Below are 56955 nucleotides of genomic sequence, written 5' to 3'. Positions count from 1 at the left end.
TATCCATTTGGCGGGTGTATTTCTGCCTTACACCTCGCGGTTTCCATGACCTCAGTGCTGGAGGGAGCGGGTTGATAAAGAGCACACCGTCAGCATCCAACAGCCTGCCACGAAATGGTACGGTCTTTTTTCTGCTCATCGCTATTACGGCATCAGCACTTGCCCTGAACGGACTTGGCCATTCCCTGCCACCCGCGCAGTGGTGGGCGTTTCTCAGCTCTGCCAAAATCTCAACGCCATCTGAAGCGCTAGTGTATTATGGATTGCTGCCCCGCATAGTCGTGGCTCTTGTCGCAGGTTTCGCCCTTGGACTTGGTGGCACCGTCTTTCAGCAGGTTCTTGACAATCAACTGGCCGAACCGGGTCTCCTCGGCGTCTCGTCCGGTGCAGGTCTGGCTTTGGCTGCCAGCCTCCTCTACGCACCGCCATTGTGGCGCTCCGGCCCCGAAGTCGTTGCGCTGGCAGGTGCCGGATTGGCGCTTATGATGGTTCTCGGCGTGGCTTTCGGGCGGGGCATGGCCTCCAACACTCTCATTCTGGCAGGTGTCGTCGTCAATTTATATTGCGGCGCTCTGTATTCGCTTCTCGTCTTGTTCAATCACGATTTCCTCACCGATCTTCTGCGTTGGCAGGCCGGGTCGTTGCAACAGAGCGGCTGGCGCGGCCTCACCATGTTGCTTCCACAGGTCGCTGTCATCTCCGGCGCTGTTTTCCTCATGCAGCGACCGTTGACGCTTCTTTCGCTTGGGGATGGAACGGCGAAGACGCTCGGTGTGTCATCAACAACGATGAAGATCGTTGCTCTGGCCTGCGCCTCCATGCTTGCGGCTTTCGTCACGGCAAATTTCGGGATCATCGGCTTTATCGGTCTGGCTGCGCCCGCGCTGGCAAGGACGCTCTGGCCGAACAACAATACCAGACTTTTGCGGTCTGCCGTAACTGGTGCCGTGCTGTTGCTGCTTGCGGATCAACTCGTGCGCCTTCTGTCGCAATATGCTGGCGATATTCCAGTGGGAGCCGGAGCCGGGCTTTTAACCGGGCCTTTGCTTGTTTCTCTTGCTCTGCGTAATCGTAAGCCATCGCTGCCGCATCATGACATCGCGCCTATACAGTCATCGATCAAAATCCGGTCCACCGCACAGTTGACAGGAATTCTGGCCGTCCTCCTCATCGCCGTGACGATCATGGCGTTCTTTGTCGGGCAGTCACAAATGGGATGGCAGGTCGCTACGCTTTCCGATATGGAGCCAGCCGTGAATTGGCGTCTGCCACGCGTTCTTGCCTCCGTTGGTGCAGGCGCATGTCTGGCAATCTCCGGGTTTATTCTTCAGCGCAGTTTGCGCAATCCTCTTGCCAGTCCCGATCTGCTAGGGATCGGCCATGGCGCCGGTCTTGGTTTGGCCTTTGCCATCATCCTGCTGCCTGCAGCCAGCATCTGGTCGAAATTCGCTGTGGCCTCGGTCGGTGCCGTCTTCGTGCTGGGCCTCGTCGTGCTTCTTTCTTGGCGCAACGCCTTCCATCCCGAACGAACCCTGCTGATCGGCGTCGGTCTCGGCAGCACGATGAATTCGCTGTTGGTTCTTGTGCTCGCTGGCGGCGGCCCGAAAGCTGCCGCTCTGTTAAGCTGGTTTGCCGGGTCTACGGGCGGTGTTAGCCTTGACGAGGCGCTTGCTGTAAGCGTGGTCGCAATCCTTACGCTCATATCTGGCGTCCTGTGCCATCGTTGGCTGGAGGTGTCCTCTCTAGGTGATCCGACTGCTACCAGCCTCGGTGTGCCGATGAAGACATCCCGCGCGTTGGTGCTGGTGACGGCCTCGATCGCAACTGCTGCCGCCACAATCGTCATCGGTCCATTGAGCTTTATTGGCCTCATGGTGCCGCATCTTGCAAAGATGATCGGATTTCGTCGGGTCGCAGACTCCCTCGTTGGATGCGCTTTGCTTGGCGGCTTGCTGATGGTGTTTTGCGACTGGTTAGGGCGCAATCTGATTTGGCCGTGGCCAATGTCGCCAGGGCTGCTGGCCGCATTCATAGGTGGGCCACTGCTTCTTTGGCTCATTCAGCGAAACGAACGAGGATGACGAACCAGCGTTTCAACAGGCAGGAACATGTAAGATGAGTTTCGAATTGGCAGAGGTCAGTTTGCGTGTGGGTGATAATACGCTGCTTGACACTCTCACGCTCGATTACAGCAGGGAAAAACGATCGGACTGATCGGCCACAACGGTTCCGGGAAATCCACCCTGCTGAAACTTCTGGCCCATCAAGTCAAACCAACCGCAGGCCGGTTGCTGTTTCAAGGAAAGCCCCTTGAGAATTGGGGCGGGCGTCCGCTGGCACGCAAGATTGCCTATCTGCCGCAACATATGCCGGCGACGTCGGGAATGTTGGTCAAAGAACTCGTGGCACTGGGTCGATACCCATGGCATGGAGCACTTGGACAGTTTGGAACGACTGATCGTGATAAGGTCGAGCAAGCCATAGCTCTGACCGATACTGGAGCGCTGAAGGAGCGGCTGGCCGACACGCTGTCGGGCGGCGAACATCAACGTGTGTGGCTCGCGATGCTTGTGGCGCAGGATGTGGAGTGTCTGTTGCTCGATGAGCCAATCTCGGCGCTCGACATTGCCCATCAGATCGAAGTCCTGTCACTCATCCAAACGCTATCCAGAGAGAAGGGGATTTCTATTGTCTTGGTTCTGCACGACGTCAACATGGCAGCTCGCTTCTGTGACGATATCATTGCCCTGCATTCCGGCAGGCTTATAGCGCGGGGAGCGCCGGAAAAAATTATGACAACGGAAGAATTGAAGCGTATCTATGGAATTTCGATGCATGTGATTGTCCATCCACAAACCGGAAAAGCGATTGCACTAGCTTCATAAAGCGACGGCGGTGTGAAAAGACGACAGTCTACTGTGGTAAGCGAATGGTCGACGTTGCCCGAGACCGCATGCCGTAAGAGTTATTTTCCCTTCCTCGTCAAAGGACTGCGTACGACCTCATGCGTTCGGCTGTACTTGGGACAGCACTGTGATGAAGAGCGTTTGCGTGAAAAACGCCCAATTTCCCAAGAGATGGTCATCGCTCATTTTTGCCAGCAGGCATTGAATGCTGAAACGCTTCTAACCATGTTTCTCCAGTGCCTTGTTGCCCTTGTGCGTAGATCGGAAGCCCTCCTGCACGCGGACGAGATCGTAAGCCTCGCAGACCTTGGCGGTCATCTGAACGTGCAGCTCTTGACTGTCGTCGATGTCGAACGACTGGACCACCCCGGAGCTGATCGCGATGACCTCATGAGGTTCCAGGCTGCTGTTATCGATCAGCGGGACTTCATCCGCGATCCTCAGGGCCTCGGTCAGCTTCATCAGCGATCCTTTATGCCTGCGGATGTTTTCTTCAGGAATGTCATGACCGCCCTTGAGGACACGCTGCCTAACGCGCTCGACATTCGTCTCAACGGAATCCGGGGCGACGTAATACAGTCCTACTGTGAACCCAGCCTGCTTTGCTTCCTGCATCAACCGTATTGATTGCTGGCTGCTCAGTGTCGTCTCGAAGATAAAGCTTTGCCGGGTTCTTTTCATCTCGCCAATTTTCATGAGTGCGGCACTGCCAGCCTGCATGTCGGTCGATCTGCCATTGCAGTCCGAGGGAATCGCCTTGGCGATTTTATCAGCGTTGATCCAGACACCTTCAAGATCGAGCTTCGTGAACACGGAAGACTTGCGGGAGCCATTCGACCCTGCAAGGAGGATGCATGACAATTCCGGCCTGAAGCGACTACTACCTCACTGTCGCCGGGGCGTGATCCGTGCGCCCGCTTGCCGACCGATCCTTTGCCTCGTTCTGCTCGTCCTTGGCGGAGATCGACAAACCCCTGCGACGGCTCTCGGCAAGAGCTTCCCGGCCAATCTTCTTCAGGGCATCCTTGTTTTCGCGGTACTTCTTCAAAAGCATCGTATATCTCCTTTCCTTGTCTCGACTATGGAGCTTCACGCCATCCGCTGCAAACTCCGCTTTTGCAGGTTTTGCCGATAGCAACACTGGATCCAACAGGTCGCGCGAGACGGCCTTTAAGCACTGGAGGTAGCAGCTTAATAGTAGCGGCTCATGCCAAAGGGTTTCAACAAACTAGCGGCCAAGCTAAGCCAGATTATGTTGTCGATGGTTCTGATCCCATCAAAAGCGTGGAATGTACCCTGCAGGCTGTAATCCTAACGAACGCAGCAAGCTGGAAATAAATTAGAACATCGCTGGAGAAATGAAACTGCCTTGCAAGGGAAAGCAAAAACGTCGTAGAGGGCTTTTGTTTTCTCTCCGAGGCGATTGTAAACTTCTTCACGCCTGTCCGGCCGTGTTATGGGAGCGCCTATCAGGCATTGTCACGACCACCCTGGCCTTCGTAAGCAAAAGCCCCTGATGGCTTTGGGTTGCAATAGGACCGTCATAGTACATAAAAACTACGGTTTACTTGCAATCGGTGTTCTTCAGGAACGAACTGTCGATGATATAAGCTGCGGGTTCGGAACGATTATGGGATATTTTGCTGGGCGCGAGTTTGTTAGTTTGTCTGGCCGTCGCCCAACGCTTGCGTGGCAATTTGCCTTTGCGGGTATGATCGTTCTGTTATTGGGTATGATCCTGATCGGGCTATGGGTAACATCGAAGATCGAGAGTGCGGCCGTTAGGAACATGGCGAGCGGCACTGCCCTCTATGTTTCGGGCATCGTCTCGCCATTGACACAGGAACTGGCGACCAGCTCATCTTTGAGCGATGATGCGCGCGGCAAAATTCTCGACACACTCAACCAGGGGCCTCTAAGAGGTGAACTGTTTTCCTTCAAAATATGGGGCAGAGACAACAGGGTCGTCTTCAGCAGCGAACCAGGGTTGATTGGTAAGACCTTTGAAGGGTCGCTTGGGCTTTCTACTGCGTTCAATGGCACGGTTCATGCCGCTTTCGATGATCTGGAAGGTGAGGAACATGAAGAAGAAAAGCGCAGTGGCCAGGTGCTGCTAGAAATCCACAGCCCCATTCGTGACGCGGTGTCCGGCCGGGTTATCGCGGTCGCGGAATTTTATGAGCGCTCTGCCGATCTGATGTCGGAGCTGGACAACGTCCGCTATGAGAGCTGGCTGGTGGTGGCCGGGGTAACCGCAGGCATGTTGGTGTTGCTGTTCGGTATCGTCGCAAAAGGCAGCCATTTGATCGAGGCGCAGAAACGATCTCTGCATGTGCAGGTCACGGAGTTGTCGCGGATGCTAGAGGTGAACAGAGATTTGCGCCAACGTGTCGATCAGGCAACGCAGCGCACGGCCGCACTGAACGAGCGATATCTTCGCAGGATATCTGCTGAGCTGCACGATGGCCCGGCTCAGCTGCTAGGATTTGCAGCGTTACGGCTGGAGGCTATCCGCACCGGACGGGCAAGAGATGACGACGAAGCCATGGTGCAACATTCCATCGATGAAGCCGTCAGAGAAATCAGGGGTATCTGTCGAGGACTGAACCTGCCAGAGCTTGAAGGGCTTTCCGGTGAAGACGTGGTTCGCCGGTTGATTACTACACACGAAAAGCACTCGGGTCGATCTATACAATCGGATATCGCTCCGCTGGAGGTCTCATCCCAGGCAATGAAAATCTGTATCTATCGTTTCCTTCAGGAAGCCTTGAGCAACGCCACCCGGCATGCGCAGGCCGTCGAGATCGCTGTTTCCGCCACCGAAACGAATGGCGAAATCACTATTGGTGTCCGGGATAACGGTATCGGTTTTGTCAGGCGTGATGATGAGGACGGCCTCGGTCTGGCCGGTCTTGAGGAGCGGGCCGCAGGACTGGGCGGAAGATTGACGATTGTCTCTGCTATCGGATCAGGCACGTCGATCACCATGACCCTGCCGAGGGTCACTAGTTCATGAGACCGCATGTGATCAGAATCGTTATTGTCGACGATCACCCCATCTTTCGAAGTGGTCTGTCCCGTAGTCTGGAAGATGAGCCGGGTTTCGAAGTGGTTGGCGAAGGTGCCAGCGCCGCCGATGCAATTTCATTATTCGACCAACACCGCCCTGATATCATGTTGTTGGATTTGTCCATGCCGGGTGGCGGACACTCGGCATTGCGCGTCATTCTGCGCCGGGACGCTGCGGCTTCGGTGATTGTGCTGACCGCTTCGGGACACGATTCCGATATCGCGCAAGCTCTTGCTGAGGGAGCAAAGGGTTATGTGCTCAAAGGGGTTGGCGTATCCGAGCTTGTGAACGTCATTTCGACCGTTGCAGCTGATGATGGTTGTGGGGCGTCATCTTCGACGCGAAACGTTATGGCCGGACTGAAAACCGTCAACCATCCGGCGCAAGTCCTTGCCACCCTGACACCCCGCGAAGAGCAAATTCTTGAGCTTGTTGCAGCGGGCAATAGCAATAAGGAAATCGCTCGGCTGCTGAGCCTTCAGGAAAAAACCATCAAGCACAACATGACCCGCATCCTCCAGAAGCTGAAATTGCGCAATAGGACCGAGGCTGCCATCTACCTGCGCGAAGCGCGATCAAAAGGCTGATCCTCGAATAATCGGTTCCCGTCCCATTCTCCTGATAGGGACTTTAGTCCCCATGGCCCGAAACCATCCACGGGTATAAGTGGAGTTTATCCGAATAGTTTTAAGCGCGTTTCATTCGCGCATTCGGATACACAAATTGCACGGGAAATAGGGTCCGCAGCGGCCTGTTTTGATCGGGAGAACGACGTGACTAAACGATCTGGAAAACACCTTTTGATTGCGGCTGCGCTTGCCGCGACGGGCCTTGCTGGCGTAGCGCGTGCGCAGGATACCGATGGCATTGTCGTCTATAACGCGCAACACGAAGGATTGGGTAACGCCTGGGCAGAAGCCTTCACGAAGGAAACAGGTATCAAGGTCACGCTCCGCAAGGGCAGCGACATGGAGTTTGCCAACCAGATCGTTCAGGAAGGTGCCAATTCTCCGGCCGATGCGTTCCTGACAGAAAACTCTCCGGCGATGGCGCTGGTGGAAAGCGAAGGTCTCTTCGAGCCCGTTGCCAAGGAAACACTGGATCAGGTTCCTGAGCAGTTCCGCCCTGCGAACGGTCATTGGGTTGGCATTGCAGCCCGTTCAACCGTATTTGCCTATGACAACACAAAGCTGACAGAAGACAAATTGCCGAAGTCGATGCTCGACCTTGCAAAGCCGGAATGGAAAGGTCGTTGGGCCGCATCTCCAACGGGTGCTGATTTCCAAGCCATCATTGGCGCGCTGGTACAGCTAAAGGGTGAGGCTGAAGCCACGACATGGCTGAAAGGCATGAAGGAAAACTTCAAGGCCTATCGCGGTAATTCTACAGCCATGAAGGCTGTCAATGCCGGTGAAGTCGAAGGCGCCTTGATCTATCATTATTACTATTTCGGTGATCAGGCGAAGACGGGTGAAAATAGCAAGAACGTCGCGCTGCACTACTTCAAAAATCAGGACCCGGGTGCTTTTCTCTCCACGTCGGGCGGTGGCGTGCTTGCGTCTTCCAAGCACAAGGAACAGGCTCAGGCCTTCCTGAAGTGGGTTACCGGCAAGGGTGGCCAGACAATCCTGCGTGAGGGAGATTCCTTCGAGTATGCCGTGGGAAATGGCGAAGCTTCCAACAAGGCACTGGTGCCAATCGCCGATCTCCAGGCACCAAAGGTTGAGCCTTCCACGCTCAACAATGCCAAAGTCACCGATCTGATGACGGCGGCTGGCCTGCTCTAAATCATTACTGTCAGACAGAAGTCATCGCAGCTTGCCTGCGATGACTTTTCGATTTCGAGGCCCGAATGAAATCTGTCGTGGAAACCGGTCAATTCTCCATCTCCAGACCCGGTCTGGTGGTCGAGGTGCCATGGACAATCCTGATCGCAATCGTGGTTGCGTTTCTTGCGCTTCTGCCGTTTTGCTTTGTGTTATGGGCAGGCATCGAAACCGGTTGGAAAGCGGCATCACACTTGATTTTCCGTGCCCGCGTCGGTGATCTTATGGTCAATACGGTCCTGCTGATCCTCTTTACCGTTCCCATTTGCATCATACTGTCGGTGACGCTGGCCTGGTTGACGGAACGGACCGATCTTCCCGGTGCCCGGCTGGTGTCGTGGCTGGCCATTGCGCCGCTGGCGGTGCCGGCGTTTGTGCATTCCTATGCCTGGATCGGTTTGTGGCCGGGCTTCAATGGTTTGCCTGCAGGCATCGCAATATCTGTCGTAGCCTATTTTCCTTTTATATATCTGCCCGTATCGGCAGCGACCCGATTGCTGGATCCAGCGCTTGAAGATTGCGCGGAATCGTTGGGGTTGAGCCGCTTTGCGGTATTTCGCCGTGTCGTGTTGCCGCAATTGCGTCTGGCAATCTGTGGCGGAGCGCTTCTCGTTGGCCTTCATTTGCTTGCCGAATACGGGCTCTATGCCATGATCCGCTTTGATACGTTCACGACCGCGATCATGGATCAGTTCCAGTCGACCTATAGCGGGGCTGCGGCAAACATGCTGGCGGTCGTCCTTGTCTTCTGCTGCATTTTGCTTCTGTACCTCGAAGCCAGATTGCGCGGTAAGGGCCGCAGTGCGCGCGTGGGTTCGGGTGTCTCAGCCCGCAACCGCACTGTTCCGCTGGGCCGATGGAAATATCCGGCTTTTGCCATGATCATAACCGTTTCCGCATTCTCGCTCGGCGTTCCGGCTCTGACGCTTGGGCATTGGCTCATTGCTGGTGGGGCAGGCGTGTGGAAGGTTGGTACAATTGGTCTGGCACTCTGGCAGACGATGGAGATTTGCTTGATCGGTGGCATCGTTGTCACTGCGGCTGCCGTGCCGATTGCATGGCTTTCCGTCCGTCGCCCGACGCGCGCCTCCGGTCTGCTGGAGAAATGTTATTATCTGGCAAGCTCCATGCCGGGCGTGGTCGTCGCGCTGGCGCTGGTAACGGTGACGGTCAGGGTTATTTTGCCACTTTATCAAACCGTTTCCACTATCGTTCTCGCCTATGTCGTCATGTTTCTACCTCGTGCGCTGGTCAGCCTTCGCGCAGGAATAACGAAGGTGCCCGTTGAACTGGAACAGGCTGCGGCTAGTCTTGGCCGGTCGCCAACGCGTGCGCTTTGGTCCACAACGGTACGGCTTGCCGCACCGGGTGCAGCGGCAGGCGCGGCGCTTGCTGCTCTCGGCATCATGAACGAGTTGACGGCGGCTCAAATGCTGGCACCGAATGGCACCCGCACACTCGCCATGGCTTTTTGGGCAATGACAAACGAAATCGATTATGCCGGTGCAGCTCCCTATGCCTCGCTAATGGTGCTTTTTTCTCTGCCGATGACATTTCTGCTGCACAACCAATCCAGAAAGATTTCCGGTCGATGACATTTCTGAAGCTTCACGCCGTCGGCAAATCCTATGGCTCGGTGGTCGCGCTGGATGGCGTCGATCTTTTTGTCGAGGCGGGCAGCCGCACCGCCATCGTTGGCCCGTCTGGATGTGGAAAAACCACGTTACTGCGGCTTGTGGCCGGTTTTGATGTCCCGGATTCGGGAACGATAACGCTTGGTGGCGAGATGATCGCCGGTGATGGCCATCAGGTTCCAGCGCATCGCCGAAATATTGGCATCGTGGCGCAAGACGGCTGTCTGTTTCCACATCTCTCTGTGGCAGACAATATCGGCTTCGGCGTTAATGCCGAACGTGCGGTCAGACATGGCAAGGCGGCTGAGTTGATGGACATGGTCGGGCTTGATCGCGCCATGCTCTCGCGCAAACCCGATCAGCTCTCGGGCGGCCAGCAACAACGCGTGGCGCTGGCCCGCGCATTGGCGCGAAAGCCGCGTTTGATGCTGCTGGATGAACCGTTTTCGGCGCTCGATACCGGCTTGAGGGTCGCAACCCGAAAGGCTGTAACAGACGTGCTGTCTGCTGCGGGTATTCCGACCATCCTCGTCACGCATGATCAGGCAGAAGCATTTGCATTTGCCGAACAGCTTGTAGTGATGCGAAATGGCATTTTTGCTCAGGTCGGCTCGCCTCAGCAGCTTTATGCTCATCCGGTAGATCCTGTGACGGCAAACTTCTTGGGCGAAGCGATTGTTCTGCCAGCGGAGGTTTCAGGGGGCTATGCTGACAGTGCACTTGGCCGGCTGCCCGTCGATGACCCCCTATATCGCGGCCATGCCCAGGTCATGATCCGCCCCGAACAGATCGTCTTAGCAAGAACCCCCAGCAGTAGTCAGCCTTCGGGCACGGTCGATGAAATGAGCTTCTGCGGGCCAGCTTTCGCTGCAAAGATCACTCTCCATAGTGGCGGATCGTCTTTCTACGTCAATATTCCCTCCAATGAAGGCCTCAATCTCGGCGATAGCGTCTCTATTTCGGTTAGGGGAGCGGTACATTTTTTCAAAGCGTAACCGCTCGTCGTCACCGATTGGAATGCCGTGATCAATTGCAGTCAAGCCTTTATCGATCAAACGAGCATCGTTTTTGCTGTTGGCCACAAAACTTAAGCTCTTAGTATACCTGCGCTATTCCATGTTCTAGAAAATCGCAATCGACTTGCCTTCCGTTCAATTACCTTCAAGGCGTTGGACTTGAAGAAACAGGCCATCAGTCGATAAAATTCACCACAACCCCTGGCTTGATCATTGCGCCGAGCTCTTCCACGTCCCAGTTCGCCAATCGAACACAGCCATGTGACCCAACTTTTCCAACCAGCTCCGGTTCGGGTGCGCCGTGGATTCCATAAGTCGGCTCTGTAAGATCAATCCACACGGTCCCAACGGGTCCGTTTGGACCGCTTGGTAACTTGAGAATGTCCTTGTTTTTACCCTGCTGAAAATTAATTTTTGGATTATATGTGTAGGTGGGCATGCGCGACACGCCTTTCACCTTGTGCGTTCCAGTTGGCGAGGGAGACTCTTCGCTGCCGATGGTAGCAGGGTAAACCGATAGCAACGAACCATCTTCGGCAAAAGCGTATGCCTGTCCAGCTTTCCGGTGGACCTCTATGCGTTTGACTGATCCGCTTTTGTTGTCGCCGGGCATTGTCACGGCAATGGTTTCGCCCGGCTTGAACGCTGCTGCTGGATTGAGCGCCTTAATAAGGCCGACGTGCATGTGAAACCGTTCGGCCAGCTTTTCCATAATGCTTGTGTAGCCCAGACCGGTCATTTTGGCCTGTTCAGCATAGTCCTTCGGTATTCTGTCAACGATGCCCTGTCTGTCCTCTTCACTGATTTCGTAAGGTTGAACGGCGGGACCGTTGTCGACAAGTTTGGCTATAACGTCTGCGTCAAGCCTGCCATCGACCGGAAGCTGCTGCAGTGCTTCGAAACCGGCAATTGCCTTGCTCAGATTGTCACCCAAATAGCCGTCAATAACCCCGGGGGACGATCCAGCGCGATCCAGAAGAACTTGAAGGTGCACCACAGCTGGATTGGGTTCGGTCTGTTGTTCGCTCGGTGGTGTGTCCGCAAGAGATGAGATCACAGACGTATTAATGGATAGTGCATCGATTGCGGCCGCCGAACCGGGAAACGAGAGCCCCACACTGGACATAAGCAAAAGAAATTTGAAGGAATTCATGACGTTGTCCGAGATCTACAGGTTGCGATCGGTGCAAACGCTCCAACAGACATTCCGATGCAGGGCGGTCGAAGATAAATCTTCAGAAGTTCCTCAACCACGCCGACGACCGCGATAAAACAGAAGCAGGAGGTGTGCGACGATGCTGATATCGACACTTTGAGATATTTTCGGCAGTTCTCATATTGACATCTAGCGTTGGGCAATATGAAGGCTAGCAGTCTAATCAAGGGCCCCAAAATGCACAGAAAAGACGCAGCAGTCCGACCCACAAAAGGTTTTGGTCTCGATACTCCGATACTGATCGGTCTGGTCGGAGCACTGTTGTTTTTTGTGGTAAGCACTGTCGCTTCCCTTCAGACCACCCGATCGCTTCGCGAAAACAATGCACGAGTGGTGCAAACGCATGAAGTAATCGTTGCGATCGACCTTCTGCAGTCGGACGTGCAAGACGCCGAGACTGGTCAACGCGGATATCTCTTGACCGGCAATGAACGCTATCTTGAGCCATACGAACGAGCTCGGTCGCAGCTTACAGCGCGCTTTAAAGAACTCGAATTGTTTGTGGGAGCTAACCTTGTTCAGCAAAGACGCTTGAGCGAGTTGCGCAGCCATGTCGATAGAAAGCTTGATGAGCTCGCCCGGACGATTGCACTCAGACGTGATGGAAATACAGAAGCGGCCCTTGCCTTAGTGAATTCTGACGTCGGCAAGATTGCTATGGACGCCGTACGGTCGACAATCGGCGACATGCGTACGGAAGAGACCCAAGAGCGGGCGCAACGTCTCGTCGCCATGCACAGCGCCTATACCACAGCCTTTGCCTTAGTTATCAGCACAGGTTTGCTGGGGATCGTTCTCACTTTAGTTATCGGATTTCTAATGCGTCGAGCAACCATTGCTCGGCGCCGGCAAGAATGGTTACAGCAAGCTCAGCTTGGTTTGAGTGAAGCGGTCATAGGCGACAAAAACACCGCCGAAGTTGGCGAAAACATTCTTCGCTATTTGAGCGATTATGTTGGAGCAGTGGCCGGTGTGCTGTTTGTGAAAGATCATCATGGCTTCGAGCGGACGTCGTCCTTCGGGGTTCCGGTTGATAACTCACTTCACTCGAGGCTAAGTGCAAACGACGGATTGTTCGCGCATGTTCTCACGAACCAGCGACCTATTGTCGTTGGAGAGCTTCCGGATGGTTACATCAATTTTAGCTCCGGCCTGGGCAGACGGAAGCCGAGTTTCCTCGCCATCGCACCAGCGAACGTTGACGGTTCGGTAACGGCCGTCGTTGAACTGGGCTTTCTCCATCCCGTGGGCGACCATATTCTGGAGCTGCTGGAGCAAGCGTCAGACACAATTGGGACGGCTATCCGGTCGGCTGAGTTTCGAACGCAGTTGCAAACCCTGTTGCATGAGACGCAGCGTCAGACCGAAGAGCTCCAGGTTCAGGGCGAAGAGCTTCGAGTCTCCAACGAAGAACTCGAAGAGCAGGGCAGAGCGCTTAAGGAGTCGCAAGCGCGCCTGGAACAGCAACAGGTGGAACTTGAGCAGACCAACTCGCAATTGGAAGAACAAGCGCAGGAACTGGAACGGCAGCGAGACGGCTTGGAAAAAGCCAATGACGCAATTCAGTTGAAGGCGACCGAGGTCGAACAGGCGAGCCGTTACAAGTCGGACTTCCTGGCTAATATGTCTCACGAGCTGCGCACACCGCTCAACTCGTCCCTCATCCTCGCCAAGCTCCTGGCAGACAATCCTGATGACAATCTGAGCGCCGAACAGGTCAAGTTTGCCCAGACAATTCAATCCTCCGGAAATGATCTGTTGAACTTGATCAATGATATCCTCGATCTTTCCAAGATTGAAGCCGGCCATGTCGAGATCAGACCTGAACCTGTTTCTATCCAACGCACTGCAGACACGCTTCAGCGTATGTTCGCGCCAATTGCTGATAACAAGGGTCTCGGCTTCTCTATCGACATAGCCCCCGACGTCGTCCCGCTGATCGAGACGGATCCTCAGCGCCTTGAACAGGTTTTGAAAAACCTTCTTGCGAATGCCATCAAATTTACCGAGGCGGGTCACGTCTCGCTCACGGTCCGTCCAACCGGCTTTAAGCAAATTGCCATTTCCGTCACTGATACGGGTATCGGTATCGCGGAGGAACAGCAGAACCGCATTTTTGAAGCGTTCCATCAGGCCGACAGTACGATCAGTCGTAAATTCGGTGGGACCGGCCTCGGGCTATCCATTTCACGAGAGCTCGTCCGACTTCTTGGCGGCACGATCCATCTTGAGAGTAAGTCGGGATCGGGGTCGACCTTCACTCTGATTGTCCCGAACAAGTTTAACGCTGAACAGGCTCTTCCTGCCACTTCCATTGTTACCGCCGCTCTCGACACGAGCGTAAGGCACAATACTCCGCCTGTACCGGTGTCGCCTGCACCAACATCCATCACAAGCGCTTCTCGCGGGATCGTCGATGATGATCGCAAGACCGCCACAGAGAAGACACGCAAACTCCTCATCGTTGAGGATGACCAGTCATTTGCCTCGATCTTGCGTGACCTGGCGCGTGAACTCGATTTCCAGGCTCTGGTTGCCGGCACCGCTCATGAGGCACTTGAACTGGCAACGCAGTATATGCCGAGCGCAATTGTGCTTGATGTGGGGCTGCCAGATCAATCCGGATTATCTGTTCTTGATCGTTTGAAGCGTGACGTTCGCACACGGCATATTCCGATCCACATGGTATCTGCGGAAGACTATTCGGAGCGTGCTCTATCTCTTGGAGCGATCGGATACGCCTTAAAGCCAGTCCACCGCGATCAACTGGTTGATGTGATGAAGTCGCTTGACGCAAGAATTTCGCAAAATGTGCGACGCGTCCTTATTGTCGAAGATAATGAGGTACAGCGAGATGCTGTTGCTCGCCTCATTGGCTCTCCAGAGGTGCAGACAATTTGCGTAGGAACGGCTGCAGATTGCCTCGCGGAATTGAAAAGTCGGACTTTCGATTGCATGGTTCTCGACCTGTCCTTGCCGGATGCATCCGGATTCTCACTTCTTGAAACGATTAGTCAGGACAGTGAGCACTCCTTCCCGCCCGTTATCGTCTATACTGGTCGCGTGCTGAGCGCGGACGAAGAGCAGAAACTTCGTCGCTACTCCAAGTCAATTATCATTAAGGGTGCGAAGTCCCCCGAGCGTCTGCTTGATGAGGTAACGCTTTTCCTTCATCAGGTCGTATCTGAGTTACCGGACGAGCAGCAGAACATGATCCGCAAAGCGCGCAGCCGTGATGCGCTCCTTGAAGGTCGACGCATCCTCATCGTGGAAGACGACGTTCGCAACGTCTACGCCCTGACGAATATTCTAGAGCCCCGTGGTGCGCTTGTCGAAATCGCGCGTAATGGGGAAGAGGCACTGCAAAAACTGACACTTTCATTGGATCGGCAGGACGCTAAGATTGATCTGGTTCTGATGGATGTGATGATGCCAGTCATGGACGGCCTTACCGCGACCCGTCACATCCGCGCCAACGCCCAGCTTAAAAAGTTGCCCGTTATTACACTAACCGCGAAAGCTATGCCCGACGACCAAAAACGATGCATCGAGGCTGGTGCAAACGATTATATGGCCAAACCCTTGGACGTTGAAAAGCTTCTGTCGTTGGTTCGGGTCTGGATGCCGAAATGATGGAGACCTACGAGAAAGTAGAAGACATCGAAATTCGGCTGCTCCTTGAGGCGCTCTATCATCGATACCATTACGACTTTCGGGCATATGCTATGTCGTCGATACGACGGCGCCTTCGCCAGGCCCGCGAGCAGCTAGGTTATGCTACGATAACAGCGATGCAGGAGAGCATTCTTCACAATGAAGATATGCTACCCAAAATGCTCCGGTATCTCACCGTGCAAGTCAGCGAAATGTTTCGAGACCCGAGCTATTTTCAGGCGATCCGCGAAAAAGTAGTTCCGCATCTTCTAACCTATCCATCTTTGAAAATATGGATTGCGGGCTGCAGTACGGGAGAGGAACTCTATTCGTTCGTTATCCTGTTTCGCGAGGAAAACCTCGAGGAGCGCACGATTTTCTACGCGACCGACATCAATTCAGAAGCACTCGCTCACGCCGAAGCTGGTATCTACGACTTGGACAGAGTTCGGTTGTTTACCGAAAATCATCGCCGTGCCGGTGGCAAGAGCTCCCTGTCGGACTATTACCATACCGCCTATAACCGCTGCGTTCTCGACAAAAGCTTGAGGCGCAATGTCGTTTTCTCAGACCACAGTCTCGTTACCGATCAGGTTTTCAGCGAGATGCAATTTGTCTCTTGCCGCAATGTCATGATCTACTTCAATCGGGATCTGCAGAACAGAGCGATCGGATTGTTCAGGGAAGCGCTGCCGCGAAACGGCTTCCTTGGATTGGGCGCTAAGGAAACGCTTAGGTTTTCTCAGCATGAAGACGGTTTCCGTGACTTCGTCCGAGAGGAAAAGATCTATCAGAGGGCAGATCTTTGATGGGAGAGAAATATCGAGCCCTGATCATTGGCGCATCCGCAGGCGCGCTTGAGGCCTTGTCAACAATCTTACCGGCGCTCAGCAGTGACTTCGGCATGCCAGTTTTCGTTATTGTTCACGTGCCGCCTGGCAAGCGAAGCGTTTTAGCTGAGATTTTCGATGCGAAATGTAGCCTGCGGGCGCTGGAGCCGGAAGACAAGGAACCGATTAAATCGGGGGTAATTTATTTCGCTCCGCCAAATTACCATATGCTGATAGAAGACGCGAAAACGGTTGCCCTCTCAAGTGATGACGAGGTGCTATTTTCCAGGCCTTCGATTGATGTTTCGTTTGAGAGCGCCGCCGAGGTCTGGGGCGAGGGGCTAATTGGGGTGATTTTGACCGGAGCTAATCATGATGGAGCGCGCGGACTTCGTGCGGTAGCGAATGCCGGTGGGACGACGCTTGTTCAGGATTCAACTGGCGCATACGCCAGCGCCATGCCTGAAGCTGCGCAAAAAGCATGTCCCCAAGCGCTTGTCCTTCCTCTTGAACAGATCGCACCCCATCTGATGAGTCTCGCATCATGAGCGCGGCTGTAAAATTTCTGCTTGTTGACGATCTGCCGGAAAATCTTCTTTCGCTCGAAGCACTGCTGAGGCGTGACGATCTTGTTCTCCTAAAAGCACGGTCTGGTGACGAGGCCTTGGAGCTTCTTCTCGAGCACGACGTCGCTCTCGCTTTGCTTGATGTCCAAATGCCCGGTTTGAACGGTTTCGAGCTCGCAGAATTGATGCGAGGCAACGAGCGGACGCGGCGCATCCCTATTATTTTTGTGACGGCGGGGACACATAGCGACACGCGGAGATTTCAGGGCTATGAGGCGGGCGCGGTCGACTTTATTCAAAAGCCGATCGAAGCAGATATTCTTCGAAGCAAAACAGATGTTTTCTTCGAAATCTACCGTCAACGCCAGACGATTTCCGACCAACGGGATGTTCTGCACCGGCAGGCCGATGCGCTTCAACTCGCTGATCGTCGAAAAGATGAGTTCTTGGCGGTCCTTGCCCACGAGCTTCGTAACCCGCTCGCCGCGTTAAACGGCGGTCTCAAACTTTTGTCCCGCAAACTCGAGGGGCCGCAAGCTGAAAAAGTGACTGGCTTGATGGAAGACCAGATCACCCATCTGGTGCGCTTGGTCGACGACCTGATGGACGTTTCGCGCATAACTCAAGGCAAAATCGAACTACAAAAATCTTGGATTGATCTACGCTGTATCGTTTCCTCTGCTGTCAGCATGGCTGCACCCAATATCGAGACGAAGGACCATTCTTTAAAAACTCAGTTTCCAGAAACGCCGGTCATGGTTCTGGCGGATAGTTTCCGCATTACACAATGCGTTGCCAATCTCCTGAACAACGCCGCGAAATACACTCCGCAAGGTGGAGACATCCAAGTCGGTATTGCAAAGGCAGACAACGAAGCCACAATTTGGGTCGCCGACAATGGACTGGGTCTCAGCAACGAAGAAGTGAATAAAATCTTTGATATGTTTGCGCAGATCGACAGTCACTTAGAGCATTCGCGTGGCGGGCTCGGTATTGGCCTTGCTTTGGTAAAACAACTCGTCGAGCTCCACGGTGGGAAGGTTTCTGCAAGCAGTCCCGGCGCTGGAAAAGGGGCAACGTTTACTGTTCTACTGCCCGCTTCGGAAGCGTAACTCCATATTTCGTCGGAAAAAAGGGAACCCATATCAAGAAGTTGACTTGGTAGATCTGAATTTCTTAGCGAGCCATGTAGCAAAGTGTTTGGATGCTCATTGCCCTTTGCCGCTATGTACCAACGGCACTCGCCTCGATGTGCAATCCCAGCTTTTCGGACGTGGGAATGCAGTGGAAGAGACCGACCACGTGACCAGATCGCGTGAAGAATAAACCTCCCGCCTGCGTAAAGCACGGCTTGCAAAAGAGGAAGAAGACCGTTTGATAGCGGCCACCAAGCGCGCAGTCAAAACGCGCGAAAAGGCCTGACGGAGACGGCGACCTCTTGCTTGTCGCGTGTTGTGAATGACCCGAGGCGAATGTTTGTCAACAGCTTTTCACCTCTCGGTGGGTGAGGCGCGCCCCTCCGATACGTGTGGAGGAGCCGACGCTTTCGATCGTGGCGACACGCCTCAGGCTGGATAATCGCTCAGGTGCGATCCGACCGATCGCACGCCAGGCGCCTTCGAATTCGTCGATTTCGGCGATCAGAGAAAGGATTTCGGGCGTCATCCGGACAGTCTTAGTTTTAGAACTTCCATTTTAACATCTATTCCCATCCAATTCATAAGGCGCAGATGCGCGAGGACAGCTCTCAAAAAATTGAGACGTTCACCTTCTGTGGCTGGCGAGGCACTAGCGAACGAGCTCGTGAACTGGGATTTCTAAATCTTTGACGTCCCTGAGGGTCCGAATGAGATCGACGAGAAACAACACCGCGGTCATAGGTTCGACTCCGCTCAAGGCGATCGATTAGTAGCATCCTGATGACAACCGCCTATGCTATCAGGCTGCCGCGGCTCACAAACACGCGTCGCGAACGCCTTCCTCTTCCTCGTGCGAGATGATGCCAGCTACATAGCCGGCACGACAATAGCAGTCGATGGCTGGCAACTGTTGCTGAAAGGTGCGGATGTCCGGCTTCTGCCTTCATAAAACGGCCATATTCGCTCCCCGGCCATGCGGTGTCTCGTATGGCTCTCACAATCTCGGGAACCCCTGTGACTGGCGCGGGTTATTTACTCTTGACCCCAACGAGGAGTGGAAAGATGCCTAACAATGATAATTTCCCAACAGACCCAGCATCCTCACCACGAGGCCCGACATCAACTCCCGGAATTCCAGACCGTGTTCAGGAAAAGCCGCCGACACCGCCCGTTCAAGATCCGGTCGATAGCAAAAATCCAAACGATCCTACGCTTGATCCTGCTCTGCTGCCGATAGGTGACCCCGCTGGCGCGGCGTAAGCCAAACACCTTAGATCCTAGGCGCTTGAAGGACTTTGCTTACAGAGCTGGCTTTCAGGCGCTTTTTCATGTGTATTTGAAGGGGTTGGTCGAAGTATACGGTCAGGGCATACGAGATAAAGACCGTTGCCACGATGAAGGTCAGCCCAGCCAGAAGTGCCACGCCTGCGTCACCGGCACGGGGCACGAGAAATACCGCCCACGCAAGCAAAGGAATGTGCAGCACGTAAACTGCGTAAGACGCTGTTCCCAGAAAGCTGGAAACCCGATCAAGCCAGCCGCCCGCCTCAATTGAGGACGAGACATTTAATAGGATCGGCCAGACAAGCAACACGATGACGACGTCGAATATCGGGCGAATTTCGTCCGTGAGGGGCAGAAATAGTACCAGAGCGACAGCTGACAGGCACATCACGGCCAGCGCCGGGCGAGTTTTGATTGTTTGACTGCGAAAGCGATAAATGAGCACACCGGCGAAGAACGAAAAGAATACTCTACCCATGCCTGCATACATCTCGTGCCATCGAAAACCGAGATGAAGCTTCCCAGAATGGATGGTTGCGATGATAAGGACACAAGCGCTCAACGCTAAAATGACGCCAATTGTCTTCACCTGCGCGCGAGCGCCCTTGAGAGCATAGGCGATGTTGACCGCCAGTTCATTAAACAGCGACCAAGCGGGACTGACCAGAAACAGCGCGCCATTGAGCGTGAGCGTAAAGGGGGCCGGTAAAAACAGCATCCCAGTTACCAAGGCAAAACCCAGTTCCGCAGGCTGTATCTTCCGGTGAAGATCATCAATGGGAGTCGGTAGATCGAGGAAATACAGACAGACGAAGAAGGCTGTCATCAGCAGCAGCGCTAAACCATAAAGCGGATACAGCCTTAAGAACCGCGCCTTCATGAAGTTTAGCGGCTTTATTTGTCCGTTTGCAAGCCGCTCGCCGTAGGCGTGAGCCAAAACGAAACCGCTGAGCGCGAAGAACAAGTCCACAGCCAGATAGCTCGATGCTTCCGGCCTGCCAAAAAAGACTTCAGCATGCCGATGCACAATAGCAACTGCCGCCAGCCCCCGTATTCCATCGAGCAGCACAAACCGATGCGGGACGTGAGTGTCTGTCATTTATGATCCTGAAAGGCATAACGCGAACGGATCAAACGCATGGAAGCAAAACCGGTTCATAACGCATATCACATTGCGCGATTTTGTAGAGGCTCTGCCGTCATCAATGAAGAAAAACGTTGTAGCACGTTGTGAGAGAGTTCGACCTCGCGCACTAAACGTTTGACGGTGTTTCGCCCGAGCATAGAGCGGATCATGTGGCTTTGCGGTGCATGGACGCTCGAGACTATAGTCTCTTTTCAATCCTCGGTTCCCACCAAGCTCAGGAGCGAGAACGGTTATAGTGCCGGCATTTTCGATGACGCCACGTCGCAGGGCAAAAGCGTCGTTGCCAATCGGAAAACTGGCATCGACATCCCGCGAGATCGATGTAGACAGAAGAAGTGCTGCCACTCTTTTTCCGGTCGCATCCGGTCTTTCACTGCTGTTTGAAGGTGCTGGTGTAGCTGCGATAGACAGACCAGTTATGATCACTTGCGAGATGACAGCACGGCTGGCAATCATAGCAGGTATTCCGCACATTTTTTAACCGGAAGTAATGCCGATAGCTTGCCACTTTTTCTAAAGTGTGTTTGATTGACGCTACCCTGACTGGAAGGGGTTTTGGGTTGAGGCCCGCCGGTTGGGTGGGACCTAAGGCGGGCCTCCCTGACTTCCGATCGCCGTTTAACCTCAAATATGCCACGCGCCTTGTCGTCGCGTTCCTTTGCAGCCGCTGCAATGATACGCGCCACCACGCCGGGCGCGATGCTGTTGGCTGTCATTGAGGTTTGGCCATGATGAGGATGCCTGTGCTGCGCGCAGGTGACGAAAGGCGCTCCCAGTGTGGCCGTTAAATCGGAGAGAGAAGAAGGCGAGTCATGTCGCGACAAAGTTTGCCACTAGCAGCATCGGCGTACTGGAGTCCGTTATACGACAGGCAATCTGAAACGCACTTCCAGCGCTATGCCATCGGTGATTCAAGACGAATAAGCGTAAATCTTCGTGAAACTGCATTGTGACCGATGCTCCGGCGAGAAAGTTTCATGGTTTGACGCTACTGTGATTTAGGATGCCTCAAGATTTTTGCTCCAAACACGGTCGGTCCACTGATCGACCGACCGTGTTGCTATCCATCATCCAGGGAGTCTCGAGTTGATCAACGAACGTTCTCCCATTGCCCCATGTTCGTCCAACCGGGGCTAATCAGCACAGGTACCATGTTGCCGCATCAGATAGCGTTGAGGATTGAGGCAGCGGAGCATGAGTGGAAAAAAAAGAGCGCTTGCGACAAGGCGCTGCAAGCCCTCGTCGAAAACAAGGTTGTTTCGGAACCTGTGGTGTCGGATGCACGGCCCAGATTCATGAACTCGTGGTGGTGTCAACAGATGAAACGGTCATTTCGCCGTAGTTGCGGCGTAATCAGGTCTGAAAAGCTCAATTAGAACAGCCATCGATGTGGCTTTAAAGCCATGTTGTCTAGCTCTCACCGGACGATGCGGGCCTTTCTTTTGTAGGCACTTGAAGGTGCAATCGGGACCTCTCTTCGGTTTGCACATGCGAAGGATTTCGGCACGCGCTGCTTCAGCACCCTTCGAGGGCTGTTTTCAACGTACGGGCCAGACGTAAAGAAGAGCCGGGACGCTAACAAAGATGATCAACAATGACAGAGGCAACCCCAATCGGGGATAATCAGAAAACTTATAGCCCCCGGGTCCAAAAACGAGCGTGTTGCACTGGTGGCCAACGGGGGTCAGGAAATCGGAGCCAGCACCAATCGCCACGGCCATGAGGAATGGCTCTGGTCTGAATCCGAGATTTGTGGCGAAGGTCGCAGCGATTGGCCCCATCACAAGCACAGTCGCTGCATTGTTGAGAAACGGCGTTACTGCCATAGCGGTAACAAGGATGAGTGCAAGTGCGCCCCAAGCCGGAAGATTGGCTGCAGCGTCCCCAAGCCAGCGGGCGATCAGTTCGCTGCCACCCGTTGTGCGCAGGGAGTCGGAAACTGGGATGAGTGCCGCGAGCATGACCAGGATGGGGCCGTCCACAGACTTGTAGAAATCCGTAAGCGGAATAGCGCGGAACACGACCATGCCAAGTGCAGCAGCGAAAAACGCTACCGAAACAGGCACTATGCCGATAGCCGTCGTTGCCATGGCAATGGCCAAAATCACTAACGGAATGAACGAACGGCGTTTCGTGCCCAAAAGCACTTCTCGCTGAGCCAGCGGAAGCAGCGAAAAATCCTGCAGCACCGCAGTTAGACTGCTGCGGCTACCCTGTAAGACAAGAACGTCGCCGGTTGTTAGCGTCAGTCCGCCTAATCGCTCCTTCAGGCGTTGACCCCGACGGCTGATTGCAAGCAGGTTGACCCCGCGTGTGTACGACAAGGCTAACTCTTTCGCTGATCTTCCCGCAAGCGTGGACTCTTGGCTGACAATTGCCTCAACAGAGATAACGTCAGTTTGCGGCTGTCCGTGATCCTTTAGCGGCTTGCCCGACAGTTGCAAGTCGCCGCCTGACACGACCCGATCAATTGCGCTCGACGAACCTTCTAAGAGAACTATGTCGTTGTGACGCAAAGTCAGGTCTGGAAAAGGGGCCATGCGAGTTGAGCCCCGTAAGACAGCACTCGCTACGACTTCCCCGTCACCAAGTTTCAGTAAGGTGCTCAGAGGCTCGGAGATCAGCATTGAATGCTCCGGTATTGTGACCTCGCTCGAGTAATTCTTAATCTCAACCGCTTCCTCGATCGAGCTTTTTTGCTTGTTCCGGCTTGGAACAAGCCAGTGAAAAAACAAAAGGAAGGTTATACCGACAACCGCCAGTATGCCTCCAACGGGCGTAAAATCAAACATCGTGAACGAGGCCCCGGTGATCTCCTGTCTTAATCGAGAAACGACGATGTTTGGCGAGGTTCCAATTTGAGTCATAAGTCCGCCGAGCAGAGCGGCGAAGGCCATAGGCATCAGGTATTTCGATGGCGACACCCCAGACTTTTTTGCGAACTGAAAGGCTACCGGCATCATAATCGCGAGTGCGCCTATATTCTTTATGAACGCGGAAAGGACTCCCACCACGATCATTAAAAGTGCGAGCTGTGTTCGCAAGGTGCTGAGGCTTGGAAAGAACTTCTTAATGGCGATATCGACAGCGCCGCTGCGAGCGACACCCGCGCTGACGACCAGAGCGCTACCAACGATGATGACGATGTCGTCGGAAAAGCCTGAAAATGCTTCGGTCGGTGGGACGATACCGACAGCCACGGACCCAATCAACGCGCAGCAAGCAACGACGTCGTAACGGAAGCGGTCCCAAATAAAGACTGCCATCATGAGTGCAATGACGGAGAATGCGAGGATCTGATGCGTTGTCATGTCATACCGAAAAGGAGGCTAGCGTATATGCGACAACCAAACGTTATGGAAAACGCCATTTAAAACGAATGTCGGCAGGGCAAGTTCCAATAGCAACGAAACTTAGGCCGTTCTTCCCAAACGATACAACGCTGATGTCGACAACAGTGACGAGGTAAGATTTATCAAAAATGGGCAATAATCAGTTTTGAAAGCTCTACCTGGGCAGTAAACCATTTGAGTTAAAACGGCATTCTTAACAACTAGAAATCATTGAAGATTAGTGTCCACTAGGGCCTGCGAAGTGCTAAGCAAGTTAACGCTTGGACCTCGTGTCTCGCCGCTGGGCAATGGTGTAGGGCTTGCAAGGCCGTAGGACTTCGCGCCCGTGGTGACGGAGTAGTGGCGGGCAAGCACCGAGGAAGTCGCCGGCAAGCTTACGAACGCCCAGCGGAAGGCCATCGTGGCCGCCGTGAAATCTTGAGATTACAAGAAATCACCCAAGGCCAAGAACCGGGTTGGCAATGCTGCGGCCCTTGCCGTGATCCTCGACATGGACGACGGGTCGCAGCGGAAGCGGGCGGATAGCCCGGTCACGACACAGACGAAGAAAAGCGCGCTTGTCGAGAGGAAGGGCATGATCCGGTCAGGCGTGAGATGACGGTGTTTGTCAGGGCGGCATAGAGACGAATATCGGGCCAGAAATAGCTGGTTATTTTTTGGCGGAACGATGTGCTCCTGAGAGTGTTTAGGTGTTGCCAAAACGCAGTCGGTCGGGCTGCGCTGCCCGTTGCGTGCGGGAAGCGTTAAACGTCTTTAGGATTAGCTGCGTCGTTAGGACTAATTTTTTTAGAGGAGACCTTCATGAACTCGATCATTTATCTGGTGGGACTGGTCGTTGTCGTCCTGTTCGTTCTCTCTCTGTTGGGGCTACGTTGATGGTAGAATCTACATTGATCGAGAACCCGAACCGCAGCTTCGTTGACTGGCCTGCAATTTTTGCCGGTACGGCCATCGCCTCCGGCACTGTGGCGGTATTCACCGCGTTCGCTGGCGGACTGGGCTTAAACGCAATCTCTGCCGACAACGGCGGCGAACTCAGCATTACATGGCTCATCGTAACTGGCCTTTTTGTGGTCCTGTCCATGGTGGCGTCATACATGCTTGGTGGTTACATCACCGGTCGCATGAGACGCCCAGTTGGAGGCTCCGCAAGCCGAGATGAGCTTACGACTCGAGACGGAATCAATGGTTTGGTCGTGTGGGGCATCGGCACGGTCGTATCCGCTTTTCTTGCGCTCAGCGTGGTTTCGGGCGGCGTGAAGGCCGTCGGGAGCGTTGCTCAGACCGCAGTTGAGGCTACTGGCTCGGCGGTCGGTGGCGCGGCGCAGGGCGTCGGTCAGTTGGCTGGCGGAGTCGTTTCAGGCGCTGGTAATGCCCTTGGTGGTCTCGCCCAGGGCGCTGGTCAGGCCGCCGCTCCAAGCATTGAGCAGTCGTTACCACAGGGTCTCAAAGCAAACCCGATCGAATACTTCACCGACACTTTGCTGCGGACAGATACACCTGCACTGAATGCCGATCCTAACAGTGGTGATTTCCAGCGCCAAGCCGGCGGAATACTGAGCAATCTGCTGTCGACGGGCGAAATATCCGATGCGGATAAAGCATGGATGGCTAATCAGGTCGCTGCACGCACAGGCATACCTCAGGCAGATGCGCAGACCCGCGTGAACCAGACTGTGGAGCGTGTTCAGGCCGTTCGTGCAGCAGCGCAACAGCGCGTTGATGAAGCTCAAAACAAGGTTAACGAACTGACAGCCCAAGCCGAAAAGACTGTGCAGGACGCCAAGACTGCAGCCGCAGATGCGGCCGAGAAAGCCCGGATAACCGGTATTCTCACAGCGTTTCTTCTTGCGGCATCTTCGCTCGTAGCCGCAGCAGCAGCTTATATTGGCGCTGTACACGGTGGGCGCCACCGGGACGAGGGTCGCGTTTGGGGCGGCCTCGCGTATCGAAAGTAGGATCGATGCGGAGGCGGAACCATACGGGACTCTGCGCATTCTTAGTGCCAAGTAGCTTGCGCACTGACTACGGATGTACTGGCAGAAGATGACAAGCGGCAGGAAGGTCGGTGCGGTTTCGCCCCGGCCTTTTTTGTTCCGTTACGCTCAGGCCTCATAAAATCAGAGCCGGCAGATAAAAATGCCGCTGATGAAAATGCCGCACAGGTTCTCTATTTTGTGGCGTTTCCTGTAGAGAACAGGATCGTGCGAGACGGGCACTTCCCTGGTTGGACGGCGAAGGGCAGGCGTCGATCTTGCGCTCGGCTAAGGCGGCGTGAAACCAGTCGGCGTCGTAGCCCTCGTCCGCCAGCAACGTCCTCGCTTTTGGGGACACGCATCATGTGTCGCCCCTTTGTAATCGCCTATCTGGCCTCCGCTCAAAAGTAGGACTAGAGGCCTTCATTCTCCATCGCAGACGGCATTCAGTTTGGAGTTCAGGCCGCCTTTGGTTCGTCTTTGTTTATCAGGCTGGCTGCAGTGCGATCCGCTTTGAGGTGCGTGGCATCGATCATCATGGCCCGTACAGCATATTATCTAGGGCTTGCACGGCAAGGACATTATGAAGCGCTACAAGTTCATCAGCGTGTCTTGTCAGCGTGATGCTGATCGCCTTCAAGCGTTGAATATACAAACGCTCGTCGACCATGCATTCTGGCACTTGACCCATGATCGCAACCTAGCGCGCCGCGTCGTGTGTCACCTTGATGCGATTAAATATCAGTTTCCCGACATGAAGGCGGCTGCCTTACCATCCAAGGGGTGGTCGCAAAGTCGACGATCGACTTGCCTAGGGACGGTCGGGAAATGCAATGTTACTCCAAACACAGGTTTTATGTTTCGCGCCAAAAGAAAAGGCCCGCGTTTGAAGCGGGCCTAGAAGATTTACCAGCCGTCGCGACGATCACGATGGCTACGCCATTCTCTGTGATCTCGGCGATCTCGCCACTCTCTGCGGTCATGCCAGCGGTCACGACGATCCCATCTTTGCTCGTAGTGTCTTGGCGGTCCAACGGGGCGGCAATATCCGCGTGGTGACAGACGAAAACCACGTCCGCATGCATAGTCTACGTCGTGCACGACGGATTCAGCCGGTGCAGAGGGGTTGCCAACAGGCATGGCGTTTGCACCGCTGGCGATGAGCGCGGTTAGAATAATTCCCGCACCGAAGATTAACTTGCGCATTTCAATGACTCCTTTGTGATGAGCCATTTAGCTCCCATTTTTGTGAATGCCCTCTGAACGAAACGTGAGGATTTTGTGGCGGTCCCGCGTGCGTGCGTGCAAGAGCGCGCGTGCAAGGGGTTGAGCATGTCTGATAAGACAAGCCGCGTAGACAGCCTGGCTGAGGCCGTGAGTATTGCTTCTGCGGCTGCTGAGGAAATCCCGTTTCCCGATAAAGTCCTCTTGAATAGGGCGACGTTCCGTTTTTCAAAAATATCATTGCAGAATATGCCCGCGCCGAATGGTCAACCCACCGGCTTGAGATAGCAGCGATGCTGGCTCTCACGATGGCAGATTTGGCGTGTGAGCAGACCCTCTGCGAAGCGACGGTGCCGTCGCATGGACGGAGGCTTTCGGGCGAAAGCTGAAATTACGAACGGTGGGCTAATATTGATCGCCGCGACGGTCTCATCGATCTTGATTTCAACAGCGGTTCTCGTCCAAGTCGCCGTCAGCGCACAGCAGCGGAAGTGTTAGACTGCCATTCCCGGGTCATGTCTTTACGACAGATTGGAGTGCGGATTTCAGATAACGCTCTGTAAGTTCATTACCGCTTTGCTGGGCGAGCGTGATCGCTGCGGAAATATGGCCTTCGATCCCTTCCTCTGTCTCGTGTACTTTCATGTCATCGGCAGGCATCACAATCCCGGAGTATGTGACGGGTAAACCGTCCTCATCGCGTGAACAGGAACCGATGCTGACGAGGGACTTATACCGTCCGCTAGGGCTGAGAATACGATAAGGCGTAACGGCGGGAGTGCCGCCGAGCAGAACACTATGGATGCGCTCAGCCAGGCGCGCGCGATCATCTTCGACGATAAGCGAAAGGATGTGTTCCACTGGGACCCCTTGGATGAGGTCATCGTCACCTATCTCGTAAAACTCTCCAAACGTCTTGTCGGCGGTAATTATGTTCTCCGGGATCGACCACGAGTAAAATGCCACTTTTCGCAGTAAGCGGTTTAACAGCTTTGTTTCTTTAACTTCTGTCTGCATAGAGCACCACCTCTCCGCATGTTTCCTTCACCCTGACAAAAGCTAGAATCTGTAAATCCGGAAAACAAGACGCAAAGCTAAATGTTGACGCCTTATTCAATCCATCTAATGATTGCCGATCAATCTTTTGCTTATTGAACTTCGGTTACCGCGCCTGAACCGCGTCTCGACGAACTTTTCTTTCAAACTATCGTTACACTCCCCGCGAGGCTTTACGCCTTGCACTCATTCAACAACGTATTGAGAGGGTTCATCATGACCACAGGCACAGTTAAATGGTTTAACGCCACCAAAGGCTTCGGCTTTATCCAGCCGGACAACGGCGGCGAAGACGCCTTCGTTCACATCTCGGCTGTCGAACGCGCCGGAATGCGTGAAATCGTTGAAGGACAGAAGTTGAGCTACGAGCTCGAACGCGACAAGAAGTCGGGCAAGATGTCAGCCACAAACCTTCAGTCCGCATGATTTTTGACTGCTTTCGCTTTGATCACGGATGTACTGGCATCGCAGGAGCAGAATTTTTGGAAGGCCGGACGATTGTCCGGCCTTTTCCAGTTTGCATAAATCTACGGAGGGCTTGATGTCCCAGAGCAAAGCTCGCGAAGACTCCGAACTCGCCTTCAGCGACGTGCAATCTCAGTTTTTCGGACGTGGGAATGCAGTAGAAGAGATCGACCACGTGACCAGATCGCGTGAGGAAAAAAACGTGCCGCGTGCGTGAAGCGAGGCTTACAAAGAGGAAGAAGACCGTTTGACAGCGACCACCAAGAACGCAGTCAAAACGCGCAAAAAGGCCTCACCCATGGCCAGAGACCACAGACTCGATCACTCCGATTGGTCCTCCGGCGAGCTCTGCAGGGCTTTGCGGCGGGGGTGGCGCTATGGATATGGGAGGTGGGCACTGACGAGCTTGTGATGGACAGCCATAGCTACATGCTCTGCGATGTCACTAGAACCGAGCCGCTGACGGTCGAACCACTACGGTAGCAAGCTGCTACACAGCACTCTCGCCAGCATGCTCGGTGGAACAATCATGCACGACTGGTCGAAAGAGGGCCAGATCGCGACGCTGAAAATCGATGCAGCCCATCTCTCCGGTTAACTTTCATTGCTTTTCGCAGGTCAGCTCGGGCGCACTGAGAGTGCAGGATCATAGAACGCGAAGACCCTTGTCATATCTGTCTTGCGGAGGACAGAGGAGAGGCGGCGAGTCTCTCTGGGTCTCAGACCGGCATCGCGTTGATCCATTCCGTCGACGCACATCCCACCAGTAGGCTATGGATGCGTCATTCGCGTTCTGCCCGCCTCATCGGCATGCGATCTATAACGTCAAACATGTCGAGATCGCTCACGACGGTGTCACTGCGCAGTTTGATGCCGCCGTCTTTTCCTACCAAGATGACCTGGAAACGATCTTTCTTGATATCTGCCTCTCGCCGTAATGCGACCGCATCGAGTTTTGAGACTGATCCAAAAAAGGCTTTTGCGTCGTCGTCGGAGACACCGATTACAACGAGGTCTCGCTCGCTAAGTTCGGAACGTTGATCTGTCAGGATCTTTATCTGCTGTGCTACCCGGTGATCACGGACATCGCCGAAGACGATCACGGCGCGGTTCTTCCAGGTCAATTCTGAGAGGCTATCCATTGCAAACACCTGAGATGATATGAGGGCGATTAGAGCGGCGACGAGCAATCTTGCCATTGCGGGGCCTCCATTGTTGCATCCGTGAACGTCGTCATGGGCGAGAGGTTCAACCAGAAATGCTGTATTGCCATTACGGGTGAACAAAAACTGCGTCTCATTGGCCACGGTGACTTACATAGCCACGCATTGCTGGATGAGACGATTGCCTTCTTCGAGCGCATTCGACCTCAAGCCATCGCGGCGGAAAGTGCCACCTCGCAGTGAACCAACGTTGTGTCGAAGACAGGTACCGAAACGTTCTCCGCGCTCAACAGCATTCCGACTTCGGTACATCCGAGGATCAGGCAGTCACATCCTTCCTCCACCAGTCGCTCGGCGATGGATTCAAAGATAGTTCGGCTGCGTTCATTGATCACGTCACGGCAGAGTTCTTCGTAGATGATCCGGTGCGTTTCGTCCCTGTCTTCTGCGTCAGGCACGACAGGGATCAAATCGCGGGCTCTGAGGCGGTCGGTGTAGAAGGATTGTTCCATGGTGAACTTGGTTGCCATCAGACCCGGCCGCTTCAGCCCCTGCGCCGAGATTTTCTCAGCGGTCGCATCGGCAATGTGAAGGAGCGGTATCGAGAGACCATCGACGATCTTGTCGGCCACCTTGTGCATTGTGTTGGTCGCAAGCAACAGCAACTGCGCTCCGCCACGTTCGAGCGCCCGGGCCTCGGCATTGAGAATCTGTCCGGCCGTGTCCCAGTCCGACGAGGCCTGGAGCTTTGCTATCCCGTCGAAATCGACAGATCGAATCAGAAGGTCCGGGGAGTGCAGACCGCCCAGTCTTTCTCTCGTCAGCCTCGCCATCTCGCGATAGTACGTCTGCGTGGATGCCACTGACATGCCCCCGAGAATTCCGATCGTCTTCATATCAGCGCTCCAAGCTGTCGTTGTAATTCTGAGGCAGAGCAAATCAGTTCGTGCTTTCATAACAGAAAGCCGCGTTCCGGCAATTCGACGCCCCGCTGACTGAGCTAGAATAAAGACGCTCGTCCCGACCACCAGTCGGGTAGGGACGAGCGCCATCCATGGGTTCAGCCAAAAGGTGCGAGCTTAGCTTTTCTGAAGCAATGCGTTGTCGAGCTCAACGCTCCGCTCGTAGGCGTCTGTGGACACGAGGTTGTCAGCGTGTGTCGCGAACGCCCCCCGCGGAGGGATCGTTCCCAAACCGAGACCCCATCCAATATGGAAACGACGTAGACGTCGGCTGCGGTGAACCGTTTACCCGCGATGAAAGGATGCCGTGTTACCGCAAACTCGAGTTGATTCAACGTGCGCTCGAAGCTTCCATAACCAAAAAAGAAATCGTGTTCCGCAAGCGGAACAAATCCTGCGCGCTTGTTGGTAAAGGCCTGCTCCACCGGAGCTGCGGCAAAGAACATTTAACGATATAGTCGGCTTTCGATTTGTTCAGGGAGCCAGGTTCGCCGACGGAAAGACATCGGCGAGATGGGCGATGATCGCTCCGCTCGCTGATGACATGACTGTCATGTTTTATCTCAGGTATCTTGTCGATCGGATTGAACTCCCTGAAAAAGCGACCCTCCGCATTGCTCTCGTCGGTTTAGGGCTTGTTGAGCGTTGCGCCGCCCCAAGGGTCGCCCGCGCTCACCTTTTGGCACTCTAGCAAGGTGGTCTCGTGGGCACTTGCTTCTTCGAGCATTCAGCGGACCACGAGGAGTTTCTCGTCGTTCTCGAACCCAGAATAACCGTTGAGAACACTTACTCGCATTGACGCCGACAATCCTAATTTGACCGCGGCTCAGACAGATATCATTTTGGGCCACACCATCGGTGCGCAATGACACATAGTCGGCATTCATTCCGCCGCCCTTGGGGCAGCCGCTTTGAAAAGAAAAGGGGGTCCCGGCGATCTATATCGTCCTGAAAAAACCGGGGCATTCACCATTAGTCAAAGCATTGGCGCATTTGAGGCACGGGGGAGGGGCTGGTAGTCAACCAACTTGAGTTCAGTGACGCTATCGTCACCTTTGGCGATGATCTCGGCGTACCGGATCGAATGTCCCGTGGCATCACCAATCATCCTGTAAATGTCGCTCGCCAAGACAAAGTTTTACTGGGGTGCTCTGCCGAAAACGGGCGATTTGTTCATCGGTATTCGTCGACATTTCAAATGGACATGGCGGCAGCCTTCACGAAGCCATTGAAAACGTTTTCCTCACCTTTCACTCGGTATGCGTCGGATTCCAGCTGAGACGGTCGAGGCGGCGCACACCGCGGACGGCATTGTCTTGCCTTAACTAAGTCAGCTAGCCCACCACAGGCCGGGCGCTATCTTCCTCTTACGTAGACGGAGTCACTGTCTCTGGATCCGCTGTTCGCCCAGTCTCTACCGTTCTCGCGCCGCCAGTCGCAACGACCTGCGTAGGGGTGAGACACATCATCTTGGCCGTTGCCACATGACTGGCCGAGTGGGGCCGACGGACCGCCACGATAGCCGTGGCCGTCGACGCAGCTGCTAAGCAGGCCCATCGATGCGAGGCAAATTGTTATAAGGGAAAACTTCATGGCCCAATCTCCAATTTATCAAACCAAACGCTCGCTGGTGGACCAAGTTCCATTCCGCGGGTCGGTCGCGCAAAAGGAAAAACAATGCCAGTCACCAAAATCGCCACACAGGAGAGAGCATTCGTGCGCCTGCATGAGGTCTATAAACAGGGAGCTGCCAACATGGCTAGAGAAACTTTGCCATCTCGCTGGAGGAAGGAAGTTCGCAATATACAAGTTCCGCGTGCTGAACTGGAAAGGGTCTGGCAATCTCAAGACGAGACGGATGTCCAGCTTCAAAAGCAGATTGATGAGATAAAGGCCAATGCAGCGGCTACATACCCTCCCCGAGACGCTATGCTTGATATGAGAGAAAGGTTGTTGGAGCGCCAGCGCCCGTCTTCAAGTCATGACGGCGGCGTATTAGGTCGTAACCTTTTAAAAAAACAAGCCCGACATCGCTGCCGGGCTCATCCTTTACATGCAGAAACATGGGGAATTAAAACTTCACGCCGAGACCGACCCGAATTGCGTGTTGGTCGAGGTCGGAGTTGATCGTGCCGCCTCCAGCAAAGTTGAAGTCCTTATCGCCGAAATCGGTATAACGATATTCGATGCGGCCAAACATCATGTCCGTAAAGGCGTAGTCCACGCCAACGCCGACTGTGTAGCCGTTGAAGTTTTCTTTTTCTTCAGGCAGGCCAACTACTTCGGCATAACCACGGCCAACGGCCCAGCCAGCTGTTCCATAAACGAGTGCACGATCAAATGCGTAGCCTACACGGCCACGGACAGAGCCTTGCCAATCAAGACCATAATTAATCGTGGTAAAGCCAAGGAAACTTTGGCTGTCATCGCCCCAGTTTGCTTCGAAATCGCCTTCGACGCCGACGACCCAATTGTTGGAAAACTGGTAGTTATAGCCAACGAAACCGCCCGCAAGAGCACCATCAAAGTCCGCGGAAATGTCACCAAATCCACCGGAGATATTGGCATCCTGGTTGTTCCAAGCATAGCCGCCCTGAATACCGACATTAAAACCGGTCCAAGAAAAAAGCGGAGTTTCTACTGCTGCAGGGGCTGTGGGGACTTCATTCACGGCGTCAGCTGCCATTGCTGTCGAAGCGGCGAGAACGAAAGAGAGGGTTACTATGATATTTTTCATGATTTTCTCCCAATATAAGATTTTTGGAGAATACTTAATTAATCACAAAATGCTGTAGTATTAGAGCCACACCAACTACCATTGCCCGAAACTTAGTTGCTTTCTACAGACTTACCCAAAAAAAGTTCACAAATTTGATTTCGCGCATTATGGAAATGTTGCTTGAAATTCGCGTCGTCGCGAAACGGCCTTCGCCGTGGGCTTACGCCGTTACCCCATGTCCGGGGTTTCACCGTGCTTAAAGATGATCGTCGGAGGGCCGTACTCTCCGATGTCTGGATCTGCATCACGCGACCATGCCACAACGCCGTCATATTGGCTGGCGAGTGATTTTCCTTCGCGTATGGCGCGATCTTCAGTCGGCATCTGTTTTGCCTCCATAGCCTCAACCATGTTGCCTTCGTCGTCCCTTTTGTATGCAGCGAGAACGATCAATTTGATTTTAGCCATGTCTCAATTCCTTAGGTGGATAATGCTCTCAGCACGCCAATCGCATCACAAAAGCTACTCGCTTTCGATCCTCTGCAATCATGCCACTTTGAGTTTTTCGGTTTTGTCTCTGTTAACGCTAATCCGCTTCTCCTCAAGATTGGTAGCAGCCAATTTAATGATGTCGAAGTCAGCTTTGACTGAGGTACGCCCGGCTTTGTTTGGCTCTAGATCGGTCATGTGCAAATCCTTGGTTCTCGAAATAAGTGTAACTCCTTTAGTTCAACGCACTGGATGTGTAATCGTCGCCGCGCCTTCAGACCGCTTCGCGCTCCTGACTCGGAACCCACCCCCTCGTATATCCTCGGGCCATGGCCGTGACGGCTAAGCTCAGTTGATGTTGCAGGTGCACGATCTCTTCCTGCATTGCCGCAATCGCAGCCATGGCATTCCATCGTGACATTGCACAATGTAATCGGCAAACTCAGTGGCTGCTGGTCTAACTTCTGGTCGCACGTTCTCTATCTCCATATTTCAGAGTCCAATGCCGCAAATGTGTTTCTCGAATGCACGCCCGTCCGCGTCAGCTATGTTCTTATTGTGTTCTTGTTTGAGGGTGAGTCAATAGTCGCTTCAAAGCGGGATTACGTTTTATGAAATCGGCCACAAGCCGTGGCGTCTACCAGCCGCTCCCGCTCTCGAGGCCTCGCGCCGCAGTTCCAGTCAGCCATGTTTGCAGTTGTACCCCGGTGTCATAGTGAGGCGTCTTCAGTGCGGAACGGCGAAATGATGGGATAGACCTTAGCTATTTTCAAGCCTGGCCTGTTCCCTCAGCCTCCAGACACGGGGAGGTTCACCAGCCCGGCTGAGGAAAAATCGGGAAAAATAGGCGGGATCCGCAAAGCCCAAATGGGCCGCAATTTCGCTCACGGGAGCTACTGAAAACAATAGCTGGGCCTTGGATTCCTCCATCAGTTTTTCCGCAATCAAATCATGCGCCGTGCAACCCAATGCCGAGCGGACGATGCGATTGAGATGGGTCAGCGACACGTCGAGCGACCGCGCATAGAAGGCGACCGGCTTATGGGCGCGGAAATGCTGCTGGATCAAAGCTCGGAGCGCCTCGATACGGCTCGCCTTGTCTGAGCGGAATGGTTGTTCTGCAGTCTGCGCGGAGGATATCCGTGTCAAAAGCTGCAAGGTTGACGAGATATAGGCGGCCAGAAGATTGCCGCGCCCGAGGCGACGATTGTCGAATTCGTCCGCAAGCCGCGTCAGCGTTTGTGCCACATAGGCCCCATCCGCCTGGCCAATGTCGAGGCGCGTGACTAGCGGTACTAGGAGCAGTCCGCTGCGTTCGCCAGGCCCGTGGCCGAGATGTGTATTGAGGACCGTGAGCACGAGGCCCCTCACATCGCGCGAGAAGCGAAAACCGTGATTAAATCCGACGGGCACGCTGACGACGGCAGGCGGGAGAATCGGTACAATTCCGTCGCCAAACATAGCATCGCCAGATCCGCTCTCGAGGTACAATATCTGAAAGAAAGATTCATGCCGGTGAAGCCGGATTTCCCATCCATGACGGCTGCTCCGCGACTGAATCGTCTCGCAATGCACCCAGAAATCAGGCTCTTTGCGCGCATTCTCGCCGTAGAGCATATAAGTTGGAACGGACTGCATTACGATGTTTTCTCCAGCGCGAATGTTCAGATAGTGCAAGCATCCGGCTGAAATGTCCATTGCGGACAAGCCTGAAGCTCATCACACTTGCAACATCAACTGCGATCGGGAGGAAAGCATTGAGAACACAAGTTGCCATCATAGGCTCCGGACCATCCGGTCTGCTGCTCGGTCAGCTTTTGACAAATGCTGGAATCGATAACGTCATCGTCGATCGCGTCTCGAAAGAGTATATTCTCGGCCGCGTGCGCGCTGGCGTGCTGGAAGAGGGCACTGTCGAGCTTCTCGACAAGGCGGAAGCTGGTGCGCGCATGCATGCGGAGGGGCTTCCACATGGTGGGTTTTCACTGGCATTCGACGGCCGCGATCATCGAATCGACCTCTCCGGACTGACCGGTGGTAAGCGCGTCATGGTCTATGGCCAAACCGAGGTTACCCGTGACCTGATGGAATGTCGCGAAGCCAGCGGGGCTATGACGATCTACGAAGCGTCCAACGTCCAGCTGCAAGATTTCGATATCGGTTCGCCGTTTGTAACCTATGAAAAAGACGGCACGACACACCGGCTCGATTGCGACTTCATTGCAGGCTGCGACGGTTTCCACGGTGCCAGCCGAAAGGCAGTGCCACCGGGTGCGATCAAAATATTCGAAAAGATTTATCCCTTCGGCTGGCTGGGTATTCTCGCCGATGTCGCGCCCGTGAGCCATGAACTGGTCTATGCGAACCATCCACGCGGCTTTGCGCTCTGCTCCATGCGCTCGGAAACACGCAGCCGCTATTATCTTCAATGTTCGCTGGATGAAAAACTGGAGGAATGGAACGACGACCGGTTCTGGGATGAGTTGCGGCGCCGCCTTCCGGCCCACCATGCGCAAGCTCTGCTAACCGCCCCATCCTTCGAAAAATCGATTGCGCCGCTGCGTTCCTTTGTTGCCGACCCGATGCGGTTCGGCAGGCTGTTTCTCGTGGGAGATGCGGCCCATATCGTGCCGCCCACAGGCGCGAAGGGCCTGAACCTTGCGGCCAGCGACGTGCACTATCTCTTCAGCGGGATGCGGGAGCATTACAAGGATCATTCGGACGCCGGTCTAGATACTTATTCGGAAAAAGCCCTTGCCCGCGTCTGGAAGGCAGTACGTTTTTCCTGGTGGATGACCAACATCATGCATCGTTTTCCCGACACCGGAGACTTCGGCCAGAAAATTCAGGAAGCTGAACTCGATTATCTCACCCATTCGCCAGCGGCCTCGACGGCGCTCGCGGAAAATTATGTGGGTCTGCCCTACTGATGAAATGCCAAAAGGGTGCGTATCTCGCGACATGCGTTTAAGGACATAGGTTGAAACGGTGCAAAACCTGGGAGGTGCGCACCAAAAAGGGAGGACTAAAGCATGAGGAAAATCATTCTTGCCGCCATGGCGGCGCTCGCACTGAGCAGCACGGCTTATGCCGACGTCATCAAGGTAGGTGTCGTGGGGCCGTTTTCGGGTCCGTTTGCATTGCAGGGCAAAAACTTCAAGGCTGGCATCGATGCCTATATGGCGATTCATGGCAACAAGATCGGTGATGACACGGTAGAGATCATCTATCGCGATGTCCCGCAGGCCGATCCCGCCCAGTCCAAGGCGCTCGGACAGGAACTGGTCGTCAAGGAAAAGGTGCAGTATCTGGCCGGATTCTATTTCACCCCAGATGCCATGGCCGTGACGCCGATCCTGAAACAGGCAAAGGTGCCTATGGTCATCATGAATGCTGCGACCTCTGCGATCATGAAGACCAGCCCGTTGGTCGTGCGCACGTCGTTCACTACCTGGCAAACCTCTACCCCGATTGCGACAGTGGCCTTTGAGGCTGGCGTCAAGAAGATGATCTCGGTGGTCAGCGACTACGGTCCGGGCGTCGATGCCGAAAATGCCTTCAAGGCGGCCTTCGTGAAGGCAGGAGGCGAGGTGGTGCAGTCGATCCGCATGCCGCTGACCACCAATGATTTCAGCCCCATCATGCAGCGCATCAAAGATTCTGGCGCGGATGGCGTCTTTGCCTTCCTCCCGTCCGGCCCGACAACCCTCGGCTTCGTCAAGGCCTATAATGACAACGGCCTGAAAGCAGCTGGCGTGAAGTTCTTCGCGCCCGGCGACCTAACGCAGGAATCCGATCTTCCAGCACTTGGCGATGCGGCGCTCGGTATCCAGACCACGTTCCATTATGCGGTTTCGCACGATTCGCCGGAAAACAAGGCGTTCGTGGAAGCGGCCACCAAGGCAGTCGGCAACAAGGCAGAGCTTTCCTTCCCGGCGGTCGGGGCGTTCGACGGCATGCATGTCATCTACAAAATGATCGAGGCGACCGGCGGCAAGCAGGACGCGGAAAAGGCTGTCGATGCCGTCAAGGGCCTGTCGTGGACCAGCCCGCGCGGGCCCGTATCCATCGATCCTGAAAGCCGGCACATCACGCAGAACATCTATCTTCGCGAAGTCGTGAAGGCTGATGATGGCACCTATATCAACAAGGAAATCCGCACCTTCGAAAATCAGGGCGATCCAGGCCTTGCGGCTGCGAAATAAGCCTCAAGAAGAACCTCGAAACATCGGTGGGTCCATGACCCACCGATTTGAGCAGGATATTCCATGCAGACAGTCTTCAGCATAGCCATCGATGCCCTTGCCTATGGCATGGTGCTCTTCGTGATTTCCATCGGCCTTTCGGTGACGATGGGTTTGATGCGCGTCGTCAATCTGGCCCATGGCGCTTTCGCTATGATCGGCGGCTACATCGCATCCTACGTGGCCCGCGACCTTGGCCTCGGTTACTCCGTTGCGGTGTTAGCGGCTGTCGTGCTGACCATTATCATCGCCATCCCGATCGAGCGGTTCCTCTATAGACGCATCTACGGTGCCCCCGAGCTGACGCAGGTTTTGATGACGATCGGTATCACCTTCTGTGTCATCGGCATCGCCAACTACGTGATGGGACCGACGCTGAAAACGATCCCGCTCGCAGGCCCATTGCAGGGCGTTGCCGACCTTGGCTTCCGCAGTATTTCGGTCCACCGCCTCTTTGCCATCGTCTGCGGCCTCGTCGTGGCGCTTGGTTTGTGGTTTGCAATCGAAAGGACCAGCTTTGGCGTCAAGGTGCGGGCTTCTGTGGATGATGCCGCCATGGCCGCGGCACTTGGCGTCCGCACCGAGGTTATTTATGCCATCAGTTTCGCCATTGCGGTCGGTCTTGCAGCATTCGGCGGTGTCGTCGGCGCAGAGCTTCTACCGGTCGAGCCCTATTACGCACTTCGATACATGGTGACGTTTCTCGTTGTCGTCTCCGTCGGCGGCGCAGGATCCATTCCGGGCGCTCTCGCGGCGTGCTTGCTGCTGGGTGCAATCGATACGACCGGACGCTACCTGATGCCGGAATTTGGTGAGTTCTTTTTCTACCTCGCGGTGATCGCGATCATTTGCGTGTTCCCGCGCGGCCTTGCGGGGAGGGCGAAATGAAGGCGGAGAAAGTAGAAATGATCTCCAACCTAAACAACAATATCGCCCTCGGCGCGAAAACGCGCAGCTCTTTGGTTCGCGACCTCATCGGCATCAGCGTGATCGTGATTGCGGCCGTGGTCGGCTATATGCTGTTCCCGGACAATCTGGCTCTGCTGACGCGCATCCTTGCGATCGCCCTTCTCGTGCTGGCACTCGATCTCGTCACCGGATATTGCGGCGTCGCGACACTTGGCCATGCCGCGCTGTTTGGATCTGGCGCTTATGCCGCCGGTATTCTTTCGGCCCATTTCGGCATAAACGACCCGTTGCTTATGACATTGGCAGGTCTCGTCGGCGGTGCGATTTCCGGCCTGCTTTGCGGCGCGGTCATGCTGCGCGCCCATGGCTTGCCGCAGCTCGTCCTGTCAATTGCGCTCATCCACCTGTTTCATGAACTTGCCAACAAGATGTCATCCTGGACCGGCGGCAGTGACGGACTTGCGGGCATCGCGCCGGATCCCGTTTTCGGCATGTTCGAGTTCGACCTTTACGGTCAGACGGCCTATGTTTTCGGCGTCGTTCTTCTGCTGATCGTGTTTGCGTTTCTGAGGATACTCGTTCGCTCGCCTTTCGGCATGCTCAGCCGCGGTGTTCGCCAGGATACATTGCGAATTCGAGCGATGGGCGCATCCCCGAGCTCTGTGTTGATCAGGATGTACGTCATATCAGGCGCAGTCGCCGGCCTGGGTGGCGCGTTGAACGCCATCTCGACGCAGGTCGTTGCACTCGATACGCTATCCTTTACCCAGTCTGCGGAGGCGCTCGTCATGCTGGTGCTTGGCGGTACCGGTTCCCTGTTCGGTGCCTTGGCCGGAACGCTCATCTTCATGTTGTTCGAGGATTACGTCTCAGCTGCCAACCCTTTCCATTGGCTGACGATGGTCGGCGCGTTGCTGATCGCCGTTGTTCTGTTCGCGCCGAAGGGGCTTTACGGAACGGCCGCCGATTATGTCTCACGGCGCAGGGAGGCAAAGCCATGAGCGCGGTTTTTGAAGTCAACAAACTGAATAAGGCCTTTGGTGGGCTGACCGTCACCGACAACGTCTCGCTATCTATGATGCCGGGCGACCGTGTCGCGCTGATTGGGCCGAACGGCGCGGGCAAAACCACGCTCGTTAACCTCGTAACCGGCAATCTGCGGCCTGATTCCGGAGACGTGCGCCTTAACGGTGAGACCGTCACGAAAATTGGCGCGACGGGTCGCGTCAGGCGGGGTCTCGTGCGCTCCTTTCAGGTCACACGGCTTTTTCAGGATATGACGCCTGCCGAACATGTGGCGCTTGCGGTCCTGCAACGTGATGGCCGCGCCACTAGCCTGTTCGGGAATTTTTTGACGATGCCTGACGTTATGGCCGAAGTTGCGGCGCTGCTTGGAAAGCTGGGTCTGGCCGACCTTGCGCACCGCAGGGTCAGTGAGATTGCCTACGGCCAGCAGCGCCTGCTGGAGCTAGCAATGGCCCTGGCTCTGAAGCCGAAGGTGTTGCTTCTGGATGAGCCAGCGGCGGGCGTGCCGCAAAGCGATACCGGCCTTATCGAAAGCGCCCTTGCAAACCTGCCCGCTGATCTTGCGGTGCTCATGATTGAGCATGACATGGATCTGGTTTTCCGTTTTGCAAAACGCGTGATCGTTCTGGCGGGGGGAGCCGTTATTTTCGACGGGCTCCCCAACGATGTCACCAAGGATGCCCGCGTGCGGGAAGCTTACCTAGGGAGTTACGCCGATGCCAGCCAAGTCGCTTGAGGTCGAAAAGCTCTCCGCCGGATACGGCCAGACCAGGGTGTTGGAAGATGTTTCCTTTTCGGTGCCCTCTGGTCAGCGCTTAGCCGTGCTGGGTCGAAACGGCATGGGCAAGACGACCTTGTTGGCCACGCTCGCGGGCCAAACTACGCGCTACGAAGGACAGATACGACTTGGCGGCACTGATATCATGACCTCGCCGAGCGCATCGCGAGCGCATGCGGGGCTTGGCTATGTGCCGCAGGCGCGCTGCGTGTTTCCGACGCTGACCGTGGAGGAAAATCTGTTTGTTGGCTTGAAGGGGCGACCAAAATCGGCGCTAGACGAAGCCTACCAGATGTTTCCGCGTCTTAAAGAACGGCGTCGAAACCTCGGTACCCAACTGTCTGGTGGCGAACAACAGATGCTTTCTACCGCCCGCTCCATCCTTGGCCGTCCATCAGTTTTGTTGCTGGACGAACCACTGGAAGGACTGGCTCCGGTGATCTGCGAGGAACTGATGCTTGCGTTCGCCGATCTGGCGAAAACAGGTGACATGACAATCCTTCTGGTCGAGCAGCGCATTCAAAGCGCCCTTGACTTCGCTGAGCAGGTCATCATTCTCGAACGCGGTAGGCTGGCGTGGAGCGGAACGCCGCGTGCCCTTGTTGGCGACCATGACACGGTTGAGCGACTTCTCGGTGTCGGAGGACTTGTCACGGAGGACGCGTAGGCGTTCGAACGGTGCTGTGTGACCTTGCCCCGTTGAAATAATCCATTTTGAAGTAAGCTCTGGCCCATTGAGAGGACCAGGGAATGAAGCGCAACCGTTTTACAGACGAACAGATCATCGGCATTCTGAAGGAGCACGAGGCGGGCACGCCGGTCTCGGAGCTTTGCCGCAAGCACGGTGTCAGTGATGCGAGCATCTACAAGTGGAAGGCCAAGTTCGGCGGCATGGACGTATCCGAAGCCAAGCGGCTGAGGACGCTGGAGGACGAGAACGCGAAGCTGAAGCGGCTTCTTGCGGATGCCATGCTCGACAATGCAGCTTTGAAAGACCTTTTGGGAAAGAAGTGGTGACGCCCGCGGCAAAGCGGCGAGCTGTCGCTCATCTGATGGATCATCACCAGATGAGCGAACGGCGGGCGTGTAAAGCCATCGGCTTTTGCCGGATGACGATCCGTTACGAAACCAGGCGCAGCGATGATCACGACATTCGCGAGCGAATGAAGGCGCTGGCGCATGAACGCCGCCGTTTTGGATATCGACGCCTTCATGTGCTGCTTAGACGCGAGGGCCATCTTGTGAACCACAAGAAACTCTTCCGGCTCTATCGGGAAGAGAAGCTGACGGTAAGCAAGCGTGGCGGGCGTAAGCGGGCGATAGGCACCCGAGCGCCGATGTTGATCCCGACGGCTGCCAATGATCGCTGGTCGCTGGACTTCGTGTCAGATCAGCTCACCGATGGCCGCAGGTTCCGGGTGCTTACGATCGTCGATGATTGCACAAGAGAATGCCTGGCTCTCGTCGCCGATACGTCCCTTTCCGGCTTGCGGGTTGCCCATGAGTTGGACCGGATCATCGAGAGACGTGGCAAGCCGAGGATGATTGTCAGTGACAACGGCAGTGAGTTCACCAGTAATGCAATCCTGCAATGGGCGGATCGGACGAAAGTGGAATGGCACTATATAGCGCCTGGCAAACCGATCCAGAACGCCTTTATCGAAAGCTTCAATGGACGGCTACGAGACGAGTTACTGAATGAGACCCTCTTCTCGTCACTGACCCATGCTCGATCTTCACTTTCAGCCTGGCGAGGAGATTACAACGAACATCGACCACACTCTGGGCTCGGCTGGATGACACCTGCAGAGTTCGCTCAAACCATCAACCCGCGACGTGATGCGGTGATGCGCAGCCGAAGTGGCTCCGCACCGCAACCCGCCGCTACCGCCCAGAATGCAGCAACCCAAAACCGCTGGAGCGAACTCAAAACTGGATAAAACTTGGGGGCAAGGTCAGAGAGGTTGGATACATTTTCAATCCAGCCTTTGCCGGAAATGGATATGCGACGGAAGCGGTTGCCGCGATGATCAACATAGGCTTCTCCTCGTTTGGATTTCATCGAATATTCGCACGATTGGATGCAGCGAATGGAGGTTCGGTCGGTGTGGTGGAGCGACTAGGATTGCGCCGCGAAGCGCATTTGATCCAGAACGACCGCTTCAAAGATGTTTGGGGAGATGAGTACATCTACGCCGTCCTTGCCACCGAATGGAAATCCCGAACTAACCGCGATATATGAGTGGTCTCCGCTATCAATGCCCAAACTGCTTCGCGCCATTTCTTGCCGCCACGCCGATGTGCCACGTTCGCTTGTTGTGAAAAATCGGGCTGATCGAAACAGGCGAAACCTATACCTTGAGGAACGATTACGAAGAATTGGGGTCATCACAATGAACGATGAGAGATTTGAAATCACATACATCCTCACCCCACGCGATTATGCCGCGATGACGTCGGCTATTACGAGACGGTCGTTCGGCAGAAATATCTACACATTCGCGCTCCTAATGGCCTCAGTTTGGTGTTTGATGGTCTTCTTCATGAAAATTTACGACCCACTAGAAATGATGCGCAGGGTCGCCGCCGATAGTATTTCAGTATCCGCTTTTGCAGTTCTTTTGATCTTTGTGTGTGCGGTTACGATTGCCAATCAATGGATCGTCTGGGGAGTCTCGTATCTTCACTATAGGAAGTTGGCCTCTGCCGGTTCGACCATCAGTATGACGATGGACGAGACAGGCATTCAAAGCCGGTCCGCTGTGGCCAGTTCTGTAATTCCATGGAACACCGTAAAACGAGTGCTGCGGGAGAAAGACCACATAATCGCTGCGATTTCAGAACGAGAAGCGCTCATCTTTCCGAGACGTAGTTTTAAGTCAGAAAAAGATTTCGACGCGGCCGTGGTTTACGCATTAAAACGAGTGTCTTCTTGACGGTAAGCGGAACCGTCCTAAAACCCGTCATGTTCGCCAATTTGAATAATGGATGCACCCTTGCGATTTATTGTTTCGCTCATGTTCGTTGTGCCTGCATCGGCGGCAATCGCTGTTACGCAGCGGTCAACCACCATGGACATGCTCTGTCTGGTCCACATGCACCTCAGCCGACATATGTGTAGACTCTTCAGGTCGACGGATAGAGTTTAGCCTTTCTCAGATATCGGACGAAGCGAACAGGTATCACCTGTTGGGTGATGATGGCGATGCGCAGGTCGCATTGGAACTTCCCGACTTGGATGCCGCCACGCAATTTGCGCAAACCTACACCTCTGTTGAACCCGCACCGGCCATCCTAATTCGGAACGACTTGATTTCCGACACGCATAGTTTTTGGTTGCAGACCATCTCGCGGCGCGGTGACGGCACCCATTTCATCACAAATGAAAAAATGCTCGTCTCGTGTAACAGTATCCAAAAGTAACTGATGAAGAACGCAGAAAAGCTGGTTGCGTCGTTCACCGGCAACCGTGTGCCAAACAATGGATGGCTGTCTATTGAGGTTGGGCTGCCGCAATACTGCATTCTGCGAAAGCTTCTAGCTGGGACCGCGTTTTGGGCCAGTTCGCGATATTGGCGGGTCTGAAAGTGCCCTCAATAGATACCGTCGCGACGTCAAACCGGAAACTGCAGCCGGGATTGGGATAACGGTCCTTGCTCGCGCACTGGATGAGTTCGGTAATTTCACCGTTGTTCATTGCGATGTACGATGTCGACCAAAGGGAACGGTCCATTCGGTTCTGGTTAATAAACCTCTGAAGTCCCGGAACCGTCGATGGCACAAGCTCTAAATCAGGCGGGGCATTCAGGCTGGAAAAATTACCTTGCAAAGAGTTTAGCAACCTGTTGGCCGTGCGGGCGGTGGGCCATCCAGTGGAGAAATTGAAGGTGGTCAAAGGTCGGCGCTCCATGAGAGGTATCACTTTGCCTTGGGAATCGCGCTTATCTTGTTCTGTGACTGGCGTAGCGTCATCGCTGTGCATCTGAAACCGAGCTACCTCGACCTTCACACCCGGCTTTGGATGTTTTGACGGGAACGATTCAAATTGGATAGGATAACGGATGGAAACCGAGCGGCTCGGTATACCTGATTGCTCCCCTTGGTGGGGTAAAATCAAAGTTCTATCCAAGAGCTTCCCGATATTCCGGAAGCCGCTGCAGGCGGCGATGTCAGGCAAAGTTGCCGCGTCCGGCAATCGGGCATACGCTTTCTCTGCTTGCCAGTTTTTGTAAGACCAGTGGGCTGCCAGCGCCGCCGGTGGAATTGCGAGCCCGAGACAAGCTGCAACAAGCCCGCCGAGCGAAAAAACTCTTTTTTTGGTGAGTAAAAGCACGGACCGAGTGATGTGACCCGCAACGGCACCGATTACATAGACAAAGACCGGGATGCTCAGCGCCATCAAAACAAAGAAACCGCCAGTGCCCGCGAGCGCTATTATTGCGCACACAAAAACGATGTGAGCAAGCAGACTGATCCACCAATCGCGCCTCGAATGTATGCGCAACATAGGAAATAAAAAACCTACCCCATACATCAGGGCGATAATTAGGTAGGAGATCGTGGGGGTCATACCGCTCCAAGAATGCAAAGTGTTGGACGTTTACCTGCTGACACCAATCAGGGCCATCTGCTAATGTCTTCATATCAGGCTTGTCCAAAGATGTTGTTAGGGCACAGGCTCGATGGAATTCTTTATTTAAGCCATCTGTCCCAACGCGATCACCTATACTATTGCTCTGCCGCCGATTGATTTCTGGTCGCGATGTAGTTGTGAATGAAAAATAGGAAATGCAGCACGATTGCGAAGCATATGGCGTTTCTTGCGATGCCTGAAGCCTGTCTCCATCCGAGAACTGTCCGCAAGCCATTCACGGCCAGTTCTCCTTGGTTTCCACCCGCAGACGAAGCAATCTCGGTCTCCGTCGACAACAGCCACGAAGAGCCTAATATAAGTGCGTACGAAAAAACCGTATCAGCCAGCAAAACCGTATGGAATGTCAACGGAAACCTATTTTTTGAAGTGATGGCGCTGGCTGTAAACGACGTTAAAAGCAAAACAACGAAATAGGCGATTGACCCCAAAACACTGTAGAAAACTACATTGAATGCTAACCCATCGGAATTCGTTGTGATGCCGCTCAGGCCATAAACCCAAACAGCAGTCAGCAAAATCATTGAAGCAAATATCATGAATCTAATGAAAAAACTGCATGTGAGGCCGTTTCATCTAAGAATATCGAGGAGTTTATCTAGCAGCGCCTGGATTAAATGATCATGAAAGTCCCGATGAACCCGTTACAGCTATTCAAAGGCGACATTTCGGTACGCTACGAAATCACGATAAACTGCGCCGCAGCGGAACACCGTTTACGCTGTCCAATTGATTTGAATATATGGGCTGCATGACCAAACCAGAATTCCATGTTCTCCAACGGAACTTTTTAAGAATACTCACGGTGCTCCTGGCGCTTTGTAATTTCGATCTTGCGGATGCGGAAGCTATAACCTTTCCGGGTGGTTTCACGCTCGGAAGCTCATTCGGTGATGCCAAACTGCACGCGGACTCTCGTGGGTGGCAGATTACCCCTTTGTCACCTGAGCTACCGGGATCGTGGGTGGTAGAGGGGCAAGATATAGGGATTTATGTTTGCGACGATACCTTGGAGAGCTTGAGCAAGAGGCTTACAGGAAATCTGGACGACTTCGCAGCGCAAGTGGCGGAGCTAACCGTGTATCGAGGTAAACCGGCATTTCAGGTTGCCTCGTTCATGATAGGATCGACACGAATTTCGAGTATCGACGCACGCTTTCCAAACGTAGACAATATAAACGTTGCAGTGCAGTTCGAAAGCACGGGTGGGAAGCTCGCAATAACCACGAGATATTTTTCTGACAAATGTGCCGACCAGGTGGTCGGGCGTCCCATATCTACATCACGTCAGTAGCAAAGTTCTCTGAAAGCCGACTGACGCTTCGGCAGTGTTTCGCAGAAGACGTCTTCGAGGCCAAGCGCCGATGCAACGGCGTATCGTGGTGGATGGATTGCGCTGTTTCCGGGCGTGAGAACAAAGCTCGAAAACAATCAGGTTACGATCACTGGAATAGACCTAAAACCGTGTTGGGAGTTTGGTTGGCAATGCTCAGCGCCTGGAACGCCAGTTGTCGCTGTGATTGCAGCGCAGTGACCTTGGCTGACTGTTCCTCCATGTCGGCGTCGACCAATCGGCCTACGCCTTTGCTCACGTTATCCATCATAACTTTGTTGAATTCATCCTGCATGTCGACTTGCTGTTGGGTAGAGCCCACGGCCGCCATGCCGTCGGTGACCGCTCCCATTCGTTCGGTATCTGCCCCACCAAAGCGTTGTAATACTCGTTCCGGTCGAGGTCGCAAGCGGTAATCGCCAGCTCAGAATTTCGCAGCGTGTACTGGTTCTGGTTCTTGGCGACAGTGCCACCGTAGTCCACAAATGTGAGCGAGTAGATGATGTTGGCGCTCCACAGAATGCCATCAAGGTAGCCCATGTTTTCTGATCTGGGCTGGTTCCACAGATTGTCTTCGGTTCGACCGTAGTTGATCATCGTGGTCGCTTTTTGTGTCGATCTCGAGGTTTGAACCTTGTCATTGGCACAGCCGGTCGTAAATTGCCGCGTTACGCCGGGCATCCATCCCGGCGTAGGTTGTGTCCAAAACGGCTTTCGCGAGACCGATGCTGTCAGAGACAGCGCTCATGGCGTGCTTATCAGAATTCATCGTGGTGGAGATCGACCAGTAGGCAACGTTATCCTCTGCCTTTCCAACCCGCAGCCCGGATAACAACCAAGAAGGCTCATCCGGTAATGTCAGCGGCCTTGGACACGATGACATCGGTCGAGGTCGCGGCGGCGCTGGGCATCCATCCGGACCGTTTCCACTCAATCTTCGATGCAAAGCTTCTCCCCCCCGTGGAGGTCGCGCAACCTGGCATCCGCCCCTTTACCCGTGTGCATCGCACGGACTATGAAAAGTTTGCAGAGGGATTGGCAGCGCAGGTGGCAAGCGACGCAGAGCGGGGCTCTCTTGTGAGCGTTTACAGCGCGACGCGGCGGACATTCTGCAGCATTTTGGAAGTCGTTGCCCTAGCCTTGCAAGGAAAACTGAAGAGCCTCCGGCGTCATCTCTGGTCTTGGGGTTGATATTGCTGAACTCAAGCCTCTTCTTTTCGCCTTTCGAAAAAAAGAGGCTGCAGATCGCAAGCTCGCTGTTTTCGATTCAAGTGACCGTAACTCGAATCTCCTGAACGCAGAACAAGCGAAAGATCGCCTTGGCACGACAACGGAGACCGTCGCGGAACTCTTGCGGCTAAACTTCTTTCATTTTGTTGAAGCGCCGAACCCGGCAACGAAACGAGTTCAAAAATACATCTGCGCGAAGTCGGTCGAAGAGTTTTCCGCAAAATACATTTCGCTTACGGCTCTGGCAGAGCAAACGAGAATCTTCGGTGCCACGCTCCGCATCAGGCTTTCAGAAGATGGCATTTGGCCGGTCTATGAGACCTACGGCTAGGGACGCTCGTTTTTATACGAGGTCTGGCTTGGAACGCCTCGATCTCAGACGATAACCAACCGACACATATGAATTACAATCTTTGGGCTCGCTTCGGCGGGCCCTTTTTTTGGTCCGGGTTTTCTGGAAACCGGATGGGCGGACAAATCTATCGGATCATCTCTCCCATGACTTTGAGATAGCGTTTGAGAAACCGCAGCAAAATCAATAAAGCGGTTATGCTCTAGCGACGAACCAAGAGAGCGCAATCAATCTTATGTTCGTGTTGCGTTGCCGTTATGCTCTTGACTATTATGGCTATTGTGACAATTTCAGCGCGCATTCGACCATTGGAGAGCGACAATGAAATTTGCGGTAGCGACTTTTGGCTTAGTTCTTATCGCCAGCGCTGCACAGGCGGCAACCTGCGAGACGAACTTCAAGGTATCAGGCGTGCCCTTGATGTCAGCCATGAGCTATAAATCCTGGCAAGAGTTTCCAAAGGCCAAGGCATCCACTGTCTTGCAGAAACTCGCACAGGCGGTTTCAGCGGAAGGGTTTTCCGGTGTGAAGATCGACAAGGCTCTGTCATCTGTCGATGCCTTTCAGGAAACAACGGGCTCGGGCCGAATTCAGACGCTGAGAGTTGTTGCCCGTCAGAAAGGTGCCGGCGTCAGAGTGGATGTTGTTTTCAATATTCAGGCGGGTCAGGTCACCGACAAAGCCGTCGTTCGCGAAGGCATTTGCAATATTATGGCCGGGGCTCTCTGAGGAGAGGACTACAAGCGCGTAAACCGCGCTCGCCCATCACACTTCAACCGCGTTAAAAGCCGGATTGAACGCGGGAAAAAACCATGTTGGTGAACATGCCGATCTGAGAGCCGACGAAGGGCGCGGAAAGGCCGATTGCGACCATGACAGCAATGATCTTGGGAACGAATGTCAGGGTCGTTTCCTGAATCTGCGTCAGCGCCTGAATGAGCGCGATGATGATACCGACTGCCATGGCAGCCGATACCGCAGGACCGGATGCAATCAGGACAGTCCAGATCGCATTTTGCATGATGTCGAGAGCGTCGGCCTCATTCATTTCAGTCCGCTCGATCCAATCGGCGTCACGAAGCCGAATTGAGAAATCAAAATTTCAGTGACGCCGTTTCCGTCTGGATAGAGCGGTATATGATTCGCGATCAGCCGTTAAGACGCGGTCGTTGCGGTATCCGCGATTTTGATGCCTGAGCCGATGACGATCGTGCCACCAGTTGTTGTGGTCGCCGTAAGACCGTCAGACGTCACCTTCACCGAAGCAACGACACCCGTCGTCTTTTCGTCCGCACTCGTCAATGTCTTGCCGATATAAGACGATGCGTTCGAGAGGGTATTGATAGAGATCAGATTTTCAAGATTGGTGTTCGTCTTGATCGTCTGTTCGACCTGGGAGAAGGTCGCGAGCTGCGCGACCTGTTCACTGGCGTCCATCGGATCCGTCGGATCCTGGTTCTTCATCTGCGCGATCAAAAGCTGCAGAAAGTTATCGTAGTCCAGTGTTGCAGCTTTCGAATCGGACTTGGAGGCCGCCGTCGTTGCTGCTGTCGTCGTCGCTGTTGTGCTTGTGACGCTGTCTACCATGGTGCGATTTCCCGTCTCAGTTCATTGACCACCGCAGGTGTGATTTCATGGCTGTTGAGAATGGCTTCTTCCTTCGCATAAAGGCCACGAATGGTCTTGAGCGCGTCGAAAGGACGGCCGGACGATACCGTCGCATCAATCCGCTTCAGTTCAGAGCGAATTTCTTCGTTCTTGAAGGTTGTCAGCAACATGGTGATCGATTTGCGGAACAGCGAGAGTGACTGCTCCTTGCCTTCCGGATTGATCAGCATCATCTGGACGATGAAATAGAGCTGCCGCAAAGGTGTCGTGGTGTCTTCGAGTTGAAGAACGTGATTTTCCAGAAGGAAGGTCACGTCATTGAGGAACTCCAGAGACACTTTCCTGTCAACGCGCAGAACAGCGCCGTTGATGAAGATTTTTTCCCCAGACTTCAAAGAGATGCGCAGCGTGCTTTTCATTTTAATCCATCCTTGATGATGGTTGTAACGTCGATTATGCCCTGATAATTCTTGGATTTACGTTTGCGTATTTGCTCGCACTCTCTAAGAATCCAGATAGCGATGGAAATCAGGTTGGCTTTTAGTTCAACGGGAAGCTCATTCTCAGGCTGCTTAAGGTCGTCGATAAGCCTGGTCCAAACACGTCTCGTGTAAAAAATTGCTTCGATCCCGTCCTTGCCGTATTGATCGCGCTCTTTGGCGATGGCGAGAAGTTCGATCGACCTGTCGAGAACCTGTCTTTCTCTATCGCGGGCGATATTGGGGTCATCCTCCATTATCTCCGCATATGAAAACTGGAACATTCATCTTTCCTTCATGGTCTTAACTGCCACCTGTCATGGGTGTTTTCTGTTTTCACTAGAGATAGTTTACCAGGCTCAGGCCCTGTATTTTCGACGTGATCGAGTAAGATGTCTCGACCTGATTCATAAGCTCGGTCAGACGCGTCGAGGCCTCATAGGTATCAACGCCAACAAGGTTGGTCAGTTGAGTGTCGATGATGGTCTTCTGAGAACTCATGTAGGTATTCGCCTTTTCCACTCGTTCCTGGGACAGGCCAATTTTCGAACGCTGGGTATCGATGCCGGAAATTGCAGAACCAGCGAGGCTCGTAGTCGTGTCATTGACGACGGATAGCGCACTTGCGCTCAATCCAGAGTTTACCAGCTGAGACGATATCACACCTGCGAGTACAAGGCTTTTGAAACCATCGGAATTGGCCGTGGTGGATGTAGATACGGTTTCCGAAGTACTAATGCGGCTGCTCATGGTCGTCTCGGACGCACCTGTCCATGACGGCCAGTCGAAGCTGTCCTGATAGTCCGTCAGAAACGTCTTCATCTCGTCGGCGGTGACCGCAGACGGATCAGGAAACTGGGCCGAGAACTGAGCGTTGAAATCGTCGGCGATATCAGTGATGAACGTGTCACCCAGCGTCTGCGCGTCCGTATTGATGCCAGAGAAGAGATATTCGCCGTTTACAGCGGTGTTCGAATAGCTGACGAAATTTTCCAAAGTGGACATCGCCGTCGTCTTGGCAACGCTCAGACTGCTGGCATCGTTGTTACCGCTGAGGGCAATGACCGAGTTCAGAAGGCTCTGCGCCGAGGCCGACATGTTTTCCATGGCGAGCTGCGAAGCATCCATGCGTTGCTCGGCGATGGAATTGGCATCCATGATCGACTGGAGACGAGCACTTTCACGCGTGTAATCCAGACTGGTGGATGTGCGCGTTCCAAGCTCCAGACCAACGTCCGCATATGTGCCGGTCACGGCTTCCGTCTGCAATTTCGTGATTTCCGTCTGCGCATTGGTGACGGTCAACTGCATGGCATTGCTAATGGATTGAGAAGAAATGGGTGTGGTCTTCATATCAGTTCGCAGCCTCCATCAGCGTCTTCAAAAGCTCGTCAATCGTCGACATCAGTTTTGCGGCAGCCTTGTAGGATTGCTCGATATCCAGCATCTGGATCAGCTCCTCATCAAGGTTGACGCCTGTCGAGTTGGAATAGGCTTCGGTCGACTTGTTCAACATGGCCGACGAGCTTTCTGCAGCCGTCGTCGCGTTGCTACGATATTCTTCTACCCAGCCAGCAGAGTCCGTGGCGAAACTCAGCAAGGTGACATTCGTGGATATCCCTGCCTTGGGATCGAATTCGACCTGCGTGTTGAGATTGGCAGCGTACTTATACAAAAGCTCAGAGTAACCGGTCGAACCATCGACATTGGGGCTATCGCCAGCAATGCTGCCGTCACGAAGCTTGGTCGGCGTCGCAGTGGCATCGGCTGACACGCTGATCAAACCTGCCAGACCTGGAATGATCTCGGCAGTCGAAAAATCAACGTCCGAACCATCCTTGGTCGTGAACAGTCCAGCGATTGCGTCGCCGTTACCGTCTGTTTCAGCAAAGGCACCCATCACGCTGCGCGCGATCTCATCCAACTGCGCCTGATAATTTGGGTAGACCTGATCACGCAGCTGTAAAAGTGCCGGAAGGCTGCCCTTAGCCGTCGTGTTGCTGCCCTCGCCCATCTTTACGGCGACGCCATCGATGTAGATGTTGCTACCGGTGGCGCTGGCGTCATAGGCGGTCATCGAGTCAAACGACACTTTTCTCGCTGTCGTTTCGAACAGCGTCGTACCGTCGCTTGTGTAGATAGCGATGTCGTTATTCGAGCGAACCGCAGTCGAGATGCCGACGATCCCCGAAATCTGCTTGAGAATGCCTTCACGCTGGTCGAGCGCGTTGTTCGGATCGTTACCGGTGGCCGTGGCAGAGGTCACGGCATTGTTGGCCTGCTCGAATTGGGACAGAAGCTTGTTGAGTGTGCCGACGGTCGTGGCGATTTCACCATCAGCATCCGCTCTGAGCTGCTGAACTGACTGCGTCGATGTATTCAAGGAGTTTGCGACATCGGTCGCGGCGCTGATCGCCGCGGAGGCCAATGTCACATCACTTGGTGAAGCCGCATAGGTCTGCAAAGCGTCCTGAAAGGCAGCGAGGTAAGTGGAGGGCGCTGCGGTATATTCGGTGCCACCCAAGACGACGCTGAGCGAGTTCATGCCATCGAGGAACGTCTGTCTGCCTGCGTCGTCAGATGTCGCCGACAGTGCCTGCTTCAAAAGCGCAGTATCTTCCGTACGTTCGATTTTGACCGTGATTGCGCCTGTTGTGGCGTTCGTGGTCGTGATCGCAGTGCGGCGATTGTAATCAGCGGTGCTGGCATTCGAAATGTTGTTCGAAAGGACACCGGTCTGAACAGCAGTGTTGCTCAGAGTTGCCTTTGTCGTATTAAGCGCCGAAGCAAGCGACATTCACCCGTCCTTTAAAACTGTTATCGTACCAAGTTGATAAGAGTTTCCATCAGATCGGAACCCGTCTGGAATACCTTGGAATTGGCTGTGTAGCTGCGTTGCGCCTGGATCATTTCCGTCAACTCGGTGGCGATATCCACGTTCGAAGACTCGAGCTGCTTGGAGGCGATCGTACCGAAACCTGTTTGGCCGGCGAAACCGAGCGTCACGACGCCGGAGTCTGCGCTTGTCTGGAAAACGTTTCCTGAAAGGACTGACAAGTTGTCCGGGCTTGCGACATCGGCCAGCGGGATCTGGAAAAGAGCGCGGGCAGAGGACTTGGCATAAGTTGCGTAGACGGTGCCATCGGCAGTAATGGAGATGGACTGTACCTGCTCAGCCGGGTTACCGTTTACATTACCTTGTTCCATTGTCGACTTAGTTGCCGCGAACTGCGTCATGCCGGACAAGTCGATCGTGATGCTGGTGTCATTGTTCGGGTCGTCGATGACGACACTCGACAGATCAAAAGTCTTCGTATCGGGGTCAAAAGACATCGGCTCACCAGCGACTAAGGGGTCCTGAGAATAAGGGAAGGAGCCGGTGCTGGATGCATATTTCGCATCGTACACGCTAACTTCCCACTCGTTGTCTGCCGTCTTGGAAAAATAGAAATCATATTTGATTTCGTTGCCGAGAGCGTCATAACCGGTGACCGACGTCTTCAACGTGCTGATTTGATCAACAACCACGGTCGCATCTTTATCACTCGGGAGGTTCGCGGGATCCACGACCGGAGCGGAATCGCTCAGGTTGCCCGTCAGCGAACCGGAGGTCGAAGGCGTTGCCGTCATGCCGTTGGCCGAAACGTTGACTGGAACAAGACCGTCATAGCTGTTGATGACAGTGGTTGGTGTGGTGCCTGTATATTCATAGCCGAGAAGTGTGAAGCCGGCACTGTTGACGAGGTTACCGCTATCGTCGGCAGTAAATGAGCCGGAACGCGTCAGGTAGATATTGCCGGCCGTATCCTGAACAACGAAGAAGCCATCACCATTGATCGCAAGGTCCGTTGACGATTGCGTGGCCACCGCCGCGCCCTGTTGGGAGATCGAGTACTTTACGTTGGTATCGACGCCGCCGGAATTGTAGTTACCGCCGCTGGAGGACAAGACGAGCGAAGAGAAAGCAGTCGATGCGCTCTTGTAGCCGGTCGTGCTGGAATTCGCGATGTTGTCGCCGACAGTGCCCAGCTTGTTTGATTGTGCATTCATGCCGGACACGGCAGTTTTCATCGTTCCAAAAAGGCTCATCTCGAATCCTCTGTTCTTATCTGTACCAAAGTTAGGATGTGGGCCTTGCGTGAGGCTGTCTGTTTTTCTCTCTGTTAGAAAAGCCGAAGAAAATAAAATTTATCGTGGAACCTTTTTCGAGACCTGCCGTTAGTGTTGAAATTAAAGCATCTCGATTGTCGCCTCCGCCCAGGCGAAACGAATAACGCCGCACTCTTTTGGAGATGCGGCGCGGGACTTGCAGAGTTGATTTCGGAATAAACTCAAAGATTTAGAGGCGTATAGTCACGCCCAATCGATGCAGTAACCAAGAAACCTTTTAGAATCGATCGGGTCGAAGCCTAGCTTCTTGCGCAGTTTCTTGCGCAGCTTGCTTATGTGGCTCTCAACGACGTTCTCTTCGACTTCCTCATCGAAAATACCGTAAATAGCGTTGAAAATCTGTGCTTTCGAAACGCGACGTCCGCGGTTTGCGATTAAATACTCGAGAATTCGGCGCTCACGGCGCGGCAATGGGAAAACTTCACCGCTCACCTCTGGATCGCGTCCATCCGAGAATACCCGGATCGGTCCAGCATCTGTGAAATGCGTGAGAACCGACAGGCGACGGCGAATAGCTGCCGCGCGAGCAAGTATTTCACGTGGATGTACCGGTTTGCGGACGACATCGTCCACGCCCGAGTCAAACAGCGCCAGGGTAGCATCCAAAGAATGATGGTCGCTGACCGCAATCACCGGTGCCTGAGAACGATCACGAATAGCCCGCGGCAACTCGTGAGTTGCTTCCGCCTGACCGATCAAGAACGCTTCGATTGCCGCAATATCTGAGTCCGCTGCCGTGTTTACCCATTCGCCAAATTCAGCTGGATCAAATCCAGTTGAGGGAATTCCCTCGCGCCCAAAAAGGGCTGTGTACCCGTCCTTAACAAGCTTCCGCTCATCAACTACCACGATCATTCGTCCGCCTCCGAATCAGTGTAGCCAATCTACATGCTAGGGTGTACGAATCGCGGGAATCTCTCACAACTACAAAAAATCACAGACATTAATTAATAATTGATTAACCATATTGTCCCGATTTGATCTATATATAGTATGCCATTCCAAAATTAAGGATATTTTTTCGGGGGAAAAGTGCGAGTCAACCCACTTAGCGCTTGCCTTGCCTTTTTTGTCAGAATCTCGCCGCATTTGTTTAAGGTCTGGTTAATTGAACCATACTCAACTTTTGGTTGCTCAGCCCAAGCAGAAATTTCTCGCATTGGCAGTCCACTGGCCATACCCCGTGGCGATCAAATTGCTGATGACCCGGCAAACATAACGCTGTTGGGCGGGGTCATTATTGGGTCCCGCATGATATCTGGCGACTGCCATCGTCCATGTGTCATGACGATCATGGAGCCGTTTTAAGAACTGTGCGGCGTAAGCGACGTTCTTGGAGGGGTCGAACATTTCCGCAACGGAGTTGAATTCCGCACCGTGGAAATAGACGTTGATCTGCATGCAACCGATGTCGATCAGCTTCGCGCCGCTCCGTTGGGCATCTTCGACCAAGCGGTAGGCAGCCGGCAGATTTTCGGGGAAATACGCTTTGCCCTCAATGTTGATGGCATAGGGGCTCAGAGAGCCCTTGCGTCCCGTTTCAGTCAGTCCGACCGAATAGAGAATACCTTCCGGTATCCCGTAGCGATCTGCCGCAGCATGTATTTGCCGTTCGCAATCGACCGTGTTGACCGGTTGAGAAGCCTCACAGGTAAACGTGGTCAGGACGAGCACTGGCAACGCGAGCAGGTACTTCAGGGCGTGAAACGCTTTCATGGCTGATGGTCTCCTCTCTGGCGTTGCTTCCCGGCTGCCGATAGAACTGTTCCTGTTGCTTTTCTTCATGGCCGCGCTGCCCTTGTTGCGCACCCTGCTGGCCCGTATCCGCGGACTGGCGGTTATTGTTGGTACCGCTGTCCTGCCGGTCCGCACCGCTGGCAAGGGTTACCGTTACCTGTTCCACGGTAAAGCCCTGTGATTTCAATGCATCCAGAATGCCGGAGCTATCCTTTTGGAGCTCGCTATAACCCTTGAGCGTGTGTGCGGTCAGCTGCACGCTGAGCTCATCTCCGACCAGTTTCATGGCGGCGGTAACGTGCCCCAGGTCCACGGGTGTCATCTGGATCTTCAAGACGTGGACGACCTGCCCTGTGCTCGAGATCATCGGAGAGTTGCTCGTCTGGCCGGACATGGCTGTGGCCCATTCCGGGTCAGTCGCCATCGCCGTCGTGATGCTTGCTGCGTTGGATGTCGGTGCCAATCCTACAAATCGTCTGCTCTCCACCACCTGCACAACATCGGCAACATCACCTGAAGCCTTCGATACGTCGACCTTCGCAGATCCATCCTCGCTAGTCTCGAAATGGAGATCGAGAGCCGACGCATCCTGCTTCTGCAATCGCACGACCGTTGAACTGGTCGTCGCGCTTTCATCGATCGGCTCACCACCAAGCGCCGCGCCTGACACGGTACCCAATGCGGAGTTTCCATCACCGCGGGCCGGAGGTGCGTTCTGCTGGGTGGTTTGCTCGATCGGCATC

The 56955-nt window shown here is 54.2% G+C and carries 55 protein-coding genes and 2 pseudogenes (2 of these 57 running past the window's edge); 29 read left to right on the top strand and 28 right to left on the bottom strand.

Features of this window, described 5'->3' with window-relative positions:
* The 3 genes and pseudogenes from CPJ18_RS21960 to CPJ18_RS21950 form a co-directional block, all read left to right on the top strand.
* Positions 1 to 75, top strand: partial view of an ABC transporter substrate-binding protein gene (locus CPJ18_RS21960; protein ID WP_103660025.1) — the 3' end only. Its footprint begins 804 nt before the window's first position; only the last 75 of its 879 coding nucleotides appear in the window; its start codon lies beyond the left edge, outside the window; the stop codon is at positions 73 to 75.
* Complete coding sequence (fhuB, locus tag CPJ18_RS21955; RefSeq protein WP_197710912.1) at positions 72 to 2081, top strand: Fe(3+)-hydroxamate ABC transporter permease FhuB; 2010 nt, start codon at positions 72 to 74, stop codon at positions 2079 to 2081. Before CPJ18_RS21960 ends, fhuB begins: the two co-directional genes overlap by 4 nt.
* 34 nt (positions 2082 to 2115) lie before the next feature.
* Positions 2116 to 2885 (top strand): annotated as a pseudogene (locus CPJ18_RS21950) (ATP-binding cassette domain-containing protein).
* Between the two features lie 240 nt (positions 2886 to 3125).
* On the opposite strand, the gene CPJ18_RS21945 reads toward CPJ18_RS21950, so the two are convergent.
* Together CPJ18_RS21945 and CPJ18_RS26890 are read right to left on the bottom strand one after the other, a co-directional pair.
* Positions 3126 to 3767, bottom strand: coding sequence for an ATPase (locus CPJ18_RS21945; RefSeq protein WP_103660024.1), 642 nt, complete (start codon positions 3765 to 3767; stop codon positions 3126 to 3128).
* A gap of 19 nt (positions 3768 to 3786) precedes the next feature.
* Positions 3787 to 3960: a hypothetical protein gene (locus tag CPJ18_RS26890; protein WP_167397960.1), complete on the bottom strand. Its 174-nt coding sequence runs from the start codon at positions 3958 to 3960 to the stop codon at positions 3787 to 3789.
* A gap of 576 nt (positions 3961 to 4536) precedes the next feature.
* On the opposite strand from CPJ18_RS26890, the gene CPJ18_RS21935 reads away from it, so the two are divergent.
* The 5 genes from CPJ18_RS21935 (at position 4537) to CPJ18_RS21915 (ending at position 10431) form a co-directional block, all read left to right on the top strand.
* The gene (locus tag CPJ18_RS21935) at positions 4537 to 5922 is read left to right on the top strand and encodes a sensor histidine kinase (RefSeq protein ID WP_167397959.1); all 1386 of its coding nucleotides are present in this window, start codon (positions 4537 to 4539) and stop codon (positions 5920 to 5922) included.
* Between the two features lie 8 nt (positions 5923 to 5930).
* Positions 5931 to 6563, top strand: a complete 633-nt coding sequence (locus tag CPJ18_RS21930; RefSeq protein ID WP_245445456.1) for a response regulator — start codon at positions 5931 to 5933, stop codon at positions 6561 to 6563.
* A 186-nt stretch (positions 6564 to 6749) separates the two neighbouring features.
* A complete protein-coding gene (locus CPJ18_RS21925) occupies positions 6750 to 7763 on the top strand; it encodes an iron ABC transporter substrate-binding protein (protein WP_167397958.1) in 1014 nt (337 codons plus the stop codon).
* A 65-nt stretch (positions 7764 to 7828) separates the two neighbouring features.
* Positions 7829 to 9397, top strand: a complete 1569-nt coding sequence (locus CPJ18_RS21920) for an ABC transporter permease (protein ID WP_103660019.1) — start codon at positions 7829 to 7831, stop codon at positions 9395 to 9397.
* On the top strand, positions 9394 to 10431 hold the full coding sequence (locus CPJ18_RS21915) for an ABC transporter ATP-binding protein (RefSeq protein ID WP_103660018.1): 1038 nt from the start codon (positions 9394 to 9396) through the stop codon (positions 10429 to 10431). Before CPJ18_RS21920 ends, CPJ18_RS21915 begins: the two co-directional genes overlap by 4 nt.
* 196 nt (positions 10432 to 10627) lie before the next feature.
* Here the strand turns inward: CPJ18_RS21915 and CPJ18_RS21910 are convergent, their stop codons facing one another.
* Positions 10628 to 11605: a L,D-transpeptidase family protein gene (locus CPJ18_RS21910; RefSeq protein ID WP_103660017.1), complete on the bottom strand. Its 978-nt coding sequence runs from the start codon at positions 11603 to 11605 to the stop codon at positions 10628 to 10630.
* Between the two features lie 240 nt (positions 11606 to 11845).
* Between CPJ18_RS21910 and CPJ18_RS21905 the strand changes: the two genes are divergently transcribed.
* From CPJ18_RS21905 to CPJ18_RS21890, 4 genes are read left to right on the top strand one after another with little or no spacing between them, the layout of a single operon-like run.
* Entirely contained in the window at positions 11846 to 15301 is a 3456-nt protein-coding gene (locus tag CPJ18_RS21905) for a response regulator (protein ID WP_103660039.1), read from the top strand.
* Positions 15298 to 16131, top strand: coding sequence for a CheR family methyltransferase (locus CPJ18_RS21900; protein WP_103660016.1), 834 nt, complete (start codon positions 15298 to 15300; stop codon positions 16129 to 16131). The genes CPJ18_RS21905 and CPJ18_RS21900 overlap by 4 nt, the downstream gene beginning before the upstream one ends.
* The gene (locus tag CPJ18_RS21895) at positions 16131 to 16700 is read left to right on the top strand and encodes a chemotaxis protein CheB (protein WP_103660015.1); all 570 of its coding nucleotides are present in this window, start codon (positions 16131 to 16133) and stop codon (positions 16698 to 16700) included. Before CPJ18_RS21900 ends, CPJ18_RS21895 begins: the two co-directional genes overlap by 1 nt.
* Entirely contained in the window at positions 16697 to 17830 is a 1134-nt protein-coding gene (locus CPJ18_RS21890; RefSeq protein WP_103660014.1) for a hybrid sensor histidine kinase/response regulator, read from the top strand. Before CPJ18_RS21895 ends, CPJ18_RS21890 begins: the two co-directional genes overlap by 4 nt.
* 367 nt (positions 17831 to 18197) lie before the next feature.
* On the opposite strand, the gene CPJ18_RS21885 is transcribed toward CPJ18_RS21890, so the two are convergent.
* On the bottom strand, positions 18198 to 18383 hold the full coding sequence (locus tag CPJ18_RS21885) for a hypothetical protein (RefSeq protein WP_197710911.1): 186 nt from the start codon (positions 18381 to 18383) through the stop codon (positions 18198 to 18200).
* A gap of 536 nt (positions 18384 to 18919) precedes the next feature.
* Here CPJ18_RS21885 and CPJ18_RS21875 point away from each other — a divergent pair.
* Entirely contained in the window at positions 18920 to 19117 is a 198-nt protein-coding gene (locus CPJ18_RS21875; protein WP_103660013.1) for a hypothetical protein, read from the top strand.
* Between the two features lie 10 nt (positions 19118 to 19127).
* Here the strand turns inward: CPJ18_RS21875 and CPJ18_RS21870 are convergent, their stop codons facing one another.
* Both CPJ18_RS21870 and CPJ18_RS21855 read right to left on the bottom strand, forming a co-directional pair.
* Positions 19128 to 20240: an acyltransferase family protein gene (locus CPJ18_RS21870; RefSeq protein ID WP_103660012.1), complete on the bottom strand. Its 1113-nt coding sequence runs from the start codon at positions 20238 to 20240 to the stop codon at positions 19128 to 19130.
* A 1586-nt stretch (positions 20241 to 21826) separates the two neighbouring features.
* On the bottom strand, positions 21827 to 23599 hold the full coding sequence (locus CPJ18_RS21855; protein ID WP_103660009.1) for an SLC13 family permease: 1773 nt from the start codon (positions 23597 to 23599) through the stop codon (positions 21827 to 21829).
* 917 nt (positions 23600 to 24516) lie between these two features.
* On the opposite strand from CPJ18_RS21855, the gene CPJ18_RS21850 reads away from it, so the two are divergent.
* Entirely contained in the window at positions 24517 to 25599 is a 1083-nt protein-coding gene (locus CPJ18_RS21850; RefSeq protein ID WP_103660008.1) for an ATP synthase subunit B family protein, read from the top strand.
* 924 nt (positions 25600 to 26523) lie between these two features.
* On the opposite strand, the gene CPJ18_RS21845 is transcribed toward CPJ18_RS21850, so the two are convergent.
* Positions 26524 to 26823, bottom strand: coding sequence for a GCG_CRPN prefix-to-repeats domain-containing protein (locus CPJ18_RS21845; RefSeq protein WP_103660038.1), 300 nt, complete (start codon positions 26821 to 26823; stop codon positions 26524 to 26526).
* A gap of 126 nt (positions 26824 to 26949) precedes the next feature.
* On the opposite strand from CPJ18_RS21845, the gene CPJ18_RS21840 reads away from it, so the two are divergent.
* The gene (locus CPJ18_RS21840) at positions 26950 to 27129 is read left to right on the top strand and encodes a hypothetical protein (protein WP_245445455.1); all 180 of its coding nucleotides are present in this window, start codon (positions 26950 to 26952) and stop codon (positions 27127 to 27129) included.
* Between the two features lie 225 nt (positions 27130 to 27354).
* Here the strand turns inward: CPJ18_RS21840 and CPJ18_RS21835 are convergent, their stop codons facing one another.
* Positions 27355 to 27858: a PAS domain-containing protein gene (locus CPJ18_RS21835; protein ID WP_077104647.1), complete on the bottom strand. Its 504-nt coding sequence runs from the start codon at positions 27856 to 27858 to the stop codon at positions 27355 to 27357.
* Positions 27859 to 28113: 255 nt separating this feature from the next.
* Between CPJ18_RS21835 and CPJ18_RS21830 the strand changes: the two genes are divergently transcribed.
* Together CPJ18_RS21830 and CPJ18_RS21825 are read left to right on the top strand one after the other, a co-directional pair.
* A complete protein-coding gene (locus CPJ18_RS21830) occupies positions 28114 to 28323 on the top strand; it encodes a cold-shock protein (protein WP_077104650.1) in 210 nt (69 codons plus the stop codon).
* A 115-nt stretch (positions 28324 to 28438) separates the two neighbouring features.
* Positions 28439 to 28579: a hypothetical protein gene (locus CPJ18_RS21825; RefSeq protein ID WP_197710910.1), complete on the top strand. Its 141-nt coding sequence runs from the start codon at positions 28439 to 28441 to the stop codon at positions 28577 to 28579.
* A gap of 565 nt (positions 28580 to 29144) precedes the next feature.
* On the opposite strand, the gene CPJ18_RS21820 is transcribed toward CPJ18_RS21825, so the two are convergent.
* From CPJ18_RS21820 to CPJ18_RS21795, 6 genes are all read right to left on the bottom strand, one after another.
* Complete coding sequence (locus tag CPJ18_RS21820) at positions 29145 to 29669, bottom strand: DUF4174 domain-containing protein (protein WP_146258704.1); 525 nt, start codon at positions 29667 to 29669, stop codon at positions 29145 to 29147.
* A 62-nt stretch (positions 29670 to 29731) separates the two neighbouring features.
* The gene (locus tag CPJ18_RS21815; RefSeq protein ID WP_103660006.1) at positions 29732 to 30421 is read right to left on the bottom strand and encodes an aspartate/glutamate racemase family protein; all 690 of its coding nucleotides are present in this window, start codon (positions 30419 to 30421) and stop codon (positions 29732 to 29734) included.
* Between the two features lie 2137 nt (positions 30422 to 32558).
* On the bottom strand, positions 32559 to 33224 hold the full coding sequence (locus CPJ18_RS21810; protein ID WP_103660005.1) for an outer membrane protein: 666 nt from the start codon (positions 33222 to 33224) through the stop codon (positions 32559 to 32561).
* A gap of 210 nt (positions 33225 to 33434) precedes the next feature.
* A complete protein-coding gene (locus CPJ18_RS21805; RefSeq protein WP_103660004.1) occupies positions 33435 to 33674 on the bottom strand; it encodes a hypothetical protein in 240 nt (79 codons plus the stop codon).
* Positions 33675 to 33752: 78 nt separating this feature from the next.
* Positions 33753 to 33893: a hypothetical protein gene (locus tag CPJ18_RS26885; protein ID WP_167397957.1), complete on the bottom strand. Its 141-nt coding sequence runs from the start codon at positions 33891 to 33893 to the stop codon at positions 33753 to 33755.
* Positions 33894 to 34454: 561 nt separating this feature from the next.
* Positions 34455 to 35333 (bottom strand): helix-turn-helix domain-containing protein, encoded by an 879-nt coding sequence (locus tag CPJ18_RS21795; protein WP_425353161.1) that lies wholly within the window; start codon positions 35331 to 35333, stop codon positions 34455 to 34457.
* A gap of 119 nt (positions 35334 to 35452) precedes the next feature.
* Here CPJ18_RS21795 and pobA point away from each other — a divergent pair, with 119 nt between their 5' ends.
* From pobA to CPJ18_RS21745, 10 genes and pseudogenes are all read left to right on the top strand, one after another.
* Positions 35453 to 36625, top strand: a complete 1173-nt coding sequence (pobA, locus tag CPJ18_RS21790; protein WP_103660037.1) for a 4-hydroxybenzoate 3-monooxygenase — start codon at positions 35453 to 35455, stop codon at positions 36623 to 36625.
* Between the two features lie 102 nt (positions 36626 to 36727).
* Positions 36728 to 37900, top strand: a complete 1173-nt coding sequence (locus tag CPJ18_RS21785) for an ABC transporter substrate-binding protein (RefSeq protein ID WP_103660002.1) — start codon at positions 36728 to 36730, stop codon at positions 37898 to 37900.
* A gap of 63 nt (positions 37901 to 37963) precedes the next feature.
* Positions 37964 to 38827, top strand: a complete 864-nt coding sequence (locus tag CPJ18_RS21780) for a branched-chain amino acid ABC transporter permease (protein ID WP_077122342.1) — start codon at positions 37964 to 37966, stop codon at positions 38825 to 38827.
* 17 nt (positions 38828 to 38844) lie between these two features.
* Positions 38845 to 39849: a branched-chain amino acid ABC transporter permease gene (locus tag CPJ18_RS21775; protein WP_103660036.1), complete on the top strand. Its 1005-nt coding sequence runs from the start codon at positions 38845 to 38847 to the stop codon at positions 39847 to 39849.
* Complete coding sequence (locus CPJ18_RS21770; RefSeq protein WP_103660001.1) at positions 39846 to 40610, top strand: ABC transporter ATP-binding protein; 765 nt, start codon at positions 39846 to 39848, stop codon at positions 40608 to 40610. Before CPJ18_RS21775 ends, CPJ18_RS21770 begins: the two co-directional genes overlap by 4 nt.
* Positions 40591 to 41319 carry an ABC transporter ATP-binding protein gene (locus tag CPJ18_RS21765; protein ID WP_103660000.1) on the top strand — a complete coding sequence of 243 codons (729 nt, stop codon included), beginning with the start codon at positions 40591 to 40593 and terminating at the stop codon, positions 41317 to 41319. The genes CPJ18_RS21770 and CPJ18_RS21765 overlap by 20 nt, the downstream gene beginning before the upstream one ends.
* A gap of 83 nt (positions 41320 to 41402) precedes the next feature.
* A protein-coding gene (locus CPJ18_RS21760) for an IS3 family transposase (RefSeq protein WP_103659999.1) occupies positions 41403 to 42592 on the top strand; the annotation gives its coding sequence in 2 pieces (ribosomal slippage) (positions 41403 to 41652 and positions 41652 to 42592; 1191 coding nt in all).
* A 20-nt stretch (positions 42593 to 42612) separates the two neighbouring features.
* A pseudogene (locus CPJ18_RS21755) lies at positions 42613 to 42894 on the top strand (GNAT family N-acetyltransferase); the annotation flags it as partial.
* A 151-nt stretch (positions 42895 to 43045) separates the two neighbouring features.
* Complete coding sequence (locus CPJ18_RS21750; protein WP_167397956.1) at positions 43046 to 43588, top strand: YcxB family protein; 543 nt, start codon at positions 43046 to 43048, stop codon at positions 43586 to 43588.
* A gap of 253 nt (positions 43589 to 43841) precedes the next feature.
* Positions 43842 to 44075 (top strand): hypothetical protein, encoded by a 234-nt coding sequence (locus CPJ18_RS21745; protein WP_103659997.1) that lies wholly within the window; start codon positions 43842 to 43844, stop codon positions 44073 to 44075.
* A gap of 70 nt (positions 44076 to 44145) precedes the next feature.
* Here the strand turns inward: CPJ18_RS21745 and CPJ18_RS21740 are convergent, their stop codons facing one another.
* From CPJ18_RS21740 to CPJ18_RS21720, 4 genes are all read right to left on the bottom strand, one after another.
* Positions 44146 to 45222: a hypothetical protein gene (locus CPJ18_RS21740; RefSeq protein ID WP_103659996.1), complete on the bottom strand. Its 1077-nt coding sequence runs from the start codon at positions 45220 to 45222 to the stop codon at positions 44146 to 44148.
* Positions 45223 to 45380: 158 nt separating this feature from the next.
* A complete protein-coding gene (locus tag CPJ18_RS21735; RefSeq protein WP_103659995.1) occupies positions 45381 to 45827 on the bottom strand; it encodes a hypothetical protein in 447 nt (148 codons plus the stop codon).
* 918 nt (positions 45828 to 46745) lie between these two features.
* Positions 46746 to 46988 (bottom strand): flagellin, encoded by a 243-nt coding sequence (locus CPJ18_RS21725; RefSeq protein WP_103659993.1) that lies wholly within the window; start codon positions 46986 to 46988, stop codon positions 46746 to 46748.
* 285 nt (positions 46989 to 47273) lie between these two features.
* Positions 47274 to 47519: a flagellin N-terminal helical domain-containing protein gene (locus CPJ18_RS21720; protein WP_103659992.1), complete on the bottom strand. Its 246-nt coding sequence runs from the start codon at positions 47517 to 47519 to the stop codon at positions 47274 to 47276.
* Here CPJ18_RS21720 and CPJ18_RS26880 point away from each other — a divergent pair.
* Positions 47492 to 47827: a hypothetical protein gene (locus tag CPJ18_RS26880; RefSeq protein ID WP_167397954.1), complete on the top strand. Its 336-nt coding sequence runs from the start codon at positions 47492 to 47494 to the stop codon at positions 47825 to 47827. The two genes, CPJ18_RS21720 and CPJ18_RS26880, sit on opposite strands and share 28 nt — an antisense overlap.
* A gap of 712 nt (positions 47828 to 48539) precedes the next feature.
* A complete protein-coding gene (locus CPJ18_RS21710; RefSeq protein WP_103585021.1) occupies positions 48540 to 48947 on the top strand; it encodes a hypothetical protein in 408 nt (135 codons plus the stop codon).
* A gap of 52 nt (positions 48948 to 48999) precedes the next feature.
* On the opposite strand, the gene fliQ is transcribed toward CPJ18_RS21710, so the two are convergent.
* The 10 genes from fliQ to fliK form a co-directional block, all read right to left on the bottom strand.
* Positions 49000 to 49266: a flagellar biosynthesis protein FliQ gene (gene fliQ / locus CPJ18_RS21705; protein ID WP_067648679.1), complete on the bottom strand. Its 267-nt coding sequence runs from the start codon at positions 49264 to 49266 to the stop codon at positions 49000 to 49002.
* A 107-nt stretch (positions 49267 to 49373) separates the two neighbouring features.
* Positions 49374 to 49805, bottom strand: coding sequence for a flagellar hook assembly protein FlgD (gene flgD, locus CPJ18_RS21700; protein ID WP_077101595.1), 432 nt, complete (start codon positions 49803 to 49805; stop codon positions 49374 to 49376).
* A complete protein-coding gene (gene flbT / locus CPJ18_RS21695) occupies positions 49799 to 50245 on the bottom strand; it encodes a flagellar biosynthesis repressor FlbT (protein ID WP_062586496.1) in 447 nt (148 codons plus the stop codon). The genes flgD and flbT overlap by 7 nt, the downstream gene beginning before the upstream one ends.
* On the bottom strand, positions 50242 to 50589 hold the full coding sequence (gene flaF, locus CPJ18_RS21690) for a flagellar biosynthesis regulator FlaF (RefSeq protein ID WP_103585022.1): 348 nt from the start codon (positions 50587 to 50589) through the stop codon (positions 50242 to 50244). Before flaF ends, flbT begins: the two co-directional genes overlap by 4 nt.
* A 55-nt stretch (positions 50590 to 50644) precedes the next feature.
* Positions 50645 to 51658 (bottom strand): flagellar hook-associated family protein, encoded by a 1014-nt coding sequence (locus tag CPJ18_RS21685; RefSeq protein ID WP_077118730.1) that lies wholly within the window; start codon positions 51656 to 51658, stop codon positions 50645 to 50647.
* Between the two features lies 1 nt (position 51659).
* Positions 51660 to 53102, bottom strand: coding sequence for a flagellar hook-associated protein FlgK (gene flgK, locus CPJ18_RS21680; RefSeq protein WP_077118728.1), 1443 nt, complete (start codon positions 53100 to 53102; stop codon positions 51660 to 51662).
* A gap of 20 nt (positions 53103 to 53122) precedes the next feature.
* The gene (locus tag CPJ18_RS21675) at positions 53123 to 54394 is read right to left on the bottom strand and encodes a flagellar hook protein FlgE (protein WP_103585024.1); all 1272 of its coding nucleotides are present in this window, start codon (positions 54392 to 54394) and stop codon (positions 53123 to 53125) included.
* Between the two features lie 264 nt (positions 54395 to 54658).
* Positions 54659 to 55330 carry a response regulator transcription factor gene (locus CPJ18_RS21670; RefSeq protein WP_077101584.1) on the bottom strand — a complete coding sequence of 224 codons (672 nt, stop codon included), beginning with the start codon at positions 55328 to 55330 and terminating at the stop codon, positions 54659 to 54661.
* Between the two features lie 279 nt (positions 55331 to 55609).
* The gene (locus CPJ18_RS21665) at positions 55610 to 56191 is read right to left on the bottom strand and encodes a transglycosylase SLT domain-containing protein (RefSeq protein ID WP_077101583.1); all 582 of its coding nucleotides are present in this window, start codon (positions 56189 to 56191) and stop codon (positions 55610 to 55612) included.
* Positions 56121 to 56955: the 3' portion of a flagellar hook-length control protein FliK gene (fliK, locus tag CPJ18_RS21660; protein WP_103659990.1), read on the bottom strand. Its footprint extends 605 nt past the window's final position; only the last 835 of its 1440 coding nucleotides appear in the window; its start codon lies beyond the right edge, outside the window — the gene reads right to left on this strand; the stop codon is at positions 56121 to 56123. The genes CPJ18_RS21665 and fliK overlap by 71 nt, the downstream gene beginning before the upstream one ends.

Source organism: Agrobacterium rosae (assembly GCF_002915175.1).
In the GTDB taxonomy this organism is placed as follows: domain Bacteria; phylum Pseudomonadota; class Alphaproteobacteria; order Rhizobiales; family Rhizobiaceae; genus Agrobacterium; species Agrobacterium rosae.
The sequence above is the reverse complement of the archived record's forward strand: the minus strand, read 5'-3'. Positions and strand labels throughout refer to the sequence as shown.

What these genes read in the sequence shown, in the direction of transcription:
- CPJ18_RS21775 (WP_103660036.1), top strand. Translation starts at nt 38,845, where the DNA reads ATGATCTCCAACCTAAACAACAATATCGCCCTCGGCGCGAAAACGCGC.
- CPJ18_RS21795 (WP_425353161.1), bottom strand. Translation starts at nt 35,333, where the DNA reads ATGCAGTCCGTTCCAACTTATATGCTCTACGGCGAGAATGCGCGCAAA.
- CPJ18_RS26880 (WP_167397954.1), top strand. Translation starts at nt 47,492, where the DNA reads ATGTCAGCGGCCTTGGACACGATGACATCGGTCGAGGTCGCGGCGGCG.
- CPJ18_RS21765 (WP_103660000.1), top strand. Translation starts at nt 40,591, where the DNA reads ATGCCAGCCAAGTCGCTTGAGGTCGAAAAGCTCTCCGCCGGATACGGC.
- CPJ18_RS21920 (WP_103660019.1), top strand. Translation starts at nt 7,829, where the DNA reads ATGAAATCTGTCGTGGAAACCGGTCAATTCTCCATCTCCAGACCCGGT.
- CPJ18_RS21935 (WP_167397959.1), top strand. Translation starts at nt 4,537, where the DNA reads ATGGGATATTTTGCTGGGCGCGAGTTTGTTAGTTTGTCTGGCCGTCGC.
- fliQ (WP_067648679.1), bottom strand. Translation starts at nt 49,266, where the DNA reads ATGAATGAGGCCGACGCTCTCGACATCATGCAAAATGCGATCTGGACT.
- CPJ18_RS21740 (WP_103659996.1), bottom strand. Translation starts at nt 45,222, where the DNA reads ATGACCCCCACGATCTCCTACCTAATTATCGCCCTGATGTATGGGGTA.
- CPJ18_RS21665 (WP_077101583.1), bottom strand. Translation starts at nt 56,191, where the DNA reads ATGAAAGCGTTTCACGCCCTGAAGTACCTGCTCGCGTTGCCAGTGCTC.
- CPJ18_RS21780 (WP_077122342.1), top strand. Translation starts at nt 37,964, where the DNA reads ATGCAGACAGTCTTCAGCATAGCCATCGATGCCCTTGCCTATGGCATG.
- CPJ18_RS21910 (WP_103660017.1), bottom strand. Translation starts at nt 11,605, where the DNA reads ATGAATTCCTTCAAATTTCTTTTGCTTATGTCCAGTGTGGGGCTCTCG.
- flbT (WP_062586496.1), bottom strand. Translation starts at nt 50,245, where the DNA reads ATGAAAAGCACGCTGCGCATCTCTTTGAAGTCTGGGGAAAAAATCTTC.
- CPJ18_RS21850 (WP_103660008.1), top strand. Translation starts at nt 24,517, where the DNA reads ATGGTAGAATCTACATTGATCGAGAACCCGAACCGCAGCTTCGTTGAC.
- CPJ18_RS21685 (WP_077118730.1), bottom strand. Translation starts at nt 51,658, where the DNA reads ATGAAGACCACACCCATTTCTTCTCAATCCATTAGCAATGCCATGCAG.
- CPJ18_RS21895 (WP_103660015.1), top strand. Translation starts at nt 16,131, where the DNA reads ATGGGAGAGAAATATCGAGCCCTGATCATTGGCGCATCCGCAGGCGCG.
- CPJ18_RS21890 (WP_103660014.1), top strand. Translation starts at nt 16,697, where the DNA reads ATGAGCGCGGCTGTAAAATTTCTGCTTGTTGACGATCTGCCGGAAAAT.
- CPJ18_RS26890 (WP_167397960.1), bottom strand. Translation starts at nt 3,960, where the DNA reads ATGCTTTTGAAGAAGTACCGCGAAAACAAGGATGCCCTGAAGAAGATT.
- CPJ18_RS21840 (WP_245445455.1), top strand. Translation starts at nt 26,950, where the DNA reads ATGTCTGATAAGACAAGCCGCGTAGACAGCCTGGCTGAGGCCGTGAGT.
- CPJ18_RS21835 (WP_077104647.1), bottom strand. Translation starts at nt 27,858, where the DNA reads ATGCAGACAGAAGTTAAAGAAACAAAGCTGTTAAACCGCTTACTGCGA.
- CPJ18_RS21810 (WP_103660005.1), bottom strand. Translation starts at nt 33,224, where the DNA reads ATGAAAAATATCATAGTAACCCTCTCTTTCGTTCTCGCCGCTTCGACA.
- CPJ18_RS21770 (WP_103660001.1), top strand. Translation starts at nt 39,846, where the DNA reads ATGAGCGCGGTTTTTGAAGTCAACAAACTGAATAAGGCCTTTGGTGGG.
- CPJ18_RS21885 (WP_197710911.1), bottom strand. Translation starts at nt 18,383, where the DNA reads ATGACGCCCGAAATCCTTTCTCTGATCGCCGAAATCGACGAATTCGAA.
- flaF (WP_103585022.1), bottom strand. Translation starts at nt 50,589, where the DNA reads ATGTTCCAGTTTTCATATGCGGAGATAATGGAGGATGACCCCAATATC.
- CPJ18_RS21830 (WP_077104650.1), top strand. Translation starts at nt 28,114, where the DNA reads ATGACCACAGGCACAGTTAAATGGTTTAACGCCACCAAAGGCTTCGGC.
- CPJ18_RS21675 (WP_103585024.1), bottom strand. Translation starts at nt 54,394, where the DNA reads ATGAGCCTTTTTGGAACGATGAAAACTGCCGTGTCCGGCATGAATGCA.
- flgK (WP_077118728.1), bottom strand. Translation starts at nt 53,102, where the DNA reads ATGTCGCTTGCTTCGGCGCTTAATACGACAAAGGCAACTCTGAGCAAC.
- CPJ18_RS21900 (WP_103660016.1), top strand. Translation starts at nt 15,298, where the DNA reads ATGATGGAGACCTACGAGAAAGTAGAAGACATCGAAATTCGGCTGCTC.
- CPJ18_RS21725 (WP_103659993.1), bottom strand. Translation starts at nt 46,988, where the DNA reads ATGGGAGCGGTCACCGACGGCATGGCGGCCGTGGGCTCTACCCAACAG.
- CPJ18_RS21870 (WP_103660012.1), bottom strand. Translation starts at nt 20,240, where the DNA reads ATGACAGACACTCACGTCCCGCATCGGTTTGTGCTGCTCGATGGAATA.
- CPJ18_RS21710 (WP_103585021.1), top strand. Translation starts at nt 48,540, where the DNA reads ATGAAATTTGCGGTAGCGACTTTTGGCTTAGTTCTTATCGCCAGCGCT.
- CPJ18_RS21805 (WP_103660004.1), bottom strand. Translation starts at nt 33,674, where the DNA reads ATGGCTAAAATCAAATTGATCGTTCTCGCTGCATACAAAAGGGACGAC.
- CPJ18_RS21815 (WP_103660006.1), bottom strand. Translation starts at nt 30,421, where the DNA reads ATGAAGACGATCGGAATTCTCGGGGGCATGTCAGTGGCATCCACGCAG.
- CPJ18_RS21855 (WP_103660009.1), bottom strand. Translation starts at nt 23,599, where the DNA reads ATGACAACGCATCAGATCCTCGCATTCTCCGTCATTGCACTCATGATG.
- CPJ18_RS21845 (WP_103660038.1), bottom strand. Translation starts at nt 26,823, where the DNA reads ATGCGCAAGTTAATCTTCGGTGCGGGAATTATTCTAACCGCGCTCATC.
- CPJ18_RS21875 (WP_103660013.1), top strand. Translation starts at nt 18,920, where the DNA reads ATGCCTAACAATGATAATTTCCCAACAGACCCAGCATCCTCACCACGA.
- CPJ18_RS21720 (WP_103659992.1), bottom strand. Translation starts at nt 47,519, where the DNA reads ATGTCATCGTGTCCAAGGCCGCTGACATTACCGGATGAGCCTTCTTGG.
- CPJ18_RS21750 (WP_167397956.1), top strand. Translation starts at nt 43,046, where the DNA reads ATGAACGATGAGAGATTTGAAATCACATACATCCTCACCCCACGCGAT.
- CPJ18_RS21670 (WP_077101584.1), bottom strand. Translation starts at nt 55,330, where the DNA reads ATGATCGTGGTAGTTGATGAGCGGAAGCTTGTTAAGGACGGGTACACA.
- CPJ18_RS21825 (WP_197710910.1), top strand. Translation starts at nt 28,439, where the DNA reads ATGTCCCAGAGCAAAGCTCGCGAAGACTCCGAACTCGCCTTCAGCGAC.
- CPJ18_RS21915 (WP_103660018.1), top strand. Translation starts at nt 9,394, where the DNA reads ATGACATTTCTGAAGCTTCACGCCGTCGGCAAATCCTATGGCTCGGTG.
- flgD (WP_077101595.1), bottom strand. Translation starts at nt 49,805, where the DNA reads ATGGTAGACAGCGTCACAAGCACAACAGCGACGACGACAGCAGCAACG.
- CPJ18_RS21785 (WP_103660002.1), top strand. Translation starts at nt 36,728, where the DNA reads ATGAGGAAAATCATTCTTGCCGCCATGGCGGCGCTCGCACTGAGCAGC.
- CPJ18_RS21905 (WP_103660039.1), top strand. Translation starts at nt 11,846, where the DNA reads ATGCACAGAAAAGACGCAGCAGTCCGACCCACAAAAGGTTTTGGTCTC.
- CPJ18_RS26885 (WP_167397957.1), bottom strand. Translation starts at nt 33,893, where the DNA reads ATGACCGATCTAGAGCCAAACAAAGCCGGGCGTACCTCAGTCAAAGCT.
- CPJ18_RS21735 (WP_103659995.1), bottom strand. Translation starts at nt 45,827, where the DNA reads ATGATTTTGCTGACTGCTGTTTGGGTTTATGGCCTGAGCGGCATCACA.